Origin of the sequence: Streptomyces araujoniae (assembly GCF_050871195.1) — a bacterium.
Taxonomy (GTDB): Bacteria; Actinomycetota; Actinomycetes; order Streptomycetales; family Streptomycetaceae; genus Streptomyces; species Streptomyces bacillaris.
In genome coordinates this window covers 2,634,473-2,689,536 of the sequence record NZ_CP194070.1, presented here as the reverse complement: position 1 = coordinate 2,689,536, position 55,064 = coordinate 2,634,473, and the positions used below count along the sequence as shown (strand labels likewise).

General features: G+C 71.6%; 55 protein-coding genes, 1 tRNA gene and 2 riboswitches (1 of these 58 cut by a window edge). Of the genes, 35 read left to right on the top strand and 21 right to left on the bottom strand.

Annotated elements, in window-relative coordinates:
* Positions 1-182 precede the first annotated feature (182 nt).
* From ACQ9ZG_RS11395 to ACQ9ZG_RS11370, 6 genes are all read left to right on the top strand, one after another.
* On the top strand, positions 183-1,634 hold the full coding sequence (locus tag ACQ9ZG_RS11395) for an MFS transporter (protein WP_499281590.1): 1,452 nt from the start codon (positions 183-185) through the stop codon (positions 1,632-1,634).
* A 36-nt stretch (positions 1,635-1,670) separates the two neighbouring features.
* Positions 1,671-1,868, top strand: coding sequence for a hypothetical protein (locus tag ACQ9ZG_RS11390; RefSeq protein ID WP_018488586.1), 198 nt, complete (start codon positions 1,671-1,673; stop codon positions 1,866-1,868).
* Positions 1,868-2,236 carry a type II toxin-antitoxin system death-on-curing family toxin gene (locus ACQ9ZG_RS11385; RefSeq protein ID WP_109917384.1) on the top strand — a complete coding sequence of 123 codons (369 nt, stop codon included), beginning with the start codon at positions 1,868-1,870 and terminating at the stop codon, positions 2,234-2,236. Before ACQ9ZG_RS11390 ends, ACQ9ZG_RS11385 begins: the two co-directional genes overlap by 1 nt.
* 169 nt (positions 2,237-2,405) lie before the next feature.
* Positions 2,406-4,196 carry a DEAD/DEAH box helicase gene (locus tag ACQ9ZG_RS11380; RefSeq protein ID WP_109917385.1) on the top strand — a complete coding sequence of 597 codons (1,791 nt, stop codon included), beginning with the start codon at positions 2,406-2,408 and terminating at the stop codon, positions 4,194-4,196.
* A gap of 518 nt (positions 4,197-4,714) precedes the next feature.
* The gene (locus ACQ9ZG_RS11375) at positions 4,715-5,359 is read left to right on the top strand and encodes an IclR family transcriptional regulator (protein ID WP_018488589.1); all 645 of its coding nucleotides are present in this window, start codon (positions 4,715-4,717) and stop codon (positions 5,357-5,359) included.
* Positions 5,360-5,479: 120 nt separating this feature from the next.
* The gene (locus tag ACQ9ZG_RS11370; protein ID WP_109915287.1) at positions 5,480-6,268 is read left to right on the top strand and encodes a S16 family serine protease; all 789 of its coding nucleotides are present in this window, start codon (positions 5,480-5,482) and stop codon (positions 6,266-6,268) included.
* A gap of 45 nt (positions 6,269-6,313) precedes the next feature.
* Here ACQ9ZG_RS11370 and ACQ9ZG_RS11365 read toward each other — a convergent pair whose 3' ends face one another.
* The 5 genes from ACQ9ZG_RS11365 to ACQ9ZG_RS11345 all read right to left on the bottom strand — a co-directional run bounded on the left by ACQ9ZG_RS11365 (position 6,314) and on the right by ACQ9ZG_RS11345 (position 10,629).
* Entirely contained in the window at positions 6,314-7,279 is a 966-nt protein-coding gene (locus tag ACQ9ZG_RS11365) for a glycine betaine ABC transporter substrate-binding protein (RefSeq protein ID WP_109915286.1), read from the bottom strand.
* A 26-nt stretch (positions 7,280-7,305) separates the two neighbouring features.
* Positions 7,306-8,175, bottom strand: a complete 870-nt coding sequence (locus tag ACQ9ZG_RS11360; protein ID WP_028418357.1) for an ABC transporter permease — start codon at positions 8,173-8,175, stop codon at positions 7,306-7,308.
* On the bottom strand, positions 8,172-9,431 hold the full coding sequence (locus ACQ9ZG_RS11355) for a betaine/proline/choline family ABC transporter ATP-binding protein (protein ID WP_028418358.1): 1,260 nt from the start codon (positions 9,429-9,431) through the stop codon (positions 8,172-8,174). The genes ACQ9ZG_RS11360 and ACQ9ZG_RS11355 overlap by 4 nt, the downstream gene beginning before the upstream one ends.
* The gene (locus tag ACQ9ZG_RS11350) at positions 9,424-10,071 is read right to left on the bottom strand and encodes an ABC transporter permease (RefSeq protein ID WP_018488594.1); all 648 of its coding nucleotides are present in this window, start codon (positions 10,069-10,071) and stop codon (positions 9,424-9,426) included. The genes ACQ9ZG_RS11355 and ACQ9ZG_RS11350 overlap by 8 nt, the downstream gene beginning before the upstream one ends.
* Positions 10,072-10,155: 84 nt before the next feature.
* Complete coding sequence (locus tag ACQ9ZG_RS11345) at positions 10,156-10,629, bottom strand: Lrp/AsnC family transcriptional regulator (protein WP_018488595.1); 474 nt, start codon at positions 10,627-10,629, stop codon at positions 10,156-10,158.
* A gap of 121 nt (positions 10,630-10,750) precedes the next feature.
* Here ACQ9ZG_RS11345 and hppD point away from each other — a divergent pair, with 121 nt between their 5' ends.
* The gene (hppD, locus tag ACQ9ZG_RS11340) at positions 10,751-11,896 is read left to right on the top strand and encodes a 4-hydroxyphenylpyruvate dioxygenase (RefSeq protein ID WP_028418359.1); all 1,146 of its coding nucleotides are present in this window, start codon (positions 10,751-10,753) and stop codon (positions 11,894-11,896) included.
* Positions 11,897-11,975: 79 nt separating this feature from the next.
* Here hppD and ACQ9ZG_RS11335 read toward each other — a convergent pair whose 3' ends face one another.
* Positions 11,976-13,601, bottom strand: a complete 1,626-nt coding sequence (locus tag ACQ9ZG_RS11335; RefSeq protein ID WP_499280411.1) for a tetratricopeptide repeat protein — start codon at positions 13,599-13,601, stop codon at positions 11,976-11,978.
* Between the two features lie 97 nt (positions 13,602-13,698).
* Here ACQ9ZG_RS11335 and ACQ9ZG_RS11330 point away from each other — a divergent pair, with 97 nt between their 5' ends.
* Positions 13,699-15,066, top strand: a complete 1,368-nt coding sequence (locus ACQ9ZG_RS11330; RefSeq protein WP_109917372.1) for an FAD-binding oxidoreductase — start codon at positions 13,699-13,701, stop codon at positions 15,064-15,066.
* Between the two features lie 40 nt (positions 15,067-15,106).
* On the opposite strand, the gene ACQ9ZG_RS11325 is transcribed toward ACQ9ZG_RS11330, so the two are convergent.
* Entirely contained in the window at positions 15,107-15,589 is a 483-nt protein-coding gene (locus tag ACQ9ZG_RS11325) for an SsgA family sporulation/cell division regulator (RefSeq protein WP_018488599.1), read from the bottom strand.
* Between the two features lie 249 nt (positions 15,590-15,838).
* On the opposite strand from ACQ9ZG_RS11325, the gene ACQ9ZG_RS11320 reads away from it, so the two are divergent.
* Positions 15,839-17,440 carry an RDD family protein gene (locus tag ACQ9ZG_RS11320; protein ID WP_499280410.1) on the top strand — a complete coding sequence of 534 codons (1,602 nt, stop codon included), beginning with the start codon at positions 15,839-15,841 and terminating at the stop codon, positions 17,438-17,440.
* Between the two features lie 141 nt (positions 17,441-17,581).
* The gene (locus tag ACQ9ZG_RS11315) at positions 17,582-18,250 is read left to right on the top strand and encodes an RDD family protein (RefSeq protein WP_028418364.1); all 669 of its coding nucleotides are present in this window, start codon (positions 17,582-17,584) and stop codon (positions 18,248-18,250) included.
* Between the two features lie 105 nt (positions 18,251-18,355).
* Here the strand turns inward: ACQ9ZG_RS11315 and ACQ9ZG_RS11310 are convergent, their stop codons facing one another.
* The gene (locus tag ACQ9ZG_RS11310) at positions 18,356-18,673 is read right to left on the bottom strand and encodes a hypothetical protein (protein ID WP_499280408.1); all 318 of its coding nucleotides are present in this window, start codon (positions 18,671-18,673) and stop codon (positions 18,356-18,358) included.
* Between the two features lie 370 nt (positions 18,674-19,043).
* Here ACQ9ZG_RS11310 and ACQ9ZG_RS11305 point away from each other — a divergent pair, with 370 nt between their 5' ends.
* Together ACQ9ZG_RS11305 and ACQ9ZG_RS11300 are read left to right on the top strand one after the other, a co-directional pair.
* Positions 19,044-21,455 carry an immune inhibitor A domain-containing protein gene (locus ACQ9ZG_RS11305; RefSeq protein ID WP_028418366.1) on the top strand — a complete coding sequence of 804 codons (2,412 nt, stop codon included), beginning with the start codon at positions 19,044-19,046 and terminating at the stop codon, positions 21,453-21,455.
* A gap of 124 nt (positions 21,456-21,579) precedes the next feature.
* Positions 21,580-21,972, top strand: a complete 393-nt coding sequence (locus tag ACQ9ZG_RS11300; RefSeq protein WP_028418367.1) for a hypothetical protein — start codon at positions 21,580-21,582, stop codon at positions 21,970-21,972.
* 102 nt (positions 21,973-22,074) lie between these two features.
* Here the strand turns inward: ACQ9ZG_RS11300 and ACQ9ZG_RS11295 are convergent, their stop codons facing one another.
* Together ACQ9ZG_RS11295 and ACQ9ZG_RS11290 are read right to left on the bottom strand one after the other, a co-directional pair.
* Positions 22,075-22,671, bottom strand: a complete 597-nt coding sequence (locus tag ACQ9ZG_RS11295; RefSeq protein ID WP_018488605.1) for an isochorismatase family protein — start codon at positions 22,669-22,671, stop codon at positions 22,075-22,077.
* 227 nt (positions 22,672-22,898) lie between these two features.
* On the bottom strand, positions 22,899-24,227 hold the full coding sequence (locus ACQ9ZG_RS11290) for a nicotinate phosphoribosyltransferase (RefSeq protein ID WP_028418368.1): 1,329 nt from the start codon (positions 24,225-24,227) through the stop codon (positions 22,899-22,901).
* 79 nt (positions 24,228-24,306) lie between these two features.
* Between ACQ9ZG_RS11290 and clpS the strand changes: the two genes are divergently transcribed.
* The 10 genes from clpS (at position 24,307) to ACQ9ZG_RS11240 (ending at position 32,415) form a co-directional block, all read left to right on the top strand.
* Positions 24,307-24,624: an ATP-dependent Clp protease adapter ClpS gene (clpS, locus tag ACQ9ZG_RS11285; protein ID WP_019765187.1), complete on the top strand. Its 318-nt coding sequence runs from the start codon at positions 24,307-24,309 to the stop codon at positions 24,622-24,624.
* 69 nt (positions 24,625-24,693) lie between these two features.
* Entirely contained in the window at positions 24,694-25,305 is a 612-nt protein-coding gene (locus tag ACQ9ZG_RS11280; protein ID WP_099218257.1) for a DUF2017 domain-containing protein, read from the top strand.
* Positions 25,306-25,639: 334 nt separating this feature from the next.
* Positions 25,640-27,085: an amino acid permease gene (locus ACQ9ZG_RS11275; RefSeq protein ID WP_109914398.1), complete on the top strand. Its 1,446-nt coding sequence runs from the start codon at positions 25,640-25,642 to the stop codon at positions 27,083-27,085.
* Between the two features lie 200 nt (positions 27,086-27,285).
* Positions 27,286-27,708: a M67 family metallopeptidase gene (locus ACQ9ZG_RS11270; RefSeq protein WP_018488610.1), complete on the top strand. Its 423-nt coding sequence runs from the start codon at positions 27,286-27,288 to the stop codon at positions 27,706-27,708.
* A gap of 30 nt (positions 27,709-27,738) precedes the next feature.
* Positions 27,739-27,933: riboswitch (cobalamin riboswitch) on the top strand.
* A gap of 40 nt (positions 27,934-27,973) precedes the next feature.
* Positions 27,974-28,972 carry an ABC transporter substrate-binding protein gene (locus ACQ9ZG_RS11265; protein WP_109914397.1) on the top strand — a complete coding sequence of 333 codons (999 nt, stop codon included), beginning with the start codon at positions 27,974-27,976 and terminating at the stop codon, positions 28,970-28,972.
* Positions 28,969-30,009 (top strand): FecCD family ABC transporter permease, encoded by a 1,041-nt coding sequence (locus ACQ9ZG_RS11260; RefSeq protein ID WP_109914396.1) that lies wholly within the window; start codon positions 28,969-28,971, stop codon positions 30,007-30,009. Before ACQ9ZG_RS11265 ends, ACQ9ZG_RS11260 begins: the two co-directional genes overlap by 4 nt.
* A 76-nt stretch (positions 30,010-30,085) precedes the next feature.
* A complete protein-coding gene (locus tag ACQ9ZG_RS11255; protein WP_109914395.1) occupies positions 30,086-30,883 on the top strand; it encodes an ABC transporter ATP-binding protein in 798 nt (265 codons plus the stop codon).
* 69 nt (positions 30,884-30,952) lie between these two features.
* The gene (locus tag ACQ9ZG_RS11250; RefSeq protein WP_311600399.1) at positions 30,953-31,063 is read left to right on the top strand and encodes a putative leader peptide; all 111 of its coding nucleotides are present in this window, start codon (positions 30,953-30,955) and stop codon (positions 31,061-31,063) included.
* A gap of 123 nt (positions 31,064-31,186) precedes the next feature.
* Positions 31,187-31,465: a MoaD/ThiS family protein gene (locus ACQ9ZG_RS11245; protein WP_019765182.1), complete on the top strand. Its 279-nt coding sequence runs from the start codon at positions 31,187-31,189 to the stop codon at positions 31,463-31,465.
* Complete coding sequence (locus ACQ9ZG_RS11240; RefSeq protein ID WP_109914394.1) at positions 31,465-32,415, top strand: PLP-dependent cysteine synthase family protein; 951 nt, start codon at positions 31,465-31,467, stop codon at positions 32,413-32,415. Before ACQ9ZG_RS11245 ends, ACQ9ZG_RS11240 begins: the two co-directional genes overlap by 1 nt.
* Positions 32,416-32,703: 288 nt before the next feature.
* On the opposite strand, the gene ACQ9ZG_RS11235 is transcribed toward ACQ9ZG_RS11240, so the two are convergent.
* On the bottom strand, positions 32,704-33,225 hold the full coding sequence (locus ACQ9ZG_RS11235; protein WP_499280406.1) for a type II toxin-antitoxin system PemK/MazF family toxin: 522 nt from the start codon (positions 33,223-33,225) through the stop codon (positions 32,704-32,706).
* A gap of 341 nt (positions 33,226-33,566) precedes the next feature.
* On the opposite strand from ACQ9ZG_RS11235, the gene ACQ9ZG_RS11230 reads away from it, so the two are divergent.
* Entirely contained in the window at positions 33,567-34,319 is a 753-nt protein-coding gene (locus tag ACQ9ZG_RS11230) for an MBL fold metallo-hydrolase (protein WP_028418376.1), read from the top strand.
* Between the two features lie 80 nt (positions 34,320-34,399).
* Here ACQ9ZG_RS11230 and ACQ9ZG_RS11225 read toward each other — a convergent pair whose 3' ends face one another.
* Positions 34,400-35,665 carry a PTS transporter subunit EIIC gene (locus ACQ9ZG_RS11225; protein WP_028418377.1) on the bottom strand — a complete coding sequence of 422 codons (1,266 nt, stop codon included), beginning with the start codon at positions 35,663-35,665 and terminating at the stop codon, positions 34,400-34,402.
* A gap of 258 nt (positions 35,666-35,923) precedes the next feature.
* Positions 35,924-37,183 carry a PTS transporter subunit EIIC gene (locus ACQ9ZG_RS11220; protein WP_028418378.1) on the bottom strand — a complete coding sequence of 420 codons (1,260 nt, stop codon included), beginning with the start codon at positions 37,181-37,183 and terminating at the stop codon, positions 35,924-35,926.
* Between the two features lie 220 nt (positions 37,184-37,403).
* Between ACQ9ZG_RS11220 and ACQ9ZG_RS11215 the strand changes: the two genes are divergently transcribed.
* From ACQ9ZG_RS11215 to rdgB, 4 genes are all read left to right on the top strand, one after another.
* The gene (locus tag ACQ9ZG_RS11215; RefSeq protein ID WP_015608814.1) at positions 37,404-37,637 is read left to right on the top strand and encodes a PTS sugar transporter subunit IIB; all 234 of its coding nucleotides are present in this window, start codon (positions 37,404-37,406) and stop codon (positions 37,635-37,637) included.
* 178 nt (positions 37,638-37,815) lie between these two features.
* A complete protein-coding gene (rph, locus tag ACQ9ZG_RS11210) occupies positions 37,816-38,553 on the top strand; it encodes a ribonuclease PH (RefSeq protein WP_099218265.1) in 738 nt (245 codons plus the stop codon).
* A gap of 124 nt (positions 38,554-38,677) precedes the next feature.
* Positions 38,678-39,067: a hypothetical protein gene (locus tag ACQ9ZG_RS11205; protein WP_028418380.1), complete on the top strand. Its 390-nt coding sequence runs from the start codon at positions 38,678-38,680 to the stop codon at positions 39,065-39,067.
* 32 nt (positions 39,068-39,099) lie between these two features.
* A complete protein-coding gene (gene rdgB, locus ACQ9ZG_RS11200) occupies positions 39,100-39,702 on the top strand; it encodes an RdgB/HAM1 family non-canonical purine NTP pyrophosphatase (protein WP_109915605.1) in 603 nt (200 codons plus the stop codon).
* A gap of 62 nt (positions 39,703-39,764) precedes the next feature.
* Here rdgB and ACQ9ZG_RS11195 read toward each other — a convergent pair.
* From ACQ9ZG_RS11195 to bcp, 4 genes are all read right to left on the bottom strand, one after another.
* A tRNA-Leu gene (locus ACQ9ZG_RS11195) sits at positions 39,765-39,848 on the bottom strand.
* 53 nt (positions 39,849-39,901) lie between these two features.
* Complete coding sequence (locus ACQ9ZG_RS11190) at positions 39,902-40,021, bottom strand: zinc finger domain-containing protein (RefSeq protein ID WP_375138313.1); 120 nt, start codon at positions 40,019-40,021, stop codon at positions 39,902-39,904.
* 330 nt (positions 40,022-40,351) lie between these two features.
* Complete coding sequence (gene proP, locus ACQ9ZG_RS11185; protein ID WP_109915604.1) at positions 40,352-41,848, bottom strand: glycine betaine/L-proline transporter ProP; 1,497 nt, start codon at positions 41,846-41,848, stop codon at positions 40,352-40,354.
* Between the two features lie 283 nt (positions 41,849-42,131).
* Positions 42,132-42,599 carry a thioredoxin-dependent thiol peroxidase gene (bcp, locus tag ACQ9ZG_RS11180; RefSeq protein WP_018488627.1) on the bottom strand — a complete coding sequence of 156 codons (468 nt, stop codon included), beginning with the start codon at positions 42,597-42,599 and terminating at the stop codon, positions 42,132-42,134.
* Between the two features lie 144 nt (positions 42,600-42,743).
* On the opposite strand from bcp, the gene ACQ9ZG_RS11175 reads away from it, so the two are divergent.
* The 3 genes from ACQ9ZG_RS11175 (at position 42,744) to ACQ9ZG_RS11165 (ending at position 44,044) form a co-directional block, all read left to right on the top strand.
* Positions 42,744-43,061 (top strand): DUF3618 domain-containing protein, encoded by a 318-nt coding sequence (locus tag ACQ9ZG_RS11175; protein WP_018488628.1) that lies wholly within the window; start codon positions 42,744-42,746, stop codon positions 43,059-43,061.
* A gap of 160 nt (positions 43,062-43,221) precedes the next feature.
* Complete coding sequence (locus ACQ9ZG_RS11170) at positions 43,222-43,566, top strand: GroES family chaperonin (RefSeq protein WP_018488629.1); 345 nt, start codon at positions 43,222-43,224, stop codon at positions 43,564-43,566.
* Between the two features lie 56 nt (positions 43,567-43,622).
* A riboswitch (guanidine-III (ykkC-III) riboswitch) is annotated at positions 43,623-43,681 on the top strand.
* 42 nt (positions 43,682-43,723) lie between these two features.
* The gene (locus ACQ9ZG_RS11165) at positions 43,724-44,044 is read left to right on the top strand and encodes a DMT family transporter (protein WP_018488630.1); all 321 of its coding nucleotides are present in this window, start codon (positions 43,724-43,726) and stop codon (positions 44,042-44,044) included.
* Between the two features lie 31 nt (positions 44,045-44,075).
* Here the strand turns inward: ACQ9ZG_RS11165 and ACQ9ZG_RS11160 are convergent, their stop codons facing one another.
* On the bottom strand, positions 44,076-46,466 hold the full coding sequence (locus tag ACQ9ZG_RS11160) for a transglycosylase domain-containing protein (protein ID WP_499280405.1): 2,391 nt from the start codon (positions 46,464-46,466) through the stop codon (positions 44,076-44,078).
* 199 nt (positions 46,467-46,665) lie between these two features.
* On the opposite strand from ACQ9ZG_RS11160, the gene ACQ9ZG_RS11155 reads away from it, so the two are divergent.
* From ACQ9ZG_RS11155 to ACQ9ZG_RS11140, 4 genes are all read left to right on the top strand, one after another.
* Entirely contained in the window at positions 46,666-47,466 is an 801-nt protein-coding gene (locus ACQ9ZG_RS11155) for an ABC transporter permease (RefSeq protein ID WP_018488632.1), read from the top strand.
* Positions 47,459-48,337, top strand: a complete 879-nt coding sequence (locus ACQ9ZG_RS11150) for an ABC transporter permease (RefSeq protein ID WP_084995303.1) — start codon at positions 47,459-47,461, stop codon at positions 48,335-48,337. Before ACQ9ZG_RS11155 ends, ACQ9ZG_RS11150 begins: the two co-directional genes overlap by 8 nt.
* A 23-nt stretch (positions 48,338-48,360) precedes the next feature.
* Entirely contained in the window at positions 48,361-49,428 is a 1,068-nt protein-coding gene (locus tag ACQ9ZG_RS11145) for an ABC transporter ATP-binding protein (protein WP_499280402.1), read from the top strand.
* 124 nt (positions 49,429-49,552) lie between these two features.
* A complete protein-coding gene (locus ACQ9ZG_RS11140) occupies positions 49,553-50,245 on the top strand; it encodes a DUF1707 SHOCT-like domain-containing protein (RefSeq protein WP_028418386.1) in 693 nt (230 codons plus the stop codon).
* A 146-nt stretch (positions 50,246-50,391) separates the two neighbouring features.
* Here the strand turns inward: ACQ9ZG_RS11140 and ACQ9ZG_RS11135 are convergent, their stop codons facing one another.
* Positions 50,392-51,639, bottom strand: a complete 1,248-nt coding sequence (locus tag ACQ9ZG_RS11135; RefSeq protein ID WP_499280400.1) for an SGNH/GDSL hydrolase family protein — start codon at positions 51,637-51,639, stop codon at positions 50,392-50,394.
* Positions 51,640-51,736: 97 nt separating this feature from the next.
* Between ACQ9ZG_RS11135 and ACQ9ZG_RS11130 the strand changes: the two genes are divergently transcribed.
* Positions 51,737-53,248 (top strand): DUF445 domain-containing protein, encoded by a 1,512-nt coding sequence (locus ACQ9ZG_RS11130; protein WP_499280399.1) that lies wholly within the window; start codon positions 51,737-51,739, stop codon positions 53,246-53,248.
* Between the two features lie 229 nt (positions 53,249-53,477).
* On the opposite strand, the gene ACQ9ZG_RS11125 is transcribed toward ACQ9ZG_RS11130, so the two are convergent.
* On the bottom strand, positions 53,478-54,419 hold the full coding sequence (locus ACQ9ZG_RS11125) for a pseudouridine-5'-phosphate glycosidase (RefSeq protein WP_018488638.1): 942 nt from the start codon (positions 54,417-54,419) through the stop codon (positions 53,478-53,480).
* Positions 54,420-54,504: 85 nt separating this feature from the next.
* On the bottom strand, positions 54,505-55,064 hold the 3' end of the coding sequence (locus tag ACQ9ZG_RS11120; protein ID WP_499280397.1) for an AMP-binding protein. It continues 3,469 nt past the right edge of the window; 560 of the gene's 4,029 nt are visible here — the last part of the coding sequence; its start codon lies beyond the right edge, outside the window — the gene reads right to left on this strand; it ends in the stop codon at positions 54,505-54,507.

Genomic DNA, 55,064 nt, shown 5'->3' with positions numbered 1-55,064 from the left:
CCGAACCGCCGCCACCGTCACCCTACGAGCACCGCCGAGCCGACCGGCCGCACGACCGCCGCCCGGCGGGTGCGTCCCGGGGCGGTGACCCCCGGGGCGGGGCCGCCGCCCCGGGGACCGGGCTGCCGGCGGATCTTCCCGCCGATCTGAAGACCGGGATACCCGGCGACGTACGGCCCGGGATGCCGGACACCCTCCCCGGCGACCTGGGCGGAGCGGTCGCGGAGGCGGCCGCCGAGGGGGTGCTCGGGCGGACCTACCGGGCGCTGAGCATCGGCATCGTCTCCGTGGTGTTCCTCATCGCGTTCGAGGCGACGGCGGTCGGTACGGCCATGCCGGTGGCCGCGCGGGAGCTGCACGGCATCCCGCTCTACGCGTTCGCCTTCTCCGCGTACTTCACCACCAGCCTCTTCGCCATGGTGCTCTCCGGCCAGTGGGCCGACCGGCGCGGGCCGCTCCAGCCGCTCGCCACCGGGATCACCGCCTTCGGCGTGGGGCTGCTGCTCTCCGGGGCGGCGGGTTCCATGTGGGTCTTCATCGCGGGCCGGGCGGTCCAGGGGCTCGGTGGCGGGCTGGTGATCGTCGCCCTGTACGTGGTCATCGGGCGGGCCTACCCCGAACGCATCCGGCCCGCCATCATGGCCGCCTTCGCCGCGAGCTGGGTGATCCCGTCCGTGGTCGGGCCGCTGGCCGCCGGGACGGTGACCGAGCAGCTCGGCTGGCGGTGGGTCTTCGTCGGGATCCCCGTCCTCATCGTGATCCCGCTGGCCCTGGCCCTCCCGCAGATCCGCCGGATGGCCTCGGGCCCGGCGGACCCGGACGCGCCGGCGCAGCCGTACGACCGCCGGCGCATCCGGCTCGCGCTGGGGATCTCGGCGGGGGCCGCGCTGCTCCAGTACGCGGGCCAGGAGCTGAACTGGCTCGCGGTGCTCCCCGCCGCCGCGGGCGTCGCCCTGCTGGTCCCCGCCGTACGGGGCCTGCTGCCCACCGGGACCGTACGGGCGGCGCGCGGGCTGCCCTCGGTGATCCTGCTGCGCGGGGTGGCGGCCGGTTCGTTCATCGCGGCCGAGTCCTTCGTCCCGCTGATGCTGGTGACCCAGCGCGGCCTGACCCCGACCATGGCGGGCCTCTCCCTGGCGGTGGGCGGGGCGACCTGGGCGCTCGGCTCGTTCGTCCAGTCCCGGCCGCGCCTGGAGCCGTACCGGCAGCGGCTGATGGTGAGCGGGATGGTGCTCGTGGCCGCGTCCATCGCCGTCGCCCCCACCGTGCTGATCGAGGCGGTCCCGGTCTGGATCGTCGCCGTGGCCTGGGCCTTCGGCTGCTTCGGCATGGGCATGGTCATCGCCTCCACCAGCGTCCTGCTCCTGAAGCTCTCGGCCCCCGAGGAGGCGGGCTCCAACTCCGCCGCCCTCCAGATCTCCGACGGCCTCTCCAATGTCCTCCTCCTGGCCCTGGGCGGCGCCGCCTTCGCCGCCCTCGGCGGCAAGGCCCTGGGCGCGGCGGCCCACGGCACGGTGTCCGGCGCGGCCACGGGCTCCCACCCGGCGGCCTTCGCGGCGGTGTTCGTGCCGATGGCGGTGGTCGCGGTGGTGGGGGCGTGGGTGGCTACGCGGGTGGTCGTACGGGAGAAGTGAGTGGTACCGCGCGGTACCACTCGGTACCATGGGCCTATGGCTGGTCTGAATCTGCGGTTCACCGAAGAAGAGCTGGACTCCCTGCGCTCCCGCGCCGAGGCGGAGGGCAAGAGCATGCAGGCGTTCGCCCACGACGCGGTGATCACTGCCATAAACGAGCACTCGCGGCTCTTCAACGAGGCCGCGGACCACGTCCTGAAGGCGAGTGAGGAGCTGAACCGGAGGCTCGCCTGATGCAGTACGTGAACCTGCCCGAGCTGCTGAACCTGGCGCAGCGGCTAGGCGCTGCGGAGGTGCGCGACTACGGGCTGCTGGAGTCTGCCCTGGCCCGACCGCAGGCGAGCGTGTTCGGCCAGGACGCCTATCCGGACGTCTGGCAGAAGGCCGCGGCCCTGATGGAGTCCCTGGCCCGCAACCACGGGCTGGTCGACGGCAACAAGCGCATCGCGTGGTACGCGACCTGGGTCTTTCTCCACATGAACGGCCATCCGCTCGATCCGCACTTCGATGTCGACGAAGCGGAGCGGTTTGTGCTGGCCACGTGCCAGGGGGCTCTGGACATGCCCAAGATCGCCGAGCAGTTGCCGCGGTTCGCCCGGTAGCCGCAGTTGTGAAGAGGGTCTCAACGGACTCGAACCGCGACTCGTTCGTACGGGTTCTCACCCGGGCCCCCGGTAGGGTGGCCCGGTTGTCGTATCGCGGGCCGGGTCCCTCGGGCCGGGTGCGGTACGGGCAGCGCCCCACGTACCCGAGAGCCCCGAACCGGAGACCGTGACTACCACCACCACCGCCTCCTCCCACCACCTCTCTCCCGCCTTTCCCGGCCGCGCCCCCTGGGGCACCGCCAACAAGCTGCGAGCCTGGCAGCAGGGGGCCATGGAGAGGTACGTCCAGGAGCAGCCGCGCGACTTCCTCGCCGTCGCCACACCCGGCGCCGGCAAGACCACCTTCGCGCTGACCCTCGCGTCGTGGCTGCTGCACCACCACGTCGTCCAGCAGATCACCGTGGTCGCCCCGACCGAGCACCTCAAGAAGCAGTGGGCGGAGGCGGCCGCCCGGATAGGGATCAAGCTCGACCCGGAGTACAGCGCCGGTCCGCTCAGCAAGGAGTACCACGGCGTCGCCGTCACCTACGCGGGTGTCGGCGTCCGCCCCATGCTGCACCGCAACCGGTGCGAGCAGCGCAAGACGCTCGTGATCCTGGACGAGATCCACCACGCCGGTGACTCCAAGTCCTGGGGCGAGGCCTGCCAGGAGGCGTTCGACCCGGCGACCCGGCGGCTGGCGCTGACCGGTACGCCGTTCCGCTCGGACACCAACCCGATCCCCTTCGTCCAGTACGAGGAGGGCAACGACGGCATCCGCCGCTCCTCCGCCGACTACACCTACGGCTACGGCAACGCGCTCGCCGACGGCGTCGTCCGTCCCGTGATCTTCCTCAGCTACAGCGGCAACATGCGCTGGCGCACCAAGGCCGGTGACGAGATCGCGGCCCGGCTCGGCGAGCCGATGACCAAGGACGCCATCGGCCAGGCCTGGCGCACCGCGCTCTCGCCCACCGGTGACTGGATCCCCAATGTGCTGGCCGCCGCCGACAAGCGGCTCACCGAGGTCCGCAAGGGCATCCCCGACGCGGGCGGGCTCGTCATCGCGACGGACCAGGACTCGGCCCGCGCGTACGCCAAGATCCTGAAGAAGGTGACCGGCGAGACCCCGACCGTCGTCCTCTCCGACGAGAAGGCCGCCTCGAAGAAGATCGACAAGTTCAGCGCGGACGAGTCGCGGTGGATGGTCGCCGTCCGCATGGTGTCGGAGGGCGTCGACGTGCCCCGGCTCGCCGTCGGCGTGTACGCGACCACCATCTCCACCCCCCTCTTCTTCGCCCAGGCCGTCGGCCGCTTCGTGCGCTCCCGCAGGCGCGGCGAGACCGCCTCCGTCTTCCTGCCGACGATCCCGATGCTCCTCGACTTCGCCAACGAGATGGAGGTCGAGCGCGACCACGTCCTCGACAAGCCGAAGAAGGCCGGCGACGAGGAGAACCCCTTCGCGGAGGAGGACCAGCTCCTCGCCGACGCCGAGAAGCTTCAGGACGAGGAGACCGAGGACCAACTCCCCTGGGAGGCCTTGGAGTCGGACGCGGTCTTCGACCGGGTGCTGTACGACGGCGCCGAGTTCGGCATGCAGGCCCACCCGGGCAGTGAGGAGGAGCAGGACTACCTCGGCATCCCCGGCCTCCTCGAACCCGACCAGGTGCAGCTCCTGCTCCAGAAGCGCCAGAGCCGCCAGATCGCGCACAGCCGCCAGAAGCCGGCCGAGGAGGCCGACCTCCTGGAGAAGCCCGCCGAGGCCCGGCCCGTGGTCACCCACAAGCAGCTGCTGAGCCTGCGCAAGCAGCTCAACACGATGGTCTCCGCCTACACCCACCAGAGCGGCAAGCCCCACGGCGTGATCCACAACGAGCTGCGCCGCGTCTGCGGCGGCCCCCCGAGCGCCGAGGCGACGGCCCATCAGATCCAGACCCGGATCGCCAAGGTCCAGGAGTGGGCGACCCGGATGAAGTGACGGGCGGACGCCCCCCGGCCAGCGCCCCCCCGGCCAGCGGACGCCCCGGCGGGCGGATGCCCCGGCGGGCGGGCGCACCTCCCGGCCCTGTGCGGCCCGTCCGCCCCTGTGCGGCTCGTTCCGGTCCCTCCGGAGCGGGCCGCACAAAAATTTGTGGGCCCCTCCATCCACGGTGAGTTAACGCCGGTTCACGCGGGGTGTGCCGCCGGCCGCCGCCGTGTCTCTCGACCTGGACGCGCGTAGATGTTCGCGTTTCGGACGCCACCGCGCTGACCGGCGGTTATGCCGTACGGTCAAGGCCCGGTCCCGGGGAGCGCCCGGATTCTGGACGAGGGCTTCCGCTGAGCGGACTGGCTCGCTACTGTCCCGGCCATATGAACGCCCCGTGGCAGAGCCGCCGCGGAGCGCAGCCGGTGCCTATGGCCAGACCGGCGGCCTCTCCGTGCGTCGCCGCTGGGACCGGTGCCGCAACCCCCGGAACAGGGCCGCCGTCGCTCACCCGAAGAGGAGAGGGCGTCGTGACAGCGGAGACTTCCCAGACGCTCGACCGAGGACTGCGGGTCCTCAAACTGCTCGCCGATACCGACCACGGCCTGACCGTCACCGAGTTGTCCAACAAACTCGGGGTCAACCGGACCGTCGTCTACCGGCTGCTCGCCACCCTGGAGCAGCACGCCCTCGTCCGCCGTGATCTGGGCGGCCGCGCCCGGGTCGGACTCGGGGTGCTGCGACTGGGCCGACAGGTGCACCCGCTCGTCCGGGAGGCCGCGCTCCCCGCGCTGCGCTCCCTGGCCGAGGACATCGGGGCCACCGCCCACCTCACGCTCGTCGACGGCAGCGACGCCCTCGCGGTCGCCGTCGTCGAGCCCACCTGGACCGACTACCACGTGGCCTACCGGGCGGGCTTCCGCCACCCGCTGGACCGGGGTGCCGCCGGCCGCGCCATCCTGTCCGCCCGCCAGCACACGACCGCCGGCCACCCCGGCTACACCCTCACCCACGGCGAACTCGAAGCCGGCGCCAGCGGGGCGGCAGCGCCGCTGGTCGGGGTCTCGGGGGTGGAGGGCAGCGTCGGCGTGGTCATGCTCGCCGACGCCGTACCGGAGCGGGTCGGCCCCCGGGTGCTGGACGCGGCGAGGGAAGTGGCGGACGCGCTCCGGTAGCGGACACGCTGCGGCAGGCGGCGCCCGTTCCGTACGGACGGGGGGCGGGCACGGGCAGGGTGCGCGGCCGGGCGTACGCCTGGCGCGTTCCCGTCTCCGCCCGGCGGCTAGATTGGACGCGTGCTCACTCGTCTCTCGCGCCCCCGCGCCCTCGCCCTCTGCGCGCTGCCCCTCCTCGCCCTGTTCGGTACGGCGGCCCTCGCGCCGCTCCCGTTCACCCTGGCGCAGCCCGGGGTGACGGCCGATGTGCTGGGCGAGGAGGGGGGCGAGCCGGTGATCACCATCACGGGCGCCGAGACCCGGGCCACCGAGGGGCAGTTGCGGATGACCACCATCGTCGCCACCGGGCCCAAGGCGGACGTCCGGATCGGTGCTGTGGTGGACGGCTGGTTCCGTACGGACCGGGCGGTCATGCCCCGGGACTCCGTCTACCCGACCGGCGGCTCCGAGAAGGAGATCGAGCAGCACAACCTGAACGACATGAAGGAGTCCCAGAACGTCGCCGTCGACGCGGCCCTGAACCAGCTGAAGCGCGAGCCGGGCCCGATGAGGGTGAGCGTGGACCTCGGGGACATCGGCGGGCCCAGCGCCGGTCTCCTCCTCTCCCTCGGCATCATCGACAAGCTCGACGGCAACGGGAAGGGCGGCGACCTGACCGGGGGCCGCACCATCGCCGGTACGGGGACGATCACCGCGGACGGCGCGGTCGGCGCGGTCGGCGGGGTCTCCATGAAGGTCCAGGCCGCCCACCGCGACGGGGCCACCGTCTTCCTCGTCCCGAAGGCCGAGTGCCGCCAGGCGGAATCCGAGCGCCCCGACGGCCTGCGGCTGATCCCGGTCACGACCCTGGGCGGCGCGGTGGACGCGCTCAAGGCCCTGGAGAGCGGCGGCAAGGTCCCGGGCTGCTGACCCCGGCCCGGCGCGGGACCCGCCGGGACGCCCGCCGCCCGGGCCTCACCCCTCCTCGATGAACCCCTCCGCCACCAGCCAGTCCTTCGCCACCTCGTGCGGGTCCTCCCCGTCCACGTCCACCTTCGCGTTCAGGGTCTGGGCGACCTCCGTCGTCAGCTTCTCCGCCAGGGGGGCCAGCAGTTCCGCGATCACCGGGTACTTCTCGAAGGTCGCCAGGTGGATGACCGGGGAGGCGTTGTAGTTGGGGAAGAAGTGCCTGTCGTCCTCCAGGACGTCCAGGTCCATCGCCTTGATCCGGCCGTCCGTGGTGAACACCTCGCCCAGGAGGCAGGAGTTGGACTCCGAGACCTGGGTGTAGATGATTCCGGCGTCCATCTTCTGGATGTTGCCCGCCGGGATCTTCATCCCGTACTTCTTCTCCATGCCGGGCAGCCCGTCGTCCCGGGAGGCGAACTCGTTCTCCACGCAGATCGTCACCGCGGACGGGTCCTTCTTCGCCAGGGCCGCCACGTCGGAGAGGGTCTTGAGCTTGTACTGGGCGTTGTTCTTCTTGCTGATGGCCAGCGCGTACGTGTTGTCGAGCGGGGCCGGCGGCAGCCAGACCACGCCGTTGCCGCGGTCCTCGTCCCGTACCGCCTCGTACTGCTTCTTCGGGTCCGCGATCGGGTCGGCGTGGCCGAGGAAGGTGATCCAGCCGGTGCCGGTGTAGTCCCACTGGGCGTCGGCGTCGCCGTTGATGATGGCCTCGCGGGCGCTGATCGAGCCCGGCAGGTTCGTGCGGTCGATGACCTCCGCCCCGGCCGCCTTGAAGACCAGGCCGGTCATCTGGCCGAGGATGATGTTCTCGCTGAAGTTCTTCGAGGTCACCGTGAGCGTCGCGCCCTTCAGGGGCTCGCCCCGCCCGACCGAGCCGGGGGAGACGTCGTCCACCATCGGGGAGCCGCTCTTCAGCCCGCACCCGGCCACCAGCAGGGCCAGTGCCAGGGACAGGGCCGCCGTCCTCCGCACCCGGCAGGACCTTGTGTACGTACCCCTCACCGCTCCTCCAACCCGCGCGGCGTCAGCGCCAGTTCGGCCAGCGAGGCCAGCCAGTCCACCAGCAGCGCCAGTACCACCGTCAGCACCGAGCCGATGATCAGCACCGGCATCCGCTGCGTCTGGATCCCCGAGGTGATCAGGTCGCCCAGACCGCCGCCCCCGCCGAACGTGGCCAGGGTCGCCGTGCCCACGTTCAGGACCAGGGCCGTACGCACGCCCGCCAGGATCAGCGGCACCGCGAGCGGCAGCTCCACCTTGAACAGGACGCCCCGGCCGGACATCCCCATCCCGCGCGCCGCCTCGATCATGTTCGGCTCGATCGCCCGCAGCCCCGCCACCGTGTTGGAGAGCACCGGCAGCACCGCGTAGATCACGATGCCGATGATCGCCGTACGCGGGCCGATGCCCAGCCAGATCACCAGCAGCGCCAGCAGACCGATCGCCGGGGTCGCCTGGCCGATGTTGGCCAGCGCCGTGAAGACCGGCGCCGCCTTCCGCAGCCGCCGCCGGGTCAGCGCGATGCCGAGCGGGATCGCGATGATCAGCACCCAGAAGGTGGAGATCGCCGTCAGCCGGACGTGCTGCCACCAGCGCAGCTGCACGTTTCCGCCGGAGAGGGAGTTCTCCGCGATCGAGTCCAGGTGGATGTTGGTGATCCAGACGTACGTGACGACCAGGACGGCCACCAGGACCAGGGGGAGGACGACCAGCTTCCGCCAGGTGATCCTGCGGGCCGGAGCGGGCGGGGCGGGGGAGGGGTCGCTCTCCTCGTCGTGGAAGGCGTGGCCCTTGACGTCGTGCTCGCCCGGCGGCCGGGTGGGGGTGGCCGGGCTCTTGCCGGAGCCCGACTGATGGCTGGGGCTCATACTCCGCGGCCACCTCCCTCCAGCTCCTGCTGGGTCTGGTGGACCCGCTGCTCCTCCAGTTCGTGCTGGTGCTCCATCGCGGTCAGCCGGTCGGCCTCCAGCAGCTCCTGCACGTTGTCCATCAGCGTCTTCATGTCGACGACCCCGATGAACTCCCCGCGCCGCCCGGTCACCGCCACCCGGCCGCCGCTGTCGGTCAGCACCGCCTCCAGCGCGTCGTGCAGCGTGGCGTCCCGGGTCACCGTGTCGTGCACCAGCTGCCCGGCCCGCGCCAGCGAACCGCGCGCCCGCATCAGGTCGCCGCGCCGCAGCCACTTGTACGGGCGGTTGCGGCGGTCCAGCATCAGCAGCTCGTTGTGCGGGCCGTTCCGCAGCTTGTTGAAGATCGTCTGGAGCGGGTCCTCGACCGTCACCGTCGGGAACTCCGCGATGCCCACATCCCGTACGCGGGTCAGGTTCAGCCGCTTGAGGGCCGCGCCCGCGCCGACGAAGCCGGAGACGAAGTCGTCCGTCGGGTTGGTCAGGATCGCCTCGGGGGTGTCGAACTGCGCGATGTGCGACCGCTCCCGCAGCACCGCGATCCGGTCGCCCAGCTTGATCGCCTCGTCGAAGTCGTGGGTGACGAACACGATCGTCTTGTGCAGCTCGTGCTGGAGCCGGATCAGCTCGTCCTGGAGGTGGTCGCGGGTGATCGGGTCGACCGCCCCGAACGGCTCGTCCATCAGCAGCACGGGCGGGTCCGCCGCCAGCGCCCGCGCCACGCCCACCCGCTGCTGCTGCCCGCCGGAGAGCTGGCGCGGATAGCGGCCGTGGAACTCGCGCGGGTCCAGGCCCACCAGGTCGAGCATCTCCTCCACCCGGTCCTTCACCCGGGACTTGGACCAGCCGACCATCTTCGGGACCAGGGCGATGTTGTCCGCGACCGTCATGTGCGGGAAGAGGCCGGAGGACTGGATCGCGTACCCGATCTTGCGGCGCAGCTTCACCGGGTCGATGTCGGTGACGTCCTCGTCGCCGATCCTGATCCGCCCCGAGGTCGGCTCGATCAGCCGGTTGATCATCTTCAGCGTGGTGGACTTCCCGCAGCCGGACGGGCCGACGAAGATCACGGTCTCGCCGGCCTTGATCTCCATCGAGACGTTGTCGACGGCCGGGTTCGGGTTGCCCGGGTACTTCTTGGTCAGGTTCTCCAGCTGGATCGTGGCCCCGGAGGTGGCGGTGCTCTCCCTCTCCGGAACGGTCTCGGTCTCAGGCACGGATCCCCCTCGGGATGGTCAGCCGTCCCAGCAGGACGTACGCGGCGTCGAAGAGCAGGGCGAGCACGACGATGCCGAGCGTGCCCGCCAGGACCTGGTTGATGGCGTTGGCACTGCCCAGCGAGGCGATGCCCCGGAAGATCTCGTTGCCGAGGCCGGGTCCGGAGGCGTACGCGGCGATGGCGGCGATCCCCATCAGCATCTGGGTCGAGACCCGGATCCCGGTCAGGATCGGCGGCCAGGCGAGCGGCAGCTCCACCCGGCAGAGCCGGGCCGTCCGGGACATCCCGATGCCCGTCGCCGCGTCCACCAGCGCGGGATCGACCCCCCGCAGCCCCACGATGGCGTTGCGGACGATGGGCAGCAGCCCGTACAGCGTCAGGGTGATCACCGTCGGCGCCACCCCGAGCCCCACCAGCGGGATCAGCAGACCGATCGCGGCCAGCGAGGGGATGGTGAGGATCGTCGCCGTGGAGCTGATGGCCAGCGAGCCGCCCCAGCCGCTGCGGTAGGCCACCACGGCGATGAGCACACCCAGCAGGGTGGCGATGACCATGCACTGGAAGACGGCGCTGGCGTGCTGGAACGCGTCCGTGAGGAGCTGCTGGTGGCGGGTGCTCAGGTACTCCCAGAAGCTCACACGGCACTCCTTCGGATCGGTCGGTGCTCGGGTTCGCCCCGGTCGGCGCTTCCCCGGACCATCCCCTGCCCGGATTTCCCCGGCTCAGACGGTGTCCTGGGCCGCCTGTTCCACCAGCGGGATGATCCGCAGCGGAACCGGGTTCTCCATCACGATCGCCGTGGAGGCCCGGACGATGCCATCAAATCCGACAACCCGGTCGATCACCCGTTGGAGATCGGCGTTCGAGCGGGCGACGAGCCGGCAGAGCATGTCCCCGTGGCCGGTGGTCGTGTGCAGCTCCAGTACCTCCGGTACGCCGCCCAAATGGGCCCGTACGTCGGCGCCTTGGCCCTGCTTGATCTCCAGCGTGGCGAACGCGGTGACCGGGTAGCCGAGCGCCGCCGGATCGACGTCCGGGCCGAAACCGCGGATGACGCCATTCGACTGAAGGCGGTCCAGCCGCGCCTGCACGGTCCCGCGCGCCACGCCGAGCCGCCGGGATGCTTCGAGGACGCCGATGCGCGGCTCCCGTGCCAGCAGCACGATGAGCCGGCCGTCCAGATGATCGATCGCCATGGCCCGCCTCCGGTGGTCAGCCTGTACAGATAGTCCGGCCATCATGGCGATCCACTGCACACATTGACCAGCGAATGCGCAAACTATTGCGCACCTTGCGATGCGGGGAGAGCCTTCGAACATGACTGAGACTCTGCACACCAGCCCTGACACCGCCGCGCAGGCCGACCGCTTCCCGGTGAAGGGAATGGACGCGGTCGTCTTCGCCGTGGGCAACGCCAAGCAGGCCGCCCACTACTACTCGACCGCCTTCGGCATGAAACTGGTCGCCTACTCCGGACCGGAGAACGGCACCCGCGAGACCGCGAGCTACGTCCTCACCAACGGCGCCGCCCGCTTCGTCTTCACCTCCGTGATCAAGGCATCCACCGAGTGGGGCACCTTCCTCTCCGACCACGTCGCCGCCCACGGCGACGGCGTGGTCGACCTCGCCATCGAGGTCCCGGACGCCCGCGCCGCCTACGCGTACGCCGTCGAGCACGGCGCCCGGGGCATCACCGAGCCGCACGAGGTCAAGGACGAGCACGGCACCGTCGTCCTCGCCGCCATCGCCACCTACGGCAAGACCCGCCACACGCTGGTCGAGCGCTCCGGCTACGACGGCCCCTACCTCCCCGGCTACGCCGCCGCCGCCCCGATCGTCGAGCCGCCGGCCAAGCGCACCTTCCAGGCCATCGACCACTGCGTCGGCAACGTCGAGCTGGGCCGGATGAACGAGTGGGTCGGCTTCTACAACGAGGTCATGGGCTTCACCAACATGAAGGAGTTCGTGGGCGACGACATCGCCACGGAGTACTCCGCCCTCATGTCGAAGGTCGTCGCGGACGGCACGCTGAAGGTGAAGTTCCCGATCAACGAGCCGGCGATCGCGAAGAAGAAGTCGCAGATCGACGAGTACCTGGAGTTCTACGGCGGCGCCGGCGTCCAGCACATCGCGCTCGCCACCAACGACATCGTCGCCACGGTCCGCTCGATGCGCGCGGCCGGTGTGCAGTTCCTGGACACCCCCGACTCCTACTACGACACCCTCGGCGAGTGGGCCGGCGAGACCCGGGTGCCGGTCGAGACCCTGCGCGAGCTGAAGATCCTGGTCGACCGCGACGAGGACGGCTACCTGCTGCAGATCTTCACCAAGCCGGTCCAGGACCGCCCGACCGTCTTTTTCGAGATGATCGAGCGCCACGGCTCCATGGGCTTCGGCAAGGGCAACTTCAAGGCCCTCTTCGAGGCCATCGAGCGCGAGCAGGAGAAGCGCGGCAACCTCTGAGCCGTACGTATCCCTCACACGACCGCGGTCCGGGGCAGCACCCCGGACCGCGGTCGCGCGCGGCGACGGACAGCCGTGTTCAGCGGCCCGTCGCCCCCGGTCCGCCCGGCGGCGGCTCGCCCAGGGCGTCCAGCGCCTCCCGGGCCTTCGGCGCGTCCAGCGGCGAGAACGCCGGATTGGTGCGCAGCGCCTCGTCCAGATGGCGGCGGGCCGCGCCGTGCTCGCCCAGCTGCCGTTCGATCACGCCCAGGTGGTACGCGTACGAGGCGTTCCGCACCCCCGTGTCCACCGCCCGGCGCGCATACGTCAGCCCCTCCTCCGACTGCCCCGCCCGGTGCAGCGCCCACCCCAGCGCGTCCGCCACGGCAGCGCCGCGGTGCTGCTTCTTCCACTGGGCGCGCAGCAGCTCCACCGCCACGGCCGGGTCCCCGTGCTCGCTCTCGTACCGGGCCCGGAGCACCGACTCGTCCACCCCGGCCGCCTTCGACCGCGCCAGCAGCTTCTCCAGCTCGGCGTACTGGCTCCGGGCGTCCCCGTCGAGCCCGAGCGACTCGTACAGCTCGCCCAGTTCGAGGGCGTACAGCGGGCGCGGCAGCTTGGCGAGCACGCTCTGGTACGCGGCCAGCGCCTCGTCGGTGCGGCCCAGCGCGACCAGCGCCCGCGCCTTGCCCGCCAGGGAGGCGTGGTGGCCGGAGTCCGTGCGCAGGGCCGCGTCGAACTGGGCCACCGCCTCCTCCGGTTCGCCCCGCTCCCAGGCCAGCTCGCCCAGCCGGTGCAGCGCCTCGGCCTTCTCGGCCGGGGCCGTCGCCCGGTCGGCCGCCTCCCGGGCGGTGGCCAGGGCGTCCTCGCGCCACCCCTGGCCGCGGTAGAGCTCGGCGGTCCGGGCCAGCGCGGGGACGCCCTTGCGCAGCTCCCCGAACTTCTCCGTCGCCTCGGTCGCCGCCTTCCGGTCCCCGAGCCCGGTGTACGCGTCGATGAGGACCGGGTAGACGCGCCAGGTCCCCGGCTCCTGCTTCCGTACGGTCTCGCCCCAGCGCTTCGCCGCCAGGAAGTCCTGCCGGGCGTTGGCCAGGGCCGCCATCCCGATCCAGGCCTCGCCGTTGCCCCGCTCACCCGGCTGCGCCGCCAGCGACCGCTTCAGCGCCTCCTCGGCGCGCTCGTAGTACGCCGCGTCCGCCGAGCGCCGCCCCCACTCCACGTACGCCGAACCGAGCGTCGCCCACGAGGGCGCGTCCTGCGGGTGGGACTCCACCCACTGCTGCCGGTCCCCGATCAGGGCGGTCAGGTCGGAGAGGGAGGCGGGGGAGCCCGCGGTCGCCGCCGCCTCGGCCCGCTCCACGGGCCCCGGCTCCTTCGCCGCGTCCTGCCCCCGGTCCGGCACGGCCACGAGCGCCCCGGCCAGCAGCACCCCGGCCGCCACCGCCCCGAACGCGGCCCTGCGCAGGGTCGTCCGCAGGGTGGGAGGGGGCGGCGGTACGGCGGTGGCGCCTTCGGCGGGCAGCACGGAGGGGTCCGCGCCGGGTGTCACGGACGGGTCCGCGCCGGTCGTCGCGACGGGCTCTCCGGCGGGCGTCACGGAGGGGTCCGCACCGGGCACTCCACCGGGCGTCGCGTCGTGTGCGGCTCCGGAACGGGCGCTGCGGTCGTGCGGGGACGGTCCGGGCGTCCGGCGGGACTCGGGATCCTGCTGGGGCATGACATCCATGGCCCTCACTGTGCGTCAGTCATACGAGCACACCGCGTTCTGGGATCGCCGTCGCCGACGGGTTCACACCATTGGCCCCGGGTGTCACGCTTGGATCATGAGCGATCTTCTCGAACGCCTGCGCACCGGCCTTCCGCCCGAGGCCCTGATCACCGACCCGGACGTCACCGCGTCCTACGCCCACGACATGGCGAGCTTCTGCGCGGCCGGCACCCCGGCCGTCGTCGTGCTCCCGCGCACGGTCGAGCAGGTCCAGCACGTCATGCGCACGGCCACCGCGCTGCGCGTCCCGGTCGTCCCGCAGGGCGCCCGTACCGGCCTGTCCGGCGCGGCCAACGCCTCGGACGGCTGCATCGTGCTCTCCCTGGTGAAGATGGACCGGATCCTGGAGATCAGCCCGGTCGACCGGATCGCCGTCGTCGAACCGGGAGTGGTCAACGCGGTGCTCTCACGCGCCGTCGACGAGCACGGGCTGTACTACCCGCCGGACCCCTCCAGCTGGGAGACCTGCACCATCGGCGGCAACATCGGCACGGCCTCCGGCGGCCTGTGCTGCGTGAAGTACGGGGTCACCGCCGAGTACGTCCTCGGTCTCGACGTCGTCCTGGCCGACGGGCGGCTCCTGACCACCGGCCGCCGCACGGCCAAGGGGGTCGCCGGCTACGACCTCACCCGGCTCCTCGTCGGCTCCGAGGGCAGCCTCGGGATCGTCGTCAAGGCCGTCCTCGCCCTCAAACCGCGGCCGCCGCAGCAGCTCGTCCTCGCCGCCGAGTTCCCCTCCGCTGCCGCCGCCTGTGACGCTGTGTGCCGGATCATGGAGCGCGGTCACACCCCGTCACTCCTCGAACTGATGGACCGTACGACCGTGCGTGCCGTCAACCGGCTCGCCTCCATGGGGCTGCCCGAGACCACCGAGGCGCTCCTCCTCTGCGCCTTCGACACCCCCGACCCCGTCGCCGACCTCGCCGCCGTCGGCGCGCTCTGCACCGCCGCCGGGGCCACCGAAGTGGTCCCCGCCGATAACCCGGCCGAGTCCGAACTCCTCCTCCAGGCCCGCCGGATGTCGCTCCCCGCGCTGGAGGCCGTCAAGTCCGCCACGATGATCGACGACGTCTGCGTACCGCGGTCGCGGCTCGGCGAGATGCTCGCGGGCACCGCGGCCATCGCGGAGGAGTACGGGCTCACCATCGGCGTCTGCTCGCACGCGGGCGACGGCAACACCCATCCCGTCGTCTGCTTCGACCACACCGACCCCGACGAGTCCCGCCGGGCCCGTGAGTCCTTCGACGCGATCATGGCGCTCGGTCTGGAGCTGGGCGGGACCATCACCGGCGAACACGGCGTGGGCGTCCTCAAGAAGGAGTGGCTCGCCCGTGAACTGGGCGAGACCGGTATCGCGCTGCAGCGCGGTATCAAGGCCGCCTTCGACCCGCTCGGCCTCCTCAACCCCGGCAAACTCTTCTGAACCCCGCGCCCTGAGAGGGCCCTCACGCGCTGAGGGGACCTCACGCCTCACCGTCCTGGGCCGACGGCTCGTCCGCCGACCAGGGGTCGCTCAGCCACAGGTCGTCCGCCGGCAGCGGGGCCAGCAGCTCCGCCAGCCCCTCGTCGATCCCGAGCCGCTCGCCCTCGGTGCCCGGCGGCACGATGCGCAGGGTCCGCTCCACCCAGGCGGACACGGCGGCCGAGGGCACCTCCAGCAGGGCGTTGCCGTCGGGGGAGGTGAGGGCCACGCAGATCACGCTGCGCTGGTCGACCTTGGTCGGCCAGATCCGCACGTCCCCGTGCCCGCACGGCCGGAACACCCCCTCCACCAGCAGCTCCCGGGCGAACGTCCAGTGCACGGGCGACTCCGAGCCGATGTGGAAGGCGATGTGCACGGCGTACGGGTCGTCGGTGCGGTACGTCAGCCGGGCGGGGACCGGGATGGACCGCTCGGGGGACAGGACGAGCTTCAGCTCCAGCTCACGTTCCACGATGTTCATCATGGGAATGCACGACCTTCCGGTGCTCCTGGGACGGTCCCGCTGACCGTCCCGCACAAGGAGAGAGAGCCCTCCCCGCCACCTATTACGCGACTTCTCAAAAAAACTTCGATCCGTTTCGGAAGTGGTCCCAAAGCGGCGGACCGGCCCGGGGATACGTGGCGGTCTGATAGATGTGGACCCTTGTATGGAGGCCGTCCGCCCTCCCGGCGCCGAACGGCCTGAGGCCTCGAAGAGATACGGGACCCGCTGATGAGCGCGCCAACTCCGGCACCCGGTGACGACAGCCCCCGCGAGGGCTACTACCCCGACCCCTCCATCCCCGGCTACGTCCGGTACTGGAACGGAGCGGCCTGGGTCCCCGGTACGAGTCGGCCCGCCCCCCAGCAGTCCGCCGCTCCCTCCTCTCCCGCCCCTGCTCCCCTCTCCTCTCCGGCTCCCGTCCCTTCCCCGGCTCCTGCCCCGGCCACCGCACCGCAGGCCGAGGAGACCGGGCCGATCTTCTTCGACGAGGAGGAGGCCGGGGGCGCGGCCTCCGCCGGGGCCGGGTCCGGCCCGGGTGCCGGGTCCGTCTGGCAGGCGGACTCCGCGCGCCAGAGCGGCTTCGGCGGTCCGGGGGACCGGCCGGTCGCGTGGGGCGGTACGGCGCCGGAGCCCGCCCACGACCCGAGGGCGCCCCTCGACCAGGACCCGACCGGCGGCGCGCTGCCGGGGATGCGGGCGCCCGGGGAGGAGGCGGGGGCGCGTCCGCCGGCCGAGGGGGCGGTCGCGATCCGCGCGACGGGCCCGCGGCAGGCGGCGGCCCTCCCCGCCTCCGCCCCGGCTCCCCAGGAGGCTCCCCAGGGCCCGGTCCACGGCGCGGTCCAGGGCCCGGTCCAGGTCTCCGCCGCCGCCCCTGCCCCGGTGCCCGCACCGTCCCCGGCACCCGCTCCCGCACCTGCCCCGGCACCCGCTCCCGCCGCCCCCGAGCCCGTACGCCCGGCGGCACCGCGCACCCCGCTCACCGCCGGCCCCGGGGGCGGTTCGGCGTCCTGGGCGCAGCAGGTCCACCAACTGGCCCAGCCCGAACCGCAGCAGCAGACGCCCCAGCCGCAGACAGCCCAGCCGCGGACGCCCCCGCAGCAGGCATCCCAACAGCCGAGGCCCCCGCAGCAGGCATCCCAGCCGCAGACGTCCCGGCAGCAGGCACCGCCACAGCAACAGCAGGCCCCTCAGCAGGACCAGCCCCACCCCGTGCCCCAGCAGAACCAGCCGGGCCCCCAGCCGTCCCCCTTCGCGCAGGCCGCCCCCGCGGCCGCCGACCAGCCCGTCGTGCCCTGGAAGCCCCCGGCGGCCGACGACCCCTTCCAGCAGATGGTCCGGGCGCAGACGGCGGCCCGGCCCGCCGGGCTCGGCAAGCGGTTCGCGGCCCGGCTGGTCGACAACCTGGTGCTCGGCGCGGCCGTCGGCGCGGTGGCCGTGCCCCTGGCCACCCGGGGGCTGGACCACATCGACCGGAAGATCACCGCGGCCAAGCAGACCGGTGAGACCGTCACCGTCTGGCTGCTGGACGCCACCACCGGGGCGCTGCTCGGGGCCCTGCTCGCGGCCTTCCTCGTCCTCGGCTTCCTGCTGGAGGCGCTGCCCACCGCCAAGTGGGGCCGGACGCTCGGCAAGAAGCTGTTCGGGCTCGACGTACGGGACATCGAGTCCCACGACACGCCCACCGTGGGGGCCGCCCTACGCCGCTGGCTCGTCTACGGGGTGCTCGGGCTCCTGGTCATCGGGGTGGCCAACGTGCTCTGGTGCCTGGTCGACCGCCCCTGGCGCCAGTGCTGGCACGACAAGGCGGCCCGGACGTTCGTGGCGGGCTGAGCGGAGCCGCCGCCCGTCCGCTTATCCGAAGAGCTGCCCGGACGTGCGGCGACACGCCGGTCCGGACCCGTATGCCGCGCCGCGTCCCCCGAACGCCCCCGAGCCGTTGCGAGCCCTGGTGGCACGGGGTGCACTCCCCCCATGAGCAACGACCAGCCGACGCCCGGCCAGCCGCCCGAGGACGACGATCCGTTCCTCAAGAAGCCGCAGGAGCCTCCGCCGTCAGACGGTCAGCCGCCGTACGGTCAGCCGCCGTACGGAAGCGCGCCGCCCCCTCCGCCGCCGCCCCCGCCGAACGACCCGTACGGCAGCGGTGCGGGTTTCGGGGCTCCTGATCCGCTGGCCGGGATGCCGCCGCTGGCCGAGCCGGGCAAGCGGATCCTGGCGCGGCTGATCGACTTCCTCATCATCTCGATCCCGCTCTATCTGATCTCGCTGCCCTGGGGCGGCGCGATCGACGTCGACGGGGACGGGGACAACGGGTTCAACGCCGCCTACAGCGGACACCAGTTGCTCTGGTCGCTCATCGGGCTCGTGGTCTACGTCGCGTACGACACCTACTTCACGCACAAGGACGGCCGTACGATCGGCAAGCGGCTGCTGAAGCTGCGGGTGGCGATGCTCAACGACGGGCGGGTGCCCGACACGAGCGCGGCGCTGATGCGGGCCGTCGTGCTCTGGGCCCCGGCGCTGCTGTGCTGCCCGTGCCTGTGGTGGCTGATCAACATCGTGCTGATGTTCACGGACAAGCCCTACCGGCAGGCGCTGCAGGACAAGGCGGCCAAGACCGTGGTGGTCGTGGCCCGTTAGGGCCTGACATCCGGACCGCTCACCGGCCCGGACCGCGCCGGATCCGGCCATGGCGACGGCCGGGCGGGTGGACACCCCCGCCCGGCTGCCGGGACCGCGGCCGGCTCAGCGGCGCAGCGAGTGCTCGTCCTGCCGGGCCGGGCGGGCGGCCGGGACGCGCTCCTGGGCCCCGAAGGCGTCCGGCAGGTGGCGCGTGCGGGCGGCGCCGGCGGACGCGGTCCGCGGGTGGTGCGCGGCGGGGCGCGGCTGCGGCGCGGGCTGCGGCAGCCGTACGGCCACCAGCAGGCCGAGCGCGAGCCCGGTCGTGGCGGCGATGGCCACGCCGATCCCCGATTCCGTACCGGAGATCAGCAGCAGGGCGAGGGTCGTACAGACGACGGTGGCCGAACCGTAGACGAGCTGTGCGGCGGTCGGACGCGGCATGGCGGTTTCCGTCCTCGGGACGTCGGATGGGCGGGCGGTCGGAACCTGCACAGGTACCTTCCGACCCTACGACGGTGGATGCCCGACCGGGACCGGTAGTAAGCGTGACCTAACCCACGGTACCGGTGCACAGGGGGCGCACGGAGTCACGTCTCCCGCCAACCGGACCGTGCGGAGCGCCCGTTGGCGGAGGATCCGTCCGCATACCGGAAGAGCGCTCCTGCATAGTGCACTTGGTCTGTTCAAGTCAAGGTCTGTCTTTTCTCTCGCAACTCCGATCGAATGTCGTCACTTGTGACGCGTTCACGCGCGCGGCCCTCTCCATACCCCCCTGGCCGCCACGCGGAACGCCCGGGGAGGACTGCATCAAGTGACCAATCAGAGACGGGCGCTTCGCGCCGCTGCTGTTGTCGTGGCCATGGCCGCGACGGCTGCGACGGCGTCCACCTTCGCCACCGCCCAGGCGCATGACACCACGTCAGGTTCCGTCGCCTCCGCCGCTCCCACCGCCGACCGCCATGACCCGGCGCCCGGCAAGGGGCACGTGGAGCACAACCTCGAAGGTCCCTTCAGCGAGCAGCAGGCAGCGCAGCGGGAGGCCGCGCTGGAGCAGGTGCTCGCCGGGGACAAGAAGGTGACGACCAAGGGCGGTTCGAAGGTCGTCAAGCTCGACGACAAGAAGTACGTCGAGCTCGGCCGGGAGAAGACCGACAAGATCTTCACCATCCTGCTGGAGTTCGGCGACAAGGTCGACGACACCACCATGTTCGACCCGGACGGCGACGGCCCCAAGCCGCCCGTCAAGAAGTACGGCGGCACGCCCGGCCCGGCGCACAACGAGATCGCCAAGCCGGACCCGAAGCAGGACAACAGCACCGCCTGGAAGGCCGACTACAACCGGGCGCACTTCGAGAAGCTGTACTTCGGCGAGGGCAAGGGCGTCCACTCGCTCAAGACCTACTACGAGAAGACCTCCTCGGGCCGCTACTCGGTCGAGGGCGAGGTCTCCGACTGGGTGAAGGTCGAGTACAACGAGGCCCGTTACGGCTCCAACTACTGCGGCCAGTCCAACTGCGCCAACGTGTGGGACGCGGTCCGCGACGGCGTCAACGCCTGGGTCGCGGACCAGAAGGCCAAGGGCCGCACCGACGCCGAGATCAAGGCGAACCTGGCCGAGTACGACCAGTGGGACCGCTACGACCACGACGGCGACGGCAACTTCAACGAGCCGGACGGCTACATCGACCACTTCCAGCTGGTCCACGCCGGCGAGGACGAGTCGGCGGGCGGCGGCGCGCAGGGCGGCGACGCCATCTGGGCGCACCGCTGGTACGCGTACGGCACCAACGCGGGTGCGACCGGCCCCGAGTACAACAAGGCCGGTGGCGCGCAGATCGGTGACACGGGCATCTGGGTCGGTGACTACACCGTCCAGCCCGAGAACGGCGGCCTGGGCGTCTTCGCCCACGAGTACGCCCACGACCTCGGTCTGCCGGACCTGTACGACACCTCCGGCGGCGGCGAGAACTCGGTCGGCTTCTGGTCCCTGATGTCGGCGGGCTCCTGGCTCGGCACCGGCAAGGGCGAGATCGGCAACCTGCCGGGCGACATGACCTCGTGGGACAAGCTCCAGCTGGGCTGGCTCGACTACGACAAGGCCAAGGCGGCCAAGACCTCGCTGCACAAGCTGGGCGTCTCGGAGTACAACACCAAGGACCCGCAGGCACTCGTCGTCGAGCTGCCGGCCAAGTCCGTCACCACCACCGTCGTCAAGCCTGCCCAGGGCACCAAGCAGTGGTGGAGCGACCAGGGCGACAACCTGTCGAACACCCTGACCCGTTCGGTCGACCTGACCGGCAAGTCCTCCGCCAAGCTGGACCTTTCGGGCTGGTACGACATCGAGGCCGACTATGACTACCTCTACACCGAGGTGTCCGACAACGGCGGCACCAGCTGGACCGCGCTCGACGGCACCGCCGACGGCCAGGCCATCCCGCGCGACGCCAGCGACAAGCCGGCGCTGACCGATGTCTCGGGCTCGTACAAGAAGCTCTCCTTCCCGCTGGACGCCTACGCGGGCAAGAAGGTCGACCTCCGCTTCCGCTACCAGACGGACGGCGGCGCGGGCGGCAAGGGCTTCACCGCCGACGAGATCACCATCACGGCCGACGGTGCCACGCTCTTCTCGGACAACGCCGAGGGCGACGACAACGGCTGGACGGCCAAGGGCTTCTCGCGGATCGGTGAGTCCTTCTCGAAGGACTACCCGCAGTACTACATCGCGGAGAACCGCCAGTACGTCAGCTACGACGAGACCCTCAAGGTCGGCCCGTACAACTTCGGCTTCTCCACCACGCGTCCGAGCTGGGTCGAGCACTACGCGTACCAGACCGGTCTGCTGGTCTGGCTCTGGGACACCTCCCAGAAGGACAACAACACCTCGGTCCACCCGGGCCAGGGTCTGATCCTGCCGGTCGACGCGCACGCCAAGCCGCTGAAGTGGAAGGACGGCTCGCTCGTCCGGAACAAGATCCAGCCGTTCGACGCCCCGTTCAGCTGGTACCCGAACAAGGGCTTCACGCTCCACAACGCGGACGTCCCGCTGTACATCAAGCCCGCCCTGGGCAACCCGGTCTTCGACGACCGGAAGGGCACCTACTGGTACAAGGAGAACCCGACGGGCAGTGTCAAGGTTTCTGACACCAACACCCGCATCTCCATCGTCCACGAGCCGCTGGACGGCCGCACGATGACCGTGCTCGTCAGCCCCTCGGGCCGATAATTCAGTAAAACCCCAGGTCAGAGCATGATCGGCCGTCGCCCTCTAGCGGGCGGCGGCCGATCGTGTTTAGGTGCGTCTTGTTCACATCCTTATTGACACGACGTCTCACGGGGGAGTGCGGATCATGGCAGGCGGAGGTTTCTGCAGGTTGCCCAACGGCTCGGTGGTGGTCGCCCTGACCCTCACCAGACCGGGCGGTACGGGCGCGGAGCCAGGTGCTCCGGTACGAGTGCTGGTCCACGCCGCGAACCGGGCGCGCGCCCTGACCAGGCTGCGCAATCTGGGGCTGCGGGCGGTCTATCTGCGCGGCAACGCGGCACCGCCCACACCGGACGAGGTGACGGCGGTGCTGCACCACCCGGACGGCCTGCTGTGGCGCGGCGCGCCGACGGCGGACGCGTCCGGCGAGGGGCCGCAGGGGCACCTGACGCTCCAGTCGGGGCAGGAGCTGTGGCATCCGATCCGGGCCCTGCTGGGCCCGGCCGGACACGCCGGACCGGCCCGCCCGGCGGCTTAGGGAGTGTCCGGGCCGGCCGGGGGCTTCCCGGGGCTTTCCCCCGCCCGCAGGCCTCGGGGGCCCGCGGGGGTGCGGGGCCCCGGGTCCGGCGGGTCCTCGGGCCTACAGGGCCTCGGCCACGACGGGCTTGCCGGAGAGCTTCACACCGGCCGCCCGCAGCTCGTCCAGGGCCTTCTCGGTGGTCGCCGGGGCCACCCCGGCGGTCAGGTCGAGCAGCACGTGCGTGACGAAGCCCTCACGGGCCGCGTCCAGGGCGGTGGCCCGGACGCAGTGGTCGGTGGCGATGCCGACCACGTCGACCTCGGTGACGGACCGGTCGCGCAGCCACTGGGCGAGCGTGGTGTCGTTCTCGTCGGCGCCCTCGAAACCGCTGTAAGCGGCGGAGTAGGCGCCCTTGTCGAAGACGGCCTCGATCGCCCCGGAGGCGACGGCGGGGGCGAAGTTCGGGTGGAAGCCCACGCCCTCCGTCCCGGCGACGCAGTGCACCGGCCAGGAGTCGACGAAGTCCGGGGTCTCGGAGAAGTGGTCCCCGGGGTCCACGTGGTGGTCCCGGGTGGCCACCACGTGCCGGTAGCCGGGCTGGGCCGCCCCGATGAGGTCGGTGATGGCGGCGGCGACATCGGCACCACCCGCCACCGCGAGGCTGCCGCCCTCGCAGAAGTCGTTCTGAACGTCCACGACGATCAATGCGCGGTGCATGGCGGGTGTCCTTCGGTGGGTGGGGGAGTGAGCGGTGGTGTTGCGTTCGTCGTTCATGGTTCACGGGGATGGCAACGAGCGTAGAGGCCGGGGCCCCACAATCAACCCCTACCCACTTCCCGGGCCCGTGGCGGGATCCAGCCCGTGGGGCAGTCGGCCCGGCCCGTCCGGCGGTCGGGGGCGGAACCCTCGCGGCCGGGGCCCCGCACCTTCCGGGGCCCGGGGCCTCACGCGTACTCCGTCCCGATCACCGGCTCCCCGCGGGACAGCTGCATCGCCGACAGCGGCAGCCCCGCCCGGGCCGAGACGTGCCGCTCCCGGGCCGCCTCCAGCGGTTCCCGGGCCACCACCTCGCCGCCCCGCACCAGCTCCACCAGCAGCTCGCGCCCGGCCAGCTCCTCCGGGACCGCCCCGGTGCCGATCACCTCGGCCTCGGCCACCCCGTGCTCGTCCACCCGGCGCGCGGCCCACTTGCGGCCGCCCTTCGACGACTTCGCCCCCAGCGACTTCTTCGCCACCGGCACCAGCGGGGCGTCCGGCTCCGCCGACCCGGCGCGGGCCACCAGCTTGTAGACCATCGAGCAGGTGGGGTGCCCGCTCCCGGTGACCAGCTGGGTGCCGACCCCGTACGCGTCCACCGGCGCGGCCGCCAGCGAGGCGATCGCGTACTCGTCCAGGTCCGAGGTCACCACGATCCTGGTGCCCGTCGCCCCCAGCTCGTCCAGCTGCTGCCGCACCCGGTGCGCGACCAGCAGCAGGTCCCCGGAGTCGATCCGTACGGCACCCAGCTCGGGCCCCGCGATCTCCACCGCCGCCCGCACCGCCTCGGCCACGTCGTAGGTGTCGACCAGCAGCGTGGTGCCCCGCCCCAGCGAGTCCACCTGGGCCCGGAACGCGTCCCGCTCGGTGTCGTGCAGCAGGGTGAAGGCGTGCGCGCTGGTGCCGACCGTCGGGATCCCGTACCGGAACCCGGCCGCCAGGTCCGAGGTGGCGTCGAACCCGCCGACGTACGCCGCGCGGGCCGAGGCCACCGCCGACAGCTCGTGGGTGCGCCGCGCCCCCATCTCGATCAGCCGGCGCCCCCCGGCGGCGGCCGACATCCGCGAGGCGGCGGCGGCGATGGCGGAGTCGTGGTTGAGGATGGAGAGGATCACCGTCTCCAGCAGCACGCATTCGGCGAAGGACCCCTCGACCCGCAGGAGCGGGGAGCCGGGGAAGTACACCTCGCCCTCCGGGTAGCCCCAGATGTCGCCGCTGAAGCGGTAGTCCGCCAGCCACTGCAGGGTCGGCTCGTCCACGACGCGCTGCTGGCGCAGGAAGCCGATCATCTCGTCGTCGAAGTGGAAGTTCTCCACCGCGTCCAGCACCCGGCCGGTGCCCGCGACGACCCCGTACCGCCGCCCCTCGGGCAGCCGGCGGGTGAACGCCTCGAAGACGGAGCGGCGGGAGGCGGTGCCGGCCTTGAGTGCCGCCTGCACCATGGTCAGCTCGTACTGGTCGGTGAAGAGCGCGGTCGACGGAACGCCGACCCGTCGCCCGAGGTCCGCTGAGTTCATGGCTGGGATGCTACCCCCTATTCGTCAAAGTGACGAGATGTGGGGTCCGTTTGTGCGCCGGACCCCTCCGGGTGGCAGCATGGGACAGGTGAGCGTTGCTACCCCCCTGGAGATCGAACGTCCCGATTCGGCCGAGGAGACCTTCGTGGTCCCCGAGCCGGACGTCCCGTGGGTGACGCTCGTCCACAACGACCCGGTCAACCTCATGAGCTATGTGACCTATGTCTTCCAGGCCTACTTCGGCTATTCGAAGGACAAGGCCCACAAGCTCATGCTGGACGTGCACCAGAAGGGCCGCGCCGTCGTCTCCAGCGGGAGCCGCGAGGAGATGGAGCGCGACGTCCAGGCCATGCACGGTTACGGGCTGTGGGCCACCCTCACCCAGGACCGCAACTAGCCCCCGGCCCCGGGGCCGCGACCGCCGCCCCGGCCTCCCTGCCCCGTCCGTCCCACCATCGGAGAATCCATGGCCGGCCATTTCGAGGCCACCCCGGGCGGCGGCGCGGCCGTCGCGCTCGACGAGGTCGAGATCTCGATCCTGCGCTCCCTCGCCGTGCAGCTGCTCGAACTGATCGGTCCGGGCGACACCCCCGCCGAGGGCGAGGACCCGCTCGCCGCGCTCTTCGCCGAGGGGCCCAGCAAGCCGCCCTCCGACCCGGCCCTGGCCCGGCTCTTCCCCGACGCGTACGGCGGCCCCGACGGGTCCGCCCCCGAGGGCGCGGGCGAGGAGGAGCTGCGCGAGCTGTCCGCCGAGTTCCGCCGCTTCACCGAGATGGACCTGCGCACCCGCAAGCGCGAGGACGCCCTCGCCGTCGTGCGGACGCTGGACGCCCTCTCGCCCGCCGGGGACGGCGCGGCCGTGCTCACCCTCACCGCCCTGGAGTGCCGCGCCTGGCTCGGCGCGCTCAACGACCTGCGCCTCACCATCGGCACCCGGCTGGAGGTCTCCGACGAGGACGAGGGTGAGAGCGGTTCGCTCTACCGGCTCCCCGACAGCGACCCGCGCAAGCCCATGGTGATGGCCTATCTCTGGCTCGGCGCGCTCCAGGAAACGCTCGTCGAGACCCAGATGCCGTAATCGGCGCCGCCCCCGTCCCGCGCCGGCCCGCGCCCACTCCGTTCGCTCAACGGACGCTCAGATCCGGGTAATGATCGCCCCAAGACATAAGCGCCTTTCCTGATGGATGGGGTTTCTTGTCCGCTTTTATCTGTGGGGTGCGCCACAGAATGTCCCATGGTGTCCTGTGACGGCCGTGATAAATCTTCACGATCGCCCGGGGACGCCACCCCTGTTCCCGGGGGTCGCCACAAGCCGGCCGAACGCCGGTGGCACTCCATCCATATCCGGGGGGATCAGGACCTGATCCGCGGCCTTGAGGGCGCGGATCGGCGTGGAGAAAGGCGCACCACACATGACATCGGCACAGGTCGACGAGGGACAGGCCGACAGCGGAAAGCCCGGCGCGGGCGCCGCGGCGGCGGAGACCGGTGGCGAGGGGTACCAGCGAGGTCTGGGCGCCCGTCAGATCCAGATGATCGCCATCGGCGGAGCCATCGGCACCGGGCTCTTCCTCGGCGCGGGCAAAGCGATCGACCGGGCCGGACCCAGCCTCATCCTGGCCTACTGCCTCGCGGGGCTGGTCATCTTCTTCATCATGCGGGCGCTGGGCGAACTGCTCATGTACCGCCCGGTCTCCGGCTCCTTCTCGGAGTACGCGCGCGAATTCATCGGCCCCTTCTTCGGATTCGTCACCGGCTGGACCTACTGGCTGTTCTGGGTCGTCACCGGAATCACCGAAGTCACCGCCGCCGCCACCTATATGACGTACTGGTGGGACATTCCCCAGTGGCTCTCCGCGCTCGTCTTCACCGTCATTCTGTACGGTGCCAACCTGATCTCCGTGAAGCTCTTCGGTGAGCTGGAGTTCTGGTTCTCCATGGTCAAGGTCACCGCCATCGTCGGCATGATCCTCATCTGCGCCGGCGTCCTGACCATCGGCTTCTCCGACGCGGGCGACACCGCGACCGTCTCCAACCTCTGGAACGACGGCGGGTTCTTCCCCAACGGCATCGGCGGCATGCTGATGACGCTCCAGATCGTCATGTTCGCCTTCCTCGCCGTGGAACTCGTCGGCGTCACCGCGGGCGAGTCCAAGGACCCCAGGACCGTGCTGCCCAAGGCCATCAACACCGTGCCGTGGCGCATCGCCGTCTTCTACGTCGGCGCCCTGATCATGATCCTGTCGGTCGTGCCGTGGTCCACCTTCAAGCCGGGCGTCTCGCCGTTCGTGAAGGCCTTCGAGGAGATGGGGCTCGGCATCGGCGCCGCCATCGTCAACTTCGTCGTCCTGACCGCGGCGCTCTCCTCCTGCAACTCCGGCATGTACTCCACCGGCCGCATGCTCCGCGACCTGGCCATGAACGGACAGGGCCCGCGCGCCTTCACCAAGCTCACGAAGAACGGCCTGCCGCTCACCGGGACCACCTTCTCCGCCGCCCTGATGCTCGTCGGCGTCTGGATCAACTACCAGTGGCCGGGCGAGGCGTTCAACTACGTCGTCTCCTTCGCCACCATCTCCGGCATGTGGGCCTGGATCATGATCCTGTTCAGCCAGATCCGCTACCGCCGCATGGCCGACCGGGGCGTGCTCCCGCACTCCTCGTTCAAGGCCCCGGGAGCCCCGTACACCAGCTGGTTCGCGCTCGCCTTCATCGGCATGGTCATCGTCATGATGGCGATCGACCAGGACGCCCGGATCTCGCTCTACTGCGCCCCGCTCTGGGCGCTCCTCCTGGGCGTCTCCTACCTGGTGCTCAAGTCGCGCGACCCGGAGAACACCGCCTTCGCCAAGCGCTGACCCAGGCTCCGGCGAGCACCCCACCCGCTCGCGTCGAGCACCGAACCCGAGGGCGGGCCCGTCGACCACGGGCCCTGGACCGGCCCTCCTCCCCAGGGCGTCCCGGCCGCTCAGCTCCCCCCACGGCCCCGGCGTCCACCATGCGGCCCTCCCCGTACCACCCACCGGTACGGAGAGGGCCGCATGCCTATCCTCTTGCCATGCTGACCATCACCCAGGCGCTCCACGACCAGATCGTCGCCCACGCCCGCGCCGACCACCCCGACGAGGCGTGCGGTGTGGTGGCGGGCCCGGCCGGGACCGGGCGCCCCGAGCGCTTCGTCCCCATGCTCAACGCCGCCCGCTCGCCCACGTTCTACGAGTTCGACTCCGGCGACCTCCTCAAGCTCTACCGCGAGATGGACGACCGCGACGAGGAGCCCGTGATCATCTACCACTCGCACACCGCGACCGAGGCCTACCCCTCCCGCACCGACGTGACGTACGCCAACGAGCCCGGCGCCCACTACGTCCTGGTCTCCACCGCCGACACCGACGGCTCGGGCCCCTTCCAGTTCCGCTCGTACCGCATCGTGGACGGCGAGATCACCGAGGAAGACGTGCAGGTCGTCGAGGCGTACTGAGCCGCGACGCTCCTCCCCGGGGGCCCCGCCGACCCTCCGGATCCGTCTGGCACACTGCACCCCAGACCCGAACACAAGGCAGCAGGAACCAGGAAGCCGGTGCGAATCCGGCACGGTCCCGCCACTGTGACCGGGCCCCCTCCCGTACGGACGACTCCCCGGTGGACGACTCCGCGCGGGAGGGCGGCCCGGAAGCCAGGAACTGGCCCGCCGCCTTCTCCCGCATCGACCAGGGGACGCGGAAATCCCCCGGAGAGGCCCCGCCATGTCCCGGCGCACCCCCGCGCTCATAGCCGCCGCCGTGCTGCTCCCGCTCGCCCTCACCGCCTGCTCCTCCTCGGAGAGCCCCGACGCCAAGGGCGGGCCCGAGGCCGCGGAGAAGAGCGACGGCTTCCCGTACACCGTCACCAACTGCGGTGTCACCACCACGTACAAGGCCGCGCCGAAGCGCGTGGTCACCATGAACCAGCACGTCACCGAGATCATGCTGGAGCTGGGCCTCACCAAGTCCCTCGTCGGCACCGCCTACCTCGACGACAAGGTGCTGCCGAAGTACGCCGAGGACTACGCCTCCGTCCCGGTCATCGCCAAGGAGTACCCCTCCTACGAGCAGGTCCTCGCCGCCGACCCCGACTTCGTCTACGGCGGCTACGCCAGCGCGTTCGCCGCGGGCGACGGGCGCGGCCGCGAGGCGCTGAAGAAGGCCGGCATCGAGACCCGGCTCAACACCGAGAGCTGCGCCGAGGCCGACACCCCGATGGAGACCCTCTACGGAGAGATCCGCGAGGTCGGCCGCACCTTCGGCGTCAGCGACCGCGCCGAGGCCTGGATCAAGCGGGCCAAGGCCGACAACGCCGCCACGGCCGAGAAGCTCAAGGACCTCAAGGCCCTCCCCGTCTTCGTCTACGACAGCGGCGACAAGACCGCGTTCACCGCGGGCGGCAAGGGCATCGGCAACGAGCTGATCAAGCGCGCCGGCGGCACCAACATCTTCGCCGACCTCGACAAGTCCTTCGGGGACGCCTCCTGGGAGAACGTCGTCGCCCGCAAGCCCGAGGCGATCGTGATCTACGACTACGGCTCCACCACCGTCGAACAGAAGAAGAAGCGCCTCCTCACCGACCCGGCCCTCGCGGACGTCCCGGCCATCAAGAACAAGCGCTTCGCGGTGATGCCGCTCTCCGACGCGGTCCTCGGCGTCCGCGTCCCCGCCGCCGTCGAGAAGCTCGCGGCCCAGCTCCACCCGGCGGCCACCACCCCGTGACCTGCCGCACCCCCGCACCGCGGCGGCTGCTCCGCTACACCCTGGTCGTCGGCGCCCTCGCCGCCCTCCTCGCAGCCGCCGTGGTCGCCGCCCTCGCCCTCGGCTCCGTCCGCATCCCGCCCGGCCAGGTGATCGACATCCTGACCGGGCGGGCGGAGGCGAGCCCGTTCCGCACGATCGTCCTGGACGTGCGGCTGCCCCGGGTCCTGCTCGGCATCGTCGTCGGCGCCGGACTCGCCGTCATCGGCACGGTCCTCCAGGCCCTCGTACGGAACCAGCTGGCCGACCCGTTCCTCCTCGGCGTCTCCTCCGGGGCCTCCACCGGCGCGGTCCTGGTGATCGTCCTCGGTATCGGCGCCTCCCTCGCCACCACCGTGACCATCCCGGCCGCCGCGTTCGCCGGCGCGCTGCTCTCCCTGCTGCTCGTCTACACCCTGGCGCGCGGCGGAGGCGGCCTCACCACCAACCGGCTCGTCCTCGCCGGGGTCGCCGTCTCCTACATCCTCTCCGCCCTCACCAGCCTGATCCTGGTCACCTCCGCCCGCGCCGACCACCTCCAGGAAGTCCTCTACTGGACCCTCGGCGGCCTCGGCGCGGCCCGCTGGGACATGCTCGCGCTCCCGACGATCACCCTGATCGCCGGTACGGCCGTCCTCCTCACCCTGGCCCGCCCGCTCGACCTGCTCCTGGTGGGGGAGGAGGGCGCGACCGTGCTGGGCCTGGACACCGCCCGCTTCCGGGCCGCCGTCTTCGTCCTCGCCTCGCTCATGACCGGGGCGCTGGTGGCGTACAGCGGGGCGATCGGCTTCGTCGGGCTGATGGTCCCGCACATGGCCCGGATGGCGGTGGGCGCCTCGCACCGGGCGCTGCTGCCGGTGGCCGCGCTCGGCGGGGCGGTGTTCCTGGTCCTCGCGGACCTGGCCGCCCGCACCCTGGCCGCCCCGCAGGACATCCCGGTCGGTGTGCTCACCGCGCTCACCGGCGGCCCGTTCTTCCTGTGGATGCTGCGGCGCCGGCCGGAAGGGGCGCCGGCATGAGCACCGTACGATCCGCCCCCGAGGACGGGGGCCGCGCCCGCACGACGACTGTCCGCACGCCCGAGGGAGCCCGCCCGTGACCACCCTGCGCACCGAGGCCCTCTCGTACGGGACCGGCGAGGGCCGCCACCTCGTCGACGCGGTCGACCTCATCGCCGCCGACGGCGAGACGGTCGGCCTGGTCGGCCCCAACGGCAGCGGCAAGACCACACTCCTGCGCTGCGTCTACGGCACCCTGCGCCCCACCCACGGCCGGGTCCTCCTGGACGGCGACGACCTCGCCACCCTCCCCGTGAAGTCCCGCGCCCGCCGCATCGCCACCGTCCCGCAGGAGAGCCACGCCGGCTTCGAACTGACCGTCGGCCAGGTCGTCGCCATGGGCCGCGCCCCGCACAAGCGGTTCTGGGAGGCGGACAGCGCCGCCGACACCGCCCTGGTCACCGACGCCCTGGAACGGGTCGGGATCGCCGCGCTCGAACCCCGTACGTTCGCCTCGCTCTCCGGCGGCGAACGCCAACGGGCCCTGGTCGCCCGCGCCCTGGTCCAGCAGCCCGCGCTCGTCGTCCTGGACGAGCCCACCAACCACCTGGACATCCGCTACCAGCTGGAGATCCTCTCCCTGGTCCGGGGCCTGGGCACCACCAACCTGCTGGCCCTGCACGACCTCAACCTCGCCGCGTACTACTGCGACCGCCTCTACGTCCTCAAGGACGGCCGGGTCGTCGCCTCCGGCACCCCTGAGGAGGTGCTGACGGCGGAGCTGCTGGGCGAGGTGTACGGCGTCGCCGCCGAGGTCAGCACCCATCCGAAGACCGGCGCCCCCACCGTCGTCTACCTCCCGGAGGGACCCGGCCGCCCAGTCCTGTCCGCATGATGGGCGCCAACCATCCACGATGTGGGATCACACTCGGGTTTCCCGGCCGGGAATCGATACGATGCCCGCATGGTTCCCCATGACGTGAGCAACAGGACGCCGGGCACGCTGCTCGTCGCGCGGCTGCACGTCGACCTGTGCAGGCTCAAGAGCGCGATCTGTCCCCCGCCCGCAGCCTGACCGCGAGCCGCACGGCCTGACGGGCCGGGCCCGCGCGAGTCCCACGCACCACGCCCCACCCCCCGCGCGGGGGAAGAAACGCGCGCCCCACGCCACCTCCCGCTTTCGACAGGAGCCCACGCCATGGCCATCGAGGTCCGCATCCCGACCATCCTCCGCACCTACACCGACGGCGCCAAGGCCGTCGAAGGCAACGGGGACACCCTCGCCGACCTCTTCGCCGACCTGGACAGCCGCCACAACGGCATCCGTGAGCGCATCGTCGACGGCGAGCAGCTGCGCCGCTTCGTCAACGTCTACCTCAACGACGAGGACGTCCGCTTCCTGGACGGCATCTCCACCAAGCTCAGCGACGGCGACAATGTCACCATCCTCCCGGCCGTCGCCGGCGGCATGCGCTGATGCGGTACGACTCCCCGCTGGCGGCCGTGGGGAACACCCCCCTCGTCCGCCTCCCGCGGCTGTCCCCGTCCGAGGACGTCCGCATCTGGGCCAAGCTGGAGGACCGCAACCCCACCGGCTCGATCAAGGACCGCCCCGCGCTCCACATGGTCGAACAGGCGGAGAAGGACGGCCGGCTCACCCCCGGCTGCACCATCCTGGAGCCCACCAGCGGCAACACCGGCATCTCGCTCGCCATGGCGGCCAAGCTCAAGGGCTACCGCATCGTCTGCGTCATGCCGGAGAACACCTCGCAGGAACGGCGCGACCTGCTCGCCATGTGGGGCGCCGAGATCATCTCCTCCCCGGCCGCGGGCGGCTCCAACACCGCCGTGCGGGTCGCGAAGGAGCTGAGCGAGGAGCACCCCGACTGGGTGATGCTCTACCAGTACGGCAACCCGGACAACGCGGGCGCCCACTACGCCACCACCGGCCCGGAGATCCTCACCGACCTCCCGTCCATCACGCACTTCGTGGCGGGCCTCGGCACCACCGGCACCCTCATGGGCGTCGGCCGCTACCTTCGCGAGCACCGTCCCGGCATCCAGATCGTCGCCGCCGAACCGCGCTACGACGACCTGGTCTACGGCCTCCGCAACCTCGACGAGGGGTTCGTCCCCGAGCTGTACGACGCCTCGGTCCTCACCACCCGCTTCTCCGTCGGATCCGCCGACGCGGTCACCCGCACCCGCGAACTCCTCCAGCAGGAAGGCATCTTCGCGGGCGTCTCCACCGGCGCCGCCCTCCACGCGGCGATCGGCGTGGGCAGGAAGGCGGTCAAGGCCGGAGAGAGCGCGGACATCGTCTTCGTGGTCGCGGACGGCGGCTGGAAGTACCTGTCGACGGGCGTCTACACCGCCGAGACGACGGAAGCCGCCATCGAGACGCTCCAGGGCCAGCTCTGGGCGTAGTGCCCGGCCGCTCCCGAGCTCAGGCCCCAGGCTTCCGCTTCTGGGCTCAGGCCCCGGGCTTCCGCTTCTGGGCTTAGGCCCCGGGCTTGCGCTTCCGGGCTCAGGCCCCGGGCTTGCGCTTCCGGGCTTGCGCTTCCGGGCTCAGGCCCCGGTCCGCCGCTTCCGGGCTCACGCCCTGGGCCCAGGCCCTGCCGTGCGGCCCGTCCGCACCACTTCCAGCCCCTCCGGCGCTTGAGGAAGCGGGGCCCGGGGCGGAGTCCCGAAAGGCCCGCCCGGGGCCCCGCTTCCTCACCCCGCCCCCAGCCCCCGCACGCGCTCCCACACCCCCGGGTCCACCGCCCCGACCCGGCGCCGGAACGCCGCCACCCGGACCTCGCGCAGCTCGTCCGTCTCCAGGAAGCTCCGCCGCCCCCGCTGATCCCCGACCGCCCCCGCGGGCAGCGGGATCACCCCGGGCCGCTCCCCGTGGTCCTTGCTGGTGATCTTGGCGACGAGCGCCGTCGCGCCCCGCCCCCGTCCCCGTACGGAGAGGACCAGGCACGGCCGGTCCTTGGACCCGGGCCCGTCCTCGTACGGCACATCGGCCCACCACACCTCACCCGCCCTGGGCGTACGTCCCTCGCCGCGCCCCGCCGGACCCGACGGCCGCGACGGAGGCCGGGTCGACCCCGCGGGCCGCCCGGGCCGTTCCGGCCGCCCGGGTCCCCGCCCTCCCGGCCCCCGCCCCGACCGTCCCCGTCCGTCCACCACCGCGGCGACGAGGGCCAGCAGAACCACGGCGACCAGCGCCACCCACCAGATCGTGTCCATGCCCCGACCGTACCGGCGCCCGGGTCCCGCCCCCCGTCCCGCCCGGGCACCGCACACGGACGGCGCGCCCGGGCCGACAGTGGACGCGCTTCCATCGAACCGGTGACAGAGCGGGTGAGTTCCCCCACAACGGCAGGCGGCAGAGGAGCGACGCGGAGTTTCGCGCCTTACGCTCGACGAACCGCAAAACGTTCCGGCAGGACGTGCACCACCTCATCCGCACGACCGGTCCGCACGGACCCCGCCCGTCAGAACCCGCACGAACCCCGCCCGCAGAACCACCCGCACGACCCCATCCGCACGAACCCTCCCCGTTCCCAGGTCCCGGAGGTTCACGCTCCATGAAGCTCACCGTCGTCGGCTGCTCCGGCTCGTTCCCCTCCCCGGGTTCGGCATGCTCGAGCTACCTCGTAGAGGCCGACGGCTTCCGGCTGCTCCTCGACATGGGCAACGGCGCCCTGGGCGAGCTGCAGCGCCACGTCGGTCTCTACGACCTCGACGCGATCTTCCTCAGCCACCTCCACGCCGACCACTTCATCGACATGTGCGCGTACTTCGTGGTGCGTTACTACCGCCACGACGGCGCCCGCCCCGTCCCCGTCCCGGTCTACGGCCCCGAGGGCACCGAGCAGCGCCTGATCGCCGCGCACGGCGACACCCCCTCCGACCGGGCGATGAGCGAGGTCTTCGACTTCCACACGCTGAAGGGGGACGCCTTCGAGATCGGCCCCTTCTCGGTCGTGACGGAGAAGCTCCGGCACCCCGTCGACACCTTCGGCATCCGGATCGAGCACGGCGGCTCCACCCTCGCCTACTCCGGCGACACGGGTACCTGCGACGCCCTGGAGGACCTGGCCCGGGACGCGGACCTGTTCCTCTGCGAGGCCTCGTTCGTCGACGGCAAGGAAGACATCCCCGACCTGCACCTCAACGGCCGGGAGGCCGGTGAGGCCGCCGCCCGCGCGGGCGCGCGCCGCCTGGTCCTCACCCACATCCCGCCGTGGACCGACGAGGCCCGCAACCTCGCCGACGCCCAGGCGGCCTACCCGGGCCCGGTCGAGCTGGCCGTGCCGGGCGCGGTGTACGAGATCTGAGTACGCGTACGACGGGACCCCCGCCTCCGGGAAGGAGGCGGGGGTCCCGTCGTACAGGCGGTGGGGTACGGGCGTACGGGCTACTTGGCCTCGGCCTTCTGCAGCTCGGCCAGCTCCTCGTCCGACTCCCGGCCCGGGGTCGGCAGGTTGAACTTGGTGATGGCGAAGCGGAAGATCACGTAGTAGACCGCCGCGAAGCAGAGGCCGATCAGGACCAGCAGCCAGGGCTTCGACGCGATGCCGAGGTTCAGCAGGAAGTCGATCAGGCCCGCGGAGAAGCCGAAGCCGTCCCGGATGCCGAGCGCCCAGGTCAGGGCCATCGACACACCGGTCAGCACCGCGTGGATCGCGTACAGCACCGGGGCGATGAACATGAACGTGAACTCGATCGGCTCGGTCACACCGGTGACGAACGAGGTCAGCGCGAGCGAGAACATCATGCCGCCGACGACCTTGCGGCGCTCGGGGCGGGCGCAGTGGACGATCGCGAGGCAGGCCGCCGGGAGGGCGAACATCATGATCGGGAAGAAGCCGGTCATGAACTGTCCGGCCTCCGGGTCACCGGCCAGGAAGCGGGCGATGTCGCCGTGCTTGCCCTCGAACTCACCGGCCTGGAACCACGGGAAGGAGTTGAGCAGGTGGTGCATGCCGACCGGGATCAGCGCACGGTTGGCGACACCGAAGATGCCCGCGCCGACGGCACCGGAGCCGACGAGCCACTCACCGAAGTTGTGCAGACCGGTGCCGAGGACCGGCCAGATCAGACCGAAGACGATGCCGATGACGAGACCCGCGAAGGCGGAGAGGATCGGGACCAGGCGGCGGCCGCTGAAGAAGCCCGCCCAGTCGGGCAGCTTCGTCCGGTAGAACTTCTGGTACAGCAGGGCCACGACTATGCCCATCACGACACCGCCGAGGACACCGGCGTTGACCGGGGCGTCGTTCATCACGATCTTGCCGTCGGCGACGCTGGCGACCTGGGGCAGGTTGCTGTCGGTGAAGGTGGCGAGCACCTTCTGGAAGACGAGGTAGCCGACGACGGCGGCGAGCGCGGTCGAGCCGTCCGACTTCTTGGCGAAGCCGATCGCGATGCCGACGGCGAAGAGCAGCGGCATGTTGTCGAGGAGGGCGCCACCACCGGCGGCCATGTACCCGGCGAGCTTCGTGACGAAGGTCGGGAACGAGTCGCGGCCCAGCATGTCGCTCTGGCCGAAGCGGACCAGGAGCGCGGCGGCCGGCAGCACGGCGACCGGCAGCATGAGGCTGCGGCCGATGCGCTGCATGACGGCCATGGCGCCGGCGCCCTTCTTCTTCTCGGCCGCGGGTGCGGTCTCAGCCGTAGTCATCAACTTCCTCCATGGGACACGGTGCCGCCCGGACGATCGATGAGGGGAGGCGGCGACTCGACAGACGGCGGCAGACAGCCGTGGTCTGGACCACTCAGTGGTGTAGACCAGTTTTAGCACGGTGAGGGTTAGATAAGGAACCTGCAATTCCCCCCAGATTCGCGGTAGCAGACCCGGCACGTTCGGTGACATGCGAAAGGCCCCCGGACCGAGAGGTCCGAGGGCCTTGACTGATCCGGGGAAACCCCGGATGACCTGCTACTTCGTGAGATCCTTCTCGATCTCCTTCTCGATCTCCTCAGGCTCCCGGCCAGGGGTCTTGAGGTCGAACCTGGTGATAGCGAAGCGGAAGATCACGTAGTAGACCACCGCGAAGCACGCGCCGATCGGGATGATCAGCCACGGTTTCGTATCGAGATGCCAGTTGACGACGTAGTCGATCAACCCGGCCGAGAAGCTGAACCCGGCATGCACCCCCAGCAGCCAGGTGATGCCCATCGACGCCCCCGTCAGCACCGCGTGCACGCCGTACAGCAGCGGCGCCACGAACATGAACGAGAACTCGATCGGCTCGGTCACACCGGTGACGAACGAGGTCAGCGCCACCGAGACCATCAGCCCGCCGACCTCCTTGCGGCGCTCGGGCCGCGCGCAGTGGGTGATGGCCAGGGCGGCGGCGGGCAGGCCGAACATCATGATCGGGAAGAAGCCCGAGGTGAACTGGCCGGCCGACGGGTCCCCCGCGAAGAACCGGGAGATGTCGCCCTGGACGGTCTGGCCGTCCGCCCCGGTGTACTCGCCCGCCTGGAACCAGAAGAACGTGTTCAGGAACTGGTGCATGCCGATCGGGATCAGCAGCCGGTTCGCGAAGCCGAAGATGGCCGCGCCCCACGAGCCGAGGCCGATCAGCTGCTTGGAGAACCAGGTCAGGCCGTCGCCCACCGGCTGCCACAGCAGCCCGAACAGCACGCCGAGGATCACGCAGAGGAACGCCATCAGGATCGGCACCAGGCGCCGGCCGTTGAAGAAGCCGAGCCAGTCCACCAGCTTGGTGCGGTGGTAGCGCTGCCAGACCACCGCGGTCAGCAGGCCGATCAGGATGCCGCCGAGCACGCCGGGGTTCTGCGGCTCGCCCTGGGGCAGTTCGTCCGTCACGGTGCCGTCGATCGGGAAGGCGCCGAGCACCCCCCGGTAGACCAGGAAACCGACGACGGCCGCCAGTGCGGTGGAGCCGTCGGCCTTCTTCGCGAAGCCGATGGCCACGCCGATGCAGAACAGCAGGGGCAGGCCGACCTTGCCGTCCAGGATCGCCCCGCCCCCGTTCAGCAGCACGCTGGAGGTCTTCTCCCAGAAGGCGCCGTGCAGATAGGAGGCGAAGAGGTTCCCGAGGCTGACGAGCAGGCCGGCCGCCGGAAGGACGGCCACCGGGAGCTGGAGGCTGCGTCCGACCTTCTGCAAGCCCTGGACCGGCCCGTTCCACCATCGTGGCTGCGGTGCCGCAGCGGCGCTCGAACTCATCGGCGTCCTTTCCGGAACTGGCCTCGTTTGGCGGTTGTCCGAAACTGGTGTAGACCAGTTGCGTCACGTCCGGGCCCGCCTCTGGGGCAGGGCGCCGGTGATCGTTATCTTTGGTGATAGTCCGGTTACCCGCCCGCGAAGTTGGGCCAACCGTGCGTTACCGTGACGAAACGGACCCGCAGCGGGCGGCCCGTCTGCACGCGAACACCAGGGAGAAGGCATGGCCACCAAGGCTGAGAAGATCGTCGCCGGGCTCGGCGGCATCGAGAACATCGACGAGATCGAAGGCTGCATCACCCGGCTGCGCACCGAGGTCCACGACGCCAGCAAGGTCGACGAAGCCGCCCTCAAGGCCGCCGGCGCCCACGGAGTCGTGAAGATGGGCACCGCGATCCAGGTCGTCATCGGCACCGACGCCGACCCCATCGCCGCCGACATCGAAGACATGATGTGACCGGCTGACACCCCGCCGCCGTCACGCCGCAGGCCCCGCACCCCACCGGTGCCGGGGCCTGCGCCGTACCCGCGCATCCCGCCCGCCGGTCCGCGGGCGACCGGCGCCGCCGCCCCCCGGCCGCGGCCCTCCCCGGCACCCGAACGGAGCCACCCCCGCCAGCGGATAGGGTCGGCCCATGTCTCGCATCGACGGCCGCACCCCCGAACAGCTCCGCCCCGTCACCATCGAACGCGGCTGGAGCAAGCACGCCGAAGGCTCAGTCCTCATCTCCTTCGGCGACACCAAGGTCTTCTGCACCGCCTCCGTCACCGAAGGCGTACCGCGCTGGCGCAAGGGCAGCGGCGAGGGCTGGGTCACCGCCGAGTACTCCATGCTGCCCCGCTCCACCAACACCCGCGGCGACCGCGAAGCCGTACGCGGCAAGATCGGCGGCCGCACCCACGAGATCAGCCGCCTGATCGGCCGCTCCCTGCGCGCGGTCATCGACTACAAGGCCCTCGGCGAGAACACCATCGTCCTGGACTGCGACGTCCTCCAGGCCGACGGCGGCACCCGTACGGCCGCCATCACCGGCGCCTACGTCGCCCTCGCCGACGCCGTCACCTGGGCCCAGGGCAAGAAGATCGTCAAGGCCGGGCGCAAGCCGCTCACCGACACCGTCGCCGCCATCAGCGTCGGCATCGTCGACGGCACCCCGCTCCTCGACCTCTGCTACGAGGAGGACGTCCGCGCCGAGACCGACATGAACGTCGTCTGCACCGGCGACGGCCGCTTCGTCGAGGTCCAGGGCACCGCCGAGGGCGCCCCCTTCGACCGCCGGGAACTGGGCTCGCTCCTGGACCTGGCCACCGCGGGCTGCGTCGACCTCGCCACGCTCCAGCGTGACGCACTCGCAACCACGCAGAACGCGTAGCGACGCGCCCCACCCGGGTAAAGAAGCAACCAAATACGCACCACAGAGCGTCGTTACGGGCACGGGCGCACGGGTCGAACCGTGCGCCCGTCCACGTACGCGACCCCCGGGGAGGGACCGCACCATGGCCTCGCGCCGCCACCAACGCCTCGCACTCGCCACCGCCGCCGCACTGCTGGCACTGACCACGGCCGCCGGCTGCGCCGGCCTCGACAAGGCCCTCGACTGCGTCCGCACCGCCGACGCCATCGCCACCAGCGTCGGCAACCTCCAACGGGCCGTCTCCAGCGCCTCCGAGGACATCACCCAGGCCTCCGAGGCCCTGGACGAGATCGACCGCGAACTCAAGAACCTCGGCGACACCACCGACGACGCCGACCTCTCCAAGGCGGTCGACGACCTCAAGGCGGGCGTCGCGAACGTGCGCGAGTCCATCGAGAAGGGCGACGCCACCCCCGACATCACCCCGGTGACGAACGCGGCGGGCGAGATCGGCAAGGTCTGCACCCCGTAGGGCCCACCTCCCCGCACGGCGATAATCGGTGCATGAAGCGCCTGATCCTCGCCACCCGCAACGCCGGGAAAATCACCGAACTGCACGCCATCCTCGCCGACGCGGGACTCGACCACGACCTCGTCGGCGCGGACGCGTACCCGGACATCCCCGATGTCAAGGAGACCGGCGTCACCTTCGCCGAGAACGCGCTCCTCAAGGCCCACGCCCTCGCACAGGCCACCGGCCTCCCGGCCGTCGCCGACGACTCCGGCCTCTGCGTCGAGGTCCTCGGCGGCGCCCCCGGCATCTTCTCGGCCCGCTGGTCCGGCACCCACGGCGACGACCAGGCCAACCTGGACCTGCTCCTGGCCCAGCTCGGCGACATCGCGGACCCCCACCGCACCGCCCACTTCGCCTGCGCCGCCGCCCTGGCCCTCCCCGACGGCACCGAACGCGTCGTCGAAGGCCGCCTCACGGGCACCCTGCGCCACACCCCGTCCGGCACAGGAGGCTTCGGCTACGACCCGATCCTCCAGCCCGACGGCGAGACCCGCACCTGCGCGGAGCTGACCCCCGCCGAGAAGAACGCCATCAGCCACCGCGGCAAGGCGTTCCGGGCGCTGGTGCCGGTGGTGCGGGAGTTGGTGGGCTGAAACGCCACGTCGGATACCGAGAGGGGCCGCCCCTGGCCAGGGGCGGCCCCTCTCGGTTCCTGTGCGGCCGGTGGGACTCGAACCCACACGGGATCTCTCCCACGGCGTTCTAAGCGCCGCTCGTATGCCAATTCCGACACGGCCGCGTCCGACAGCCATGCTAGCCGGGGCGGCGTCCGGGACGGTACGCGCATACGGATCAGGTTCCCGTCCGACTCCTTGGTCGCCGGTTACGACACCACGTGTCCGTCAGCGCGTGACAATTCGGGCACGGATAGCGCAGGTTCTCTGCCCGGTTGTCCAGCCAGTCGCCGTTGATGTGGTCGATCTGGAGTGTGAACGGCTGCCCGAGCCACTTGCCGTTCTCGGTGGGTACGGGCTGATCCGGGCGGCCTGACCACGAGGGCGGTCGGCGCGATCGCGCGGGGCTGGGGCACCCGCTCTGTCGTCCAGGAACGTCGGGTGAAGTGGCCGGTGTCCAGCTTCAGCTGAGTGGTCTTGCGTCGTACCCGGCGATGGTTGGTGTCGTTGACTTCGAGCCCTAGTGCTCGCATGACGTCCGCGTAGCTGGTGCACTGGGGGACCGCACGCCGCCCGTCTACCGGATGGTCACGTCCGCAATCCGGAGGGGCAGGCGCGGCGGAAGGTCTCAGAACTTCGGCTCCGGCGCCTGCGCCTGGACCAGTTCGGCCGCCTCCTCCGCCGTCTCCACCGACGGCGGGGAGCCGGACAGGGGCTGCTGGGCGGTCTCCTTCATGCAGGCCACCGCGATCACGCCGACCAGGGCCGCCGCCATGGCGTAGTACGCGGGCATCAGGTTGGAGCCGGTCCAGCTGATCAGGGCCGTGATCACCAGCGGGGTCGTACCGCCGAAGATCGACGTGGAGAGGTTGTAGCCCACCGACAGGGACCCGTAGCGGACGTGCGTCGGGAACAGGGCGGGCAGGGCCGCCGACATCGTGCCGAGCATGCAGACCAGGGAGAGGCCCAGCATCAGCATGCCGATGGTGATGGGGAGGATGCCGTCGACCCGGATCAGGAGGAACGCGGGGAGGGAGAGGAAGAGGAAGCCCAGCATCCCGCTCATCAGCAGCGGCTTGCGGCCGAAGCGGTCGGAGAGCTTGCCGACCTGGCTGATGATCGTCATCAGGAACACCATCACGCCGAGCAGGATCAGCAGCCCGTGCGTCTCGCTGTAGCCGAGTTCGTCGGAGAGGTACGTCGGCATGTACGACAGCAGCATGTAGTCGGTGATGTTGTACGCGCCCACCAGGCAGATGCAGAGGATCAGCGTCGGCCAGTACTGCCGGAAGATCTTCGCCAGGTCCCCCTTGGCCGTCGTCTCCACGCCGTCCGCCGCCTCGGACGCGTGTGCCGTGCCGCCCTCCAGCTTCTGGAAGGCCGGGGTCTCGTCGAGCTTGAGACGCAGGTAGAGGCCGACCAGGCCCAGCGGGCCCGCGACGAGGAACGGGATCCGCCAGCCCCAGGACTCCATCTGGGCGGTGTCCAGGAGGGCGTAGAGGGCCGTGACCAGGCCGGCCGCGCCGACGTACCCGGCCAGCGTTCCGAACTCCAGGAAGCTGCCGAAGAAGCCGCGCCGCTTGTCGGGGGCGTACTCCGCGATGAACGTGGACGCGCCCCCGTACTCACCGCCCGTGGAGAAGCCCTGGAGCATCCGGAAGAAGATCAGCAGGACCGCCGCCCCGACGCCGATCGTCTCGTGCGACGGGATGAGGCCGATGGCGAACGTGCTGACCGCCATCAGGATCATCGTCAGCGCCAGGACCTTCTTGCGGCCGACCTTGTCACCCATCGGGCCGAAGAACATGCCGCCGAGCGGCCGCACGAGGAAGGCCACCGCGAAGGTCGCGAAGGAGGAGAGGAGCTGGGTGGTGTCGTTCCCGGACGGGAAGAACACATGGCCGATGGTGACGGCCAGGTAGGAGTAGATACCGAAGTCGAACCACTCCATGGCGTTCCCGAGCGAGGCGGCCTTCACGGCCCGCTTCACCGCGGCGTCGTCCGTGACGGTGATGTCCGTCCGGCGCAGCCGCGGGTTCCGGCGCTTGCGGATGGCCCGGAAGAGCGCGGGATGGCGTTTGACCGCTTCGGGGTCGGCCGCCTGGTGGGGGTCGGGGGCCGCCATGGCCGGGGTCCTTTCCTCGGGGGGTGTTCCAGGAAAGGCTTCTGCGCGGTGGTGGCGGTCGCAAACCGACTTCACGGCCGGATGCGATGTCCCTCACATGTTCCCGACATCCGCGCCCGCGTCCCTGCCCGCGTCCCTGCCCGTACCCGCCCCCGGTGCGGGACGGGAGCGGTGTGGTGCGGTGGCGTACGGGGAGGGGTGCGCGGGAGGGGGCGGCTTCGCCTCGCCCCGATGGACCATCCGGGGCGAGGCGGGCGCGGCGGAGGCGGCGCGGCCGGTGGTGTCAGATGCCCAGGTCCCTGATGATCTTCGCCACGTGGCCCGTCGCCTTGACGTTGTAGAAGGCGTGCTCGACCTTGCCGTCCTCGTCCACGACGATCGTGGAGCGGATGACGCCCGTCACCACTTTGCCGTAGAGCTTCTTCTCGCCGAAGGCGCCGTACGCCGCCAGGGTCTCCTTGGACGGGTCGCCGACCAGCGTGACCTTGAGGTTCTCCTTCTCGCGGAACTTGGCGAGCTTCTCCGGCTTGTCGGGGGAGACGCCGATGACGTCGTACCCGGCGCCCGTGAGGAGGTCGAGGTTGTCCGTGAAGTCGCAGGCCTGCTTGGTGCAGCCGGGGGTAAGAGCCGCCGGGTAGAAGTAGACGATGACCTTGCGGCCCTTGTGGTCCGCGAGCGAGACCTCGTTGCCGTCGGCGTCGGGAAGGGTGAAGGCGGGAGCGGGGTCGCCGGGCGTGAGTCGCTCGCTCATGGGGGTTCTCCTCGGGTGGTGCGCGGGTCGGACGGGACCGAGCGTAATAGGGGTGCCGCCGGGTGCGCGGGGGTTCGAGCTGACAGACTGTCGACGAAGGTTCAGATGAAGGTTTACCGGAGACACGACCACGGAGGCGGCGCAGTGTCGGATGCCAGGAGCCCTGCGCAGATCGAGGCGGACATCATCAGCAGGCGTGAGCAGCTCGCTGTGGTGCTCGACGAGATCGGGGTGCGGGTACACCCGAAGACGATCATCGGTGACGCGAAGGCGAGGGTGGCCGCGAACGTGGACCGCACGGCCGGCCGGGCGTTCGTCGCGGTGAATCGCTCGGTGTCGGATGTGAAGGCCCAGTTCGTCGCGGCGGACGGCTCGCCCCGGCTGGAGCGGGTGATCCCCGCCGCGCTGCTCGTGGTGGGTGTGGTGGGGCTGCTCACCGCCTCGAAGCGCCGCCGGAAGTGACGGGTCCGGTGCGCTCCCCGGCGGGACGTACGTGTCTCCGGTCGGGAGGAACGTGCCTCCGGCCGGGACGTGCGCGCCCCGGGCGGGGCGTACGGGCCCGTGGCGGGGCGTACGGGGCCCTCGGGCGTGCCCGGTGGTGCGGTGACGGTAGGTTGCGGGCGTGAGCGACAAGACCCACGACGATGACAAGCTGCCCATCCGCATGCTGCACGACCGCGTTCTGGTGCGGAACGACACCACCGAGGGTGAGCGCCGCTCCGGCGGCGGCATCCTGATTCCGGCGACGGCGGCGGTGGGCCGTCGGCTCGCCTGGGCCGAGGTGGTCGCGGTCGGCCAGAACGTGCGGACGGTGGAGCCCGGGGACCGGGTGCTGTACGACCCCGAGGACCGTGCCGAGGTCGAGGTGCGGGGCGTGGCGTACGTGCTGATGCGCGAGCGCGACCTGCACGCGGTGGCGGCGGACCGGTTCGAGGGGTCGGTGGACTCCACCGGGCTGTATCTGTAGGACGTACGGCGGGAGGGCCTGGTGACCATGGTCACCAGGCCCTCCCGCCGTTCCTTGCTACGGTGGAACCACCCCGACGAGACGCGCCGTACCGGGCAGGCAAAGACGACGCATCGGTGTTCGTTCACGCGCTCGCGCGTCGTCGTCGGAGGTTCTCATGGCCTGGGTTCTGCTGATCATCGCCGGTCTGCTCGAAGTGGGCTGGTCGATCGGGATGAAGTACACCGAGGGGTTCACCCGGCTCTGGCCGAGCGTGTTCACCGGCCTCGGGATCGTGGCGAGCATGGTGCTGCTGTCCCATGCCGCGAAGACGCTGCCGATCGGTACGGCGTACGGGGTGTGGGTCGGCATCGGCGCGGCCGGTGCGGCGATCCTGGGCATGGTCGTGCTGAACGAGCCGGTGACCGCCGCCCGGATCTTCTTCGTCTGTCTGCTGCTGGTCGCGGTGGTGGGGCTGAAGGCGACCTCGGGGCACTGAGGGGCACCGAGGGGCCGCCGGTCGCCCTTGCTCAGCCGACCGCCGCCGGGTCGCGGGTGCTCCGTACTCCTTGTACGCCCTCGATGAAGCCCTCGCCGAGACCGTGGCCGCTCCCGCCGTCGCCGTCCCCGTTGCTGTCGTCGCCGTCTCCGGTGCCGGGGTCGGTGCCCGTCCCCGTACCGCCGTCCGTGCCGGTGGTCGGCGCGGACGGCGGGGTGGCCGGTGCGGGTGGGGTGGAGGGGGCGGCCGGTGCCGAGGGGGCCGGGTCGGCCGGGGTGCTGGAGGAGGGGGACGTGGCGGAGCCGTCGGGGGTGGAGGGGTCGGCGTCGGCCGCCTCTCCCTCGCCCGGGGCCTGCGGTTCGTCGGAGCCGGGGGCCGTCCGGAGGTCGAACTCCTGGGCCGGGGAGGAGCGCAGGGCCGCCTCCGTGTAGGCGGCCCAGGTCTCGGCCGGGATGCCGCCGCCGTTGACGCGGGCCAGGCCGAAGGCCCCGTACAGCGGGGTCTGGATGCCGGAGTCGGGGTCCTGGCCCATCACGGCGACGACGGTCGCGAGGTCGGGGGTGTACCCGGCGAACCAGGCGGCCTTGTCCTCCTCGGCGGTCCCCGTCTTCCCCACGGCGGGGCGGCCGACGGCCTGGGCGGCGGAGCCGGTGCCGCCCTCCACGACGGAGCGCAGGAGCGCGGTGGTGGTGTCGGCGGCCTCGCGGGGGACGGTCTGCTCGGTCTTCCGGTCGGGCAGCTCGATCTCGCTGCCGTCCTTGGTGACCTTGTCGACGAGGGTGTACGGGCCGTGCCGGCCGTGGTTGGCGAGGGTCGCGTACGCCTCGGTGAGGTCCAGGACGCTGGCGGTGGCGGGGCCGAGCGCGATGGAGGGGGAGGCGGTGAGGTCGGGGGTGGTCTTCGGGATGCCGAGGGCGACCGCGGTCTCGCGGACCTTCTCCGGGCCGACGTCCTGGGCCATCTGCGCGTAGACGGAGTTGACGGACTTGTCGGTGGCGGTGCGGACGGTGATCTGCCCGTAGTCGACGTCGTCCTCGTTGGCGGGGTCGTAACCGGTGGAGCCCTGCGGGCCCTGCACGGTCCGCTTGTTGGTGCCGTCGTAGTACGTCTCCGGGGTGATGCCCCGGCCGTCCTGGGTGGTGGAGCCGTTGGCGACGGCGGCGGTGAAGACGAACGGCTTGAAGGTGGAGCCGACCTGGTAGTCGCGGCGGGTGGCGTTGTTGACGTACTGCCGGGTGTAGTCGATGCCGCCGTACATCGCGACGACCTCGCCGGTCCCCGGGACGATGGAGGCCCCGCCGACGCGGACGTCCTCGTCGGCCTCGCGCTCGCCGCTGCGCTTGGCCATCACGTTCTCCTCGACCGCCTGGACGAAGGCGTCCTGCTTCTTCTTGTCGAGGGTGGTGGTGATGCGGTGGCCGCCGGTGGCGAGGGTCTTCTCGTCGATGATCCCGTTGCCGGTGAGGTACTGCTCCACCGCCTGGACCAGGTAGCCGCGCTGGCCCGAGAGCCCGTTGGGCGGCTTGGCCTCGCCGGGGACGGGGAACTCGGTGGCCGACCGTTCGCCGGCGTCGAGCCACCCCTCCTTGACCATGCCGTCCAGGACGTAGTTCCAGCGGGCCAGGGCGGCGGGCCTGCTCTCGGGGCGGGCGACGACGTCGTAGGCGCTGGGGGCGTTGAGGAGGGAGGCGAGGTACGCGCCCTCGGCGGTGGTGAGGTCCTCGACGTTCTTGCCGTAGTACGCCTGGGCGGCGGCCTGGATGCCGTAGGCGTTGCGGCCGAAGTAGCTGGTGTTGAGGTAGCCCTCGAAGATCTGGTCCTTGCTCTGCTCGCGGTTGAGCTTGATGGCGATGAAGAACTCCTTGGCCTTGCGGACGACGGTGCGCTCCTGGCCGAGGTAGTAGTTCTTCACGTACTGCTGGGTGATGGTCGAGCCGCCCTGCTTGCCCTTGCCGGTCACGGTGTTCCAGCCGGCCCGGAACATGGCCTTCACATCGACGGCGGGCTGGGAGTAGAAGTCGCGGTCCTCGGCGGCGAGCACGGCGTGCCGGACGGTGGCGGGCACCTGGGAGAGCCTGATCTTCTCCCGGTTGACCTCGCCGTCGCGGGCCAGGACGGTGCCGTCCTTGTAGAAGTAGACGTTGGACTGCGCCTCGGCGCCGGCGTTGGCGGCCGGGATGCCGACGAGCTGGTATCCGGCGAAGAACCCGCCGACGAGGAGGAGGCCGGCCACCAGGACGGTCCCGAGGACCATCCGCCAGGTCGGGAAGAGGCGGCGCCAGCCGGTCCGCTTGGGGCGTTTCGTGCGCCCCTTCCGCTTCCCCTTCCCGGGGGCGCTCCCCGCCGCGCCCTCGCCGTCCCCGGGGGTCGCGGAGGCGGCTGAGGGGTCCCGGGGGGCCCAGTGCTGCGGCGCGTCGCTCATGTCGGTGGGGGCTCCTCGGGTGCGGTCAGTTCTCCCATAGTGCCCGTTTCGCCGGGAAACCCTCGTATCATCCTCCGATCTCCCCCGTTCTCCGTCTCCGTGCTCCACCCTTTCGCCGCTCGAAAAGCGGTCGCGGCCGCTCCTGCCCGTCCACTAGGGTCGGTCGCTTTGGTGTCGGGAGCGGGGGAGAGGGGCCGGCGTGCGGCTGTACGCAGTGGTGGCGGCGGGCGGGTTCCGGCGCTTCGCCACCTACCGGACGGCGACGGCCGCGGGGGTGTTCACCAACACCGTCTTCGGCTTCGTCCTCGCCTACACCTACATCGCCCTGTGGGACGAACGCCCGCAGCTCGGCGGGTACGACCTGTCCCAGGCGCTGACGTACGTCTGGATCGGGCAGGCCCTGCTCGCGGCCTGCGCCATGATGGGCGGCGGCTTCGAGGACGAGCTGATGGAGCGGATCCGCACGGGGGACATCGCCGTCGACCTCTACCGCCCGGCCGACCTCCAGCTCTGGTGGCTGGCGGGGGACGTGGGCCGGGCGGCGTTCCAGCTGCTGGGGCGCGGGGTGGTGCCGATGCTCGTGGGGGCGCTCGCCTTCGATCTCGCGCTCCCCGGGTCGCCGTGGATCTGGCCCGCGTTCCTGCTCTCCGTGCTGCTGGGGATCGTCGTGAGCTTCGCCGTCCGCTTCCTGGTCGCGCTCTCGGCGTTCTGGCTGCTCGACGGGGCGGGCGCGGCGCAGATGTCGTGGCTGCTGGGGCTGTTCTTCTCCGGGATGCTGCTGCCGCTGCCGCTCTTCCCCGGCCTCCTGGGCGAGGTGGCCCGGCTCCTGCCGTGGTCCTCGCTGCTCCAGATCCCGGCCGACGTGTTCCTCGGCAAGTACAGCGGGTGGGAGCTGCTGGAGGCGTACGCGTTCCAGGGCGCCTGGGCGGTGGCGCTGCTGCTGGCCGGGCGGCTGCTCCAGGGCGTGGCGACGAGGAGGGTGGTGGTGCAGGGTGGCTGAGACGGTCGCGGTGCGGCCCGCGGAGGGCCGCGATCCGGGCGGCTTCGCGTACGAGGACCGGCCCCGGCTGCTGGAGGGGCTGCGCGCCTACGGGCTGATCGTGGCCATGTGGGTGCGCTCGACGATGGCGTACCGGGCCTCGTTCGTCATGACGACGCTCGGGAACCTCGCGGCGACCGCCTTCGACTTCGTCACGATCGTGCTGATGTTCACCCACGTCGACGCGCTCGGCGGCTACACCCTGTCCGAGATCGCCCTGCTGTACGGGGTCTCGGCGACCGCGTTCGGCCTCGCCGACCTGCTGCTGGGCTCGATGGAGCGGCTGGGCCGCCGGGTCCGGGACGGCACGCTGGACACCCTGCTGGTGCGGCCGGTCCCGGTGCTGGCGCAGGTGGCGGCGGACCGGTTCGCGCTGCGCCGGATCGGGCGGATCACCCAGGGGCTGGCGGTGCTCGGCTACGCGCTGCTCACCCTGGACATCGCGTGGACCCCGCTGAAGGCGGTGATGCTGCCCGCGATGGTGATCAGCGGGGCGGCGGTCTTCGGTGCGGTCTTCGTGGCCGGGGCGGCCTTCCAGTTCGTCGCCCAGGACGCCTCGCAGGTGCAGAGCGCCTTCACCTACGGCGGGGCGACGCTGCTCCAGTACCCGCCGACGATCTTCGCGAAGGACCTGGTGCGCGGGGTGACGTTCGTGGTGCCGCTGGCCTTCGTGAGCTGGCTGCCCGCGCTGTACGTGCTGGGCCGCGACTATCCGCTGGACCTGCCGTCGTGGGTGGCGTTCCTGACGCCGGTGGTGGCCGTGGGGTGTCTGGGGCTGGCGGGGCTCGTGTGGCGGGCGGGGCTGCGGTCGTACCGGAGTACGGGCAGTTGAGGGAGAACGAGAGGGAGAGGGAGTTGGGCACGGTGGACGGGGTCGCGCGACAGGGCACGGGCGGTGACGGTGAGGAACGGAGCGTGGGCCGCGCCGGTGAGGAACCGAGCGCGGGCGGCGAGGGCTTCATCGCCCTCGACGGCGTCGAGAAGGTCTTCCAGGTCCGCCGCAGGGCCGGTCTGCTGCGCCGGGAGCGCCACGAGGTCCGCGCGGTGGACGGCATCAGCTTCCAGGTGGCGCGCGGTGAGATGGTCGGCTACATCGGCCCGAACGGGGCCGGGAAGTCCACCACGATCAAGATGCTGACGGGCATCCTCACCCCGAGCGGCGGCCGGCTGCGGGTGGCGGGCATCGACCCCTCCCGGGAACGTACGCGCCTCGCCCACCGCATCGGTGTCGTCTTCGGCCAGCGGACCACCCTCTGGTGGGACCTGCCGCTGCGCGACTCGTACCGGCTGATGCACCGCATGTACCGCATCCCGGACCGCCGTTACCGCGAGAACCTGGACCGCTGTGTCGAACTCCTCGACCTGGCGCAGCTCTTGGAGGTACCCGTACGTCAGCTCTCCTTGGGGCAGCGGATGCGCGGCGACATCGCGGCGGCCCTGCTGCACGATCCGGAGGTGCTCTACCTGGACGAGCCGACGATCGGGCTGGATGTCGTCTCCAAAGCCAAGGTGCGGCAGTTCCTGAAGGAGTTGAACGCGGAGCGCGGGACCACGGTCCTGCTGACGACACACGACCTGACCGACATCGAGCAGCTCTGCCGCCGGGTGATGGTGATCGACCACGGCCGGCTGATGTACGACGGTTCGCTCGCCGGTCTGCACGAGGTGGGGGAGAGCGAGCGGATGCTCGTGGTGGACCTGGAGCGGGAACTCCCGCCGATCTCCCTGGACCCGGAGGGCGCGGGGCCGGGGCTGCGGGCGGTGAGGGTGGAGGGCGTACGCCAGTGGCTGGCCTTTCCCGCCTCGGCGTCGGCCGCCCCGCTGGTGGCGCGGATCGCGGCCGAGTACCCGCTGATGGACCTCTCCGTGCGGGAGCCGGACATCGAGGCAGTGATCGCGAGGATGTACGAGGCGGCGCCCTGAGGGGGCGATCCGTTCTCCCGCGGGGGCGCGGCCCCGACGCGCGCGCACCTTCGTGGCCTGCGGGTCTGTGCCGGGAACGGGTCCGTTCAATAGGGTGCGCGGTATGACAAGTGAACGTCCGGAGATGCGTGCTTCCGATGCTGAACGTGAGCGGATCGCCGAGTTGCTGAGGGAGGCGGTCGCCGAGGGCCGGCTCCAGATGGACGAGTTCGAGCAGCGCCTCGACAAGGCCTACCAGGCCCGTACGCACGGGGAGTTGGAGCCGCTCGTCAGCGACCTCCCGGCGCCCGGCACGGCGGTGGCCCCGGTGGGCTCCTCCGCGCCCGCCCCGGTGCGGGGCTCGGCCGCGAACTGGCCGTCCCGGATCGGCTCCACCCCCACCTCGAAGGGCGGGTTCGCGTTCTGGGGCGGCTTCAACCGGAGGGGCCGCTGGACGGTGGCCCGGAAGTTCACGGCGTTCGCGATGTGGGGCGGCGGCGAGATCGACCTGCGCGACGCGGACTTCGAGGACCGCGAGGTGGTCATCCGCTGCATCACGATCATGGGCGGGATCCATGTGACGGCCCCGCCCGAGCTGAACGTGGAGGTCCGGGGCCTCGGCATCATGGGCGGCTTCGGGGAGGGCCCGAACGAGGACGGCGAGCCCCTGCCGCAGGCCCCGCGCGTCACGATCACGGGGTTCGCCCTGATGGGCGGCGTCGGCGTGGAGCGCAAGCGGACGAAGGCCGAGCGGCGCCGGCTGAAGGAGGCCGAGGAGGCGGAGCGGGCGAAGCGGCTGGAGAAGGGCGACGGCGGCGGCCGCAAGGAACTGGGCTGAGCCTCCCGCCGCCGGGTGCCGCCGCCTCCGTACGCACGGGGGCCGGGCGGCCGCCCGCCGCTGCCGGGCCGCCTCCGCGCCTCCGGGGCCGGTGACGGCCCGCCCGCGTACGGGGCCGCCGGCTCCGCACGCGTACGTCCGTCACCTCACAGCGCGTCCGACACCGGCTTCGCCGCCCGGCTCCGCTCCAGCGACGCCAGGTCCACGCGCTCACCGAGCACCCGGTATCCGGCGTCGTTGAAGTGCAGGTGGTCGCCGGAGTCGAAGGCGGGCCGGATCCGGTTCGGCGCGGCGGGGTCGCGGATGGCCGCGTCGAAGTCGACGTACGCGTCGAAGACCGTCCCGGACCGGATCTGCTCGTTGACCGCCAGCCGTACGGCGTTGCGCTCGGGCGTCCAGGAGCCGAAGCCCTCGAACGGGGTCAGGGTCGCGCCGACCACCCGCAGGTTCCGGGCCCGCGCCTGCTCGGCGAGGGAGCGCAGTCCGGCGACGATCTGCCCGGCGTCGGTCTGCTGCGGGGCGCCCTGGACGTCGTTGATGCCGAGGGCCACGATCACCGTGCGCACCCCGGCCACCCCGAGCACGTCGCGCTCGAACCGGACGGTGCCGGGTTGCCCCGCCGAGCCCGGGGCGAAGAGCCGGTTGCCCGCTATGCCCGCGTTGGCGACCCCGTACCGCCCGCCGAGCCGCTCCGCGAGGACGTCGGTCCAGCGGGTGTTGGCGTCGGTGGTGGAGCCGCTGCCCGCGGTGAGCGAGTCCCCGATGGCGACGACGGTGCCGGCCACGGCCTCGTTGCGGACGTCCACGGCGGTCAGATAGCGCCACTTGGTGGTGGACCAGGTGGCCCGGTCGTCGGCCAGGTAGGACGTCTGGTGGCTGTTGGGGTGGTGGGTGACCGGACCGCCCGGGCGCGGGGTGCGGAAGGCGACCTCCAGGTCCGAGCCGGGCGCGACCGGGACGACGACCGGGTCGCTGACGATCTGTCCACCGGCGGCGACGGTGACGGCGGAGGCGCCGCCGAAGGTCACCGGCCGGGTGTTGACGGTGGCCCGGTCGACGAGGAGCGGGGAGGTCCCGAAGAGGTTGGAGAGCGTGATGCGGGCCGCGTCCCCGCCGACGCTGGTGTGCACGGTGTTACGGATGGTGCTGCCGGGGAATCCGCGTTCGGTGTGCGGTTCGCCGCTGACGGGTGCGGTGGTCCAGGTGGCCACCCATCCGCCGTTGGTGTGGGCGGGGGCGGCCGGCTTGCGGGCCGCCGCGTGGGTGTCGGCCGACGGGAGCGGGGCCGGGCGGGGCCCGGTGAACAGGGCGGTGCCCAGCACGGCGGCGGCCGCGAGGACGGCGGTGCCCGCCAGTAGGGCGATGAGCAGGGCGTACCCCTGGCGCCTGGGCATGGGCGGTGGCTCTCCTTGTGATGATCGTGCTGATCCCATGATGCGGCAGGCGCCGGGGAACTCGGCGTGCGGCCCGGGAGTAGGGGAAGCAGGGACAATGCGTACGTCCCGGGGGACGGGCGTACGTGGATGGCTGGAGCGGCCGGGGCCGCCGGAGCGGGTGGAGCGGGTGGAACGCATGGAACGGACCGGTTCCGGTGGGCAGGACGCGGAGCGGCGGCCGGGGGTTGACCCCGGGACGGGAGCGGGGGCCGGTGGGGCCGGGACGCGGACCGGGGGGCGAGCGGAGCCGGGAGAGGGGGCGGAGGGCGGCTCGGGTGCGGGCGGCGGCGCGGGCCCGCTGGCCTCGTTCGCGTACACCGCCGCCGACGCGGAGAAACAGCGCGGCGTGCGGCGGATGAAGCTCACGGCGACCGGCCTCCTTCTCTTCGTCGCGCTGGTCTATGTGCTGGCCACCTGGGCGGAGCACTCCGGGGTGACGGGCTGGCCGGGCTACGTCGCGGCGGCCGCCGAGGCGGGGATGGTCGGTGCGCTGGCGGACTGGTTCGCCGTCACGGCGCTCTTCCGGCGCCCGCTCGGCCTGCCCATCCCCCACACCGCCATCATCCCCACCAAGAAGGATCAGCTGGGACAGTCCCTCGGTTCCTTCGTCGGAGAGAACTTTCTCTCCGGAGACGTCATTCGTGACCGAATTCACGCCCTGGGGGTCGGCGGCAGGGTCGGCGCGTGGCTCGCGGAGCCGGCCAACGCCGACCGGGTCACAGCGGAGTTGGCGACCGCGCTGCGCGGCGCGCTCACGGTGCTCCGGGACTCCGACGTCCAGGCGGTCGTCGGCGAGGCCATCACCCGGCGGGCCAACGCGGTCGAGGTCGGCCCCGGCCTCGGCAAGATGCTGGAGCGGGTGGTGGACGACGGCGGCCACCGCAAGGTCGTCGACCTCGTCTGCGTACGGGCGCACGACTGGCTGGTGGAGCACGGCGACTCGGTGATGGACGCGGTGCAGGGCGGGGCGCCCGGCTGGACGCCCCGGTTCGTGGACAAGCGGGTGGGGGAGCGGGTCTACAAGGAACTGCTGCGGTTCGTCACGGAGATGCGGGACATGCCGGGCCACCCGGCGCGCGCCTCCATCGACACCTTCCTCACCGACTTCGCCGCCGACCTCCAGCGCGACGCCGACACCCGGGCCCGGGTGGAGCGGCTGAAGTCGGAGATCCTGGGCCGGAGCGAGGTCCAGGACGTCATCGCGTCGGCGTGGTCCTCCGTCCGTACGATGCTCCTCGCGGCGGCCGAGGACGAGCGCAGCGAACTCCGGCTGCGGGCCCGTGCGTCGCTGATGTCGCTGGGCGCCAAGCTGGCGGCCGACGAGCGGCTCCAGGGCAAGGTGGACGGCTGGCTGGAGGACGCGGCGGTCTATGTGGTCAACCGGTACCGGGCCGAGATCACCTCGCTGATCAGCGAGACGGTGGCGAGCTGGGACGCCGACCAGACGTCGAAGAAGATCGAGGCGCACATCGGCCGCGACCTCCAGTTCATCCGCATCAACGGCACGGTGGTCGGGGCGCTGGCGGGCCTGGCGATCCACACGGTGTCACGGGCCCTGGGAGGCTGAGCCCGGCTCCGTCCCCGGCTCCCGGCCCGGGCCTCCGGCTCCTTTCGGAGCCGTCCCCTTCCCCTTCGGGGCCCTCCCGTGCCTTCCGGGGCCCGGGGTCCGGGTGCGTACCCGTCCTGTCGTACGGATACGCACCCGGCTCACACGGGGGGAGTTGCCCGGTAGTACGCGCCCGGCGGCCCCTGTGTTCAACGCGCCGAGGTCTTCCCCGGGCCGCCTGACGGGCCCGTCAGGAACCGGCGTTCACGTGCCGGGCGTAGGCGGCGGCCAGCCTGCCCCCGGTCTCGGCGGTGGAGATGAGGACCGCCATGTTGGCCTGGGCGGTCCGGCCCCCGGTCGCCCGGTCGACGGCCCGCATCAGGTACTTGGTCAGCCCCTGGCCGCTCACCCCGTCCCGCTCCGCCTGGGCGAGCGCCTCCGTGATCGCCCGCTCGGCCTCGGCGGAGTCCACCGCGTCCTCGGGGCGCGGCGGCGTGGTGATGACCACCGAGCCCGGGTGGCCCGCCGCCCAGTGGGTGGCGACGATCCGGGCGAGCAGACCGTCGTCGTCCACGCGGTGCGGGGAGCGCACCCCGCTGGAGGCGCAGTAGAAGGCCGGGAAGTCGTCGGAGCCGGTGGAGATCACCGGGACGCACTGGGTCTCCAGGTACTCCATGGTCAGCTTGAGGTCCAGGATCATCTTGGCGCCCGCGCAGACGACCGCGACCTTGGACCGGGTCAGCTGGATCAGGTCGGAGGAGACGTCCATCGTCGTCTGCGCGCCCCGGTGGACCCCGCCGAGCCCGGCCGAGGCGAAGAACGGGATGCCGGCGAGTTCGGCGGCGACCAGGGAGGAGGCGACGGTGGTGGCGCCCCGGCCGCCCCGGGCCAGGACGACCGGCAGGTCACGGCTGGAGACCTTCGGGATGCCGGGCTCGGAGGCGAAGCGCTCGATGTCGTCGTCGGTCATGCCGACCCGGATCGCCCCGCCGTCCAGGCAGATGGTGGCGGGCACGGCCCCGCCCTTGCGCACGGCGGCTTCCACCTTGTGGGCGGTCTCCGCGTTGTCCGGGTAGGCCAGGCCGTGGGTGATGACGTTGGACTCCAGCGCGACGACCGGACGGCCTTCGTGCAGGGCCTCGCGGACCTCTTCGGTGGGGATGACGGGGATGGCGGGTGTTGCGGGAGCCATGGGTGTCCTTCGGTGGTGGTGTGCGGGACGGTTCGTACGGGGTCCGTGCCAAGTGGGACGGGACCGTACGGGGCTGTGGCGAGGGTTACGGGAAGAGGTCCAGGGCGCGGATCCCGGCGAGCAGCTCCGCCACCCCGTGTTCCTTCAGCACCTCGTAGTGGTCGCCGGTGAGGGGGACGATCCGGGGCGGCTCGGCGGAGTAGCCGGAGCTGTCCTCCAGGAACGAGTAGTCGTCGCCCCGCGCTTTGAAGACCGTCACCGGCGCCTCGACCCGGCGCTCCCGCAGTTCGCGGAAGGTGTAGTCGAACTCGTACGTGGCGGAGACGACTTGGGTGATGCGGCGGATCGTCCCCTCGCTCAGCGCGGGCATCGTGCGGTGCACGAACGCGACGAAGGAGTCCTCGTCGGTGGTCTCGCGCAGACAGGCCTCCACGGCGGGCCCGTGGGTGGTCCCGGCGAAGACGGAGTGGAGGATGGTGACGTAGACCGGGTTGGTGAACGACGCCTCCCGGCCCCACCGCCGCCCGTCCTCCGTACGGACACGGGGGTTGCCGGGGCAGATCAGCAGCAGGTTCTCCACCTTCTCGCCCGCCCGCTCCAGCTGCCAGGCGGCCTCGAAGGCGACCCGTGCGCCGAAGGAGTAAC

Coding starts and splice junctions, on each gene's coding strand:
- ACQ9ZG_RS11395 (WP_499281590.1), top strand. CDS start 183: ATGCCGGACACCCTCCCCGGCGACCTGGGCGGAGCGGTCGCGGAGGCG.
- ACQ9ZG_RS11390 (WP_018488586.1), top strand. CDS start 1,671: ATGGCTGGTCTGAATCTGCGGTTCACCGAAGAAGAGCTGGACTCCCTG.
- ACQ9ZG_RS11385 (WP_109917384.1), top strand. CDS start 1,868: ATGCAGTACGTGAACCTGCCCGAGCTGCTGAACCTGGCGCAGCGGCTA.
- ACQ9ZG_RS11360 (WP_028418357.1), bottom strand. CDS start 8,175: ATGAGCCCCAGCCATCAGTCGGGCTCCGGCAAGAGCCCGGCCACCCCC.
- ACQ9ZG_RS11345 (WP_018488595.1), bottom strand. CDS start 10,629: ATGGCGATCGATCATCTGGACGGCCGGCTCATCGTGCTGCTGGCACGG.
- hppD (WP_028418359.1), top strand. CDS start 10,751: ATGACTGAGACTCTGCACACCAGCCCTGACACCGCCGCGCAGGCCGAC.
- ACQ9ZG_RS11335 (WP_499280411.1), bottom strand. CDS start 13,601: ATGGATGTCATGCCCCAGCAGGATCCCGAGTCCCGCCGGACGCCCGGA.
- ACQ9ZG_RS11330 (WP_109917372.1), top strand. CDS start 13,699: ATGAGCGATCTTCTCGAACGCCTGCGCACCGGCCTTCCGCCCGAGGCC.
- ACQ9ZG_RS11325 (WP_018488599.1), bottom strand. CDS start 15,589: ATGATGAACATCGTGGAACGTGAGCTGGAGCTGAAGCTCGTCCTGTCC.
- ACQ9ZG_RS11320 (WP_499280410.1), top strand. CDS start 15,839: ATGAGCGCGCCAACTCCGGCACCCGGTGACGACAGCCCCCGCGAGGGC.
- ACQ9ZG_RS11315 (WP_028418364.1), top strand. CDS start 17,582: ATGAGCAACGACCAGCCGACGCCCGGCCAGCCGCCCGAGGACGACGAT.
- ACQ9ZG_RS11310 (WP_499280408.1), bottom strand. CDS start 18,673: ATGCCGCGTCCGACCGCCGCACAGCTCGTCTACGGTTCGGCCACCGTC.
- ACQ9ZG_RS11300 (WP_028418367.1), top strand. CDS start 21,580: ATGGCAGGCGGAGGTTTCTGCAGGTTGCCCAACGGCTCGGTGGTGGTC.
- ACQ9ZG_RS11295 (WP_018488605.1), bottom strand. CDS start 22,671: ATGCACCGCGCATTGATCGTCGTGGACGTTCAGAACGACTTCTGCGAG.
- ACQ9ZG_RS11290 (WP_028418368.1), bottom strand. CDS start 24,227: ATGAACTCAGCGGACCTCGGGCGACGGGTCGGCGTTCCGTCGACCGCG.
- clpS (WP_019765187.1), top strand. CDS start 24,307: ATGGGACAGGTGAGCGTTGCTACCCCCCTGGAGATCGAACGTCCCGAT.
- ACQ9ZG_RS11280 (WP_099218257.1), top strand. CDS start 24,694: ATGGCCGGCCATTTCGAGGCCACCCCGGGCGGCGGCGCGGCCGTCGCG.
- ACQ9ZG_RS11275 (WP_109914398.1), top strand. CDS start 25,640: ATGACATCGGCACAGGTCGACGAGGGACAGGCCGACAGCGGAAAGCCC.
- ACQ9ZG_RS11270 (WP_018488610.1), top strand. CDS start 27,286: ATGCTGACCATCACCCAGGCGCTCCACGACCAGATCGTCGCCCACGCC.
- ACQ9ZG_RS11265 (WP_109914397.1), top strand. CDS start 27,974: ATGTCCCGGCGCACCCCCGCGCTCATAGCCGCCGCCGTGCTGCTCCCG.
- ACQ9ZG_RS11250 (WP_311600399.1), top strand. CDS start 30,953: ATGGTTCCCCATGACGTGAGCAACAGGACGCCGGGCACGCTGCTCGTC.
- ACQ9ZG_RS11245 (WP_019765182.1), top strand. CDS start 31,187: ATGGCCATCGAGGTCCGCATCCCGACCATCCTCCGCACCTACACCGAC.
- ACQ9ZG_RS11240 (WP_109914394.1), top strand. CDS start 31,465: ATGCGGTACGACTCCCCGCTGGCGGCCGTGGGGAACACCCCCCTCGTC.
- ACQ9ZG_RS11235 (WP_499280406.1), bottom strand. CDS start 33,225: ATGGACACGATCTGGTGGGTGGCGCTGGTCGCCGTGGTTCTGCTGGCC.
- ACQ9ZG_RS11230 (WP_028418376.1), top strand. CDS start 33,567: ATGAAGCTCACCGTCGTCGGCTGCTCCGGCTCGTTCCCCTCCCCGGGT.
- ACQ9ZG_RS11225 (WP_028418377.1), bottom strand. CDS start 35,665: ATGACTACGGCTGAGACCGCACCCGCGGCCGAGAAGAAGAAGGGCGCC.
- ACQ9ZG_RS11220 (WP_028418378.1), bottom strand. CDS start 37,183: ATGAGTTCGAGCGCCGCTGCGGCACCGCAGCCACGATGGTGGAACGGG.
- ACQ9ZG_RS11215 (WP_015608814.1), top strand. CDS start 37,404: ATGGCCACCAAGGCTGAGAAGATCGTCGCCGGGCTCGGCGGCATCGAG.
- rph (WP_099218265.1), top strand. CDS start 37,816: ATGTCTCGCATCGACGGCCGCACCCCCGAACAGCTCCGCCCCGTCACC.
- ACQ9ZG_RS11205 (WP_028418380.1), top strand. CDS start 38,678: ATGGCCTCGCGCCGCCACCAACGCCTCGCACTCGCCACCGCCGCCGCA.
- rdgB (WP_109915605.1), top strand. CDS start 39,100: ATGAAGCGCCTGATCCTCGCCACCCGCAACGCCGGGAAAATCACCGAA.
- proP (WP_109915604.1), bottom strand. CDS start 41,848: ATGGCGGCCCCCGACCCCCACCAGGCGGCCGACCCCGAAGCGGTCAAA.
- bcp (WP_018488627.1), bottom strand. CDS start 42,599: ATGAGCGAGCGACTCACGCCCGGCGACCCCGCTCCCGCCTTCACCCTT.
- ACQ9ZG_RS11165 (WP_018488630.1), top strand. CDS start 43,724: ATGGCCTGGGTTCTGCTGATCATCGCCGGTCTGCTCGAAGTGGGCTGG.
- ACQ9ZG_RS11160 (WP_499280405.1), bottom strand. CDS start 46,466: ATGAGCGACGCGCCGCAGCACTGGGCCCCCCGGGACCCCTCAGCCGCC.
- ACQ9ZG_RS11140 (WP_028418386.1), top strand. CDS start 49,553: ATGCGTGCTTCCGATGCTGAACGTGAGCGGATCGCCGAGTTGCTGAGG.
- ACQ9ZG_RS11135 (WP_499280400.1), bottom strand. CDS start 51,639: ATGCCCAGGCGCCAGGGGTACGCCCTGCTCATCGCCCTACTGGCGGGC.
- ACQ9ZG_RS11130 (WP_499280399.1), top strand. CDS start 51,737: ATGCGTACGTCCCGGGGGACGGGCGTACGTGGATGGCTGGAGCGGCCG.
- ACQ9ZG_RS11125 (WP_018488638.1), bottom strand. CDS start 54,419: ATGGCTCCCGCAACACCCGCCATCCCCGTCATCCCCACCGAAGAGGTC.